The sequence below is a fragment of the Bacillus thermozeamaize genome, from assembly GCA_002159075.1.
GTDB classification, from domain to species: Bacteria; Bacillota; Bacilli; order ZCTH02-B2; family ZCTH02-B2; genus Bacillus_BB; species Bacillus_BB thermozeamaize.
In genome coordinates this window covers 1-57,671 of record LZRT01000101.1, presented here as the reverse complement: position 1 = coordinate 57,671, position 57,671 = coordinate 1, and the positions used below count along the sequence as shown (strand labels likewise).

60 protein-coding genes and 1 pseudogene (1 of these 61 running past the window's edge) are annotated in these 57,671 nt (G+C 53.9%); 19 read left to right on the top strand and 42 right to left on the bottom strand.

What is annotated here, in order from left to right; genetic code table 11:
- From BAA01_10635 to BAA01_10605, 7 genes are all read right to left on the bottom strand, one after another.
- Nucleotides 1-1,217, bottom strand: partial view of a hypothetical protein gene (locus BAA01_10635; GenBank protein OUM85515.1) — the 5' portion only. It extends 193 nt beyond the left edge of the window; only the first 1,217 of its 1,410 coding nucleotides appear in the window; it begins with the start codon at nt 1,215-1,217; its stop codon lies beyond the left edge, outside the window.
- A 55-nt stretch (nt 1,218-1,272) separates the two neighbouring features.
- The gene (locus BAA01_10630) at nt 1,273-1,668 is read right to left on the bottom strand and encodes an esterase (GenBank protein ID OUM85533.1); all 396 of its coding nucleotides are present in this window, start codon (nt 1,666-1,668) and stop codon (nt 1,273-1,275) included.
- A 199-nt stretch (nt 1,669-1,867) separates the two neighbouring features.
- On the bottom strand, nt 1,868-3,151 hold the full coding sequence (locus tag BAA01_10625) for a phytoene dehydrogenase (GenBank protein ID OUM85514.1): 1,284 nt from the start codon (nt 3,149-3,151) through the stop codon (nt 1,868-1,870).
- 290 nt (nt 3,152-3,441) lie between these two features.
- Nucleotides 3,442-3,912, bottom strand: a complete 471-nt coding sequence (locus tag BAA01_10620; protein ID OUM85513.1) for a hypothetical protein — start codon at nt 3,910-3,912, stop codon at nt 3,442-3,444.
- A 46-nt stretch (nt 3,913-3,958) separates the two neighbouring features.
- Entirely contained in the window at nt 3,959-4,600 is a 642-nt protein-coding gene (locus BAA01_10615; GenBank protein OUM85512.1) for a hypothetical protein, read from the bottom strand.
- 26 nt (nt 4,601-4,626) lie between these two features.
- The gene (locus BAA01_10610) at nt 4,627-4,791 is read right to left on the bottom strand and encodes an Arc family DNA binding domain-containing protein (GenBank protein OUM85532.1); all 165 of its coding nucleotides are present in this window, start codon (nt 4,789-4,791) and stop codon (nt 4,627-4,629) included.
- Nucleotides 4,792-4,809: 18 nt separating this feature from the next.
- Entirely contained in the window at nt 4,810-5,652 is an 843-nt protein-coding gene (locus tag BAA01_10605; GenBank protein ID OUM85511.1) for a hypothetical protein, read from the bottom strand.
- A 206-nt stretch (nt 5,653-5,858) separates the two neighbouring features.
- Here BAA01_10605 and BAA01_10600 point away from each other — a divergent pair.
- Nucleotides 5,859-6,509 (top strand): annotated as a pseudogene (locus BAA01_10600) (copper oxidase).
- A gap of 190 nt (nt 6,510-6,699) precedes the next feature.
- Here the strand turns inward: BAA01_10600 and BAA01_10595 are convergent.
- Nucleotides 6,700-7,758 (bottom strand): alkane 1-monooxygenase, encoded by a 1,059-nt coding sequence (locus tag BAA01_10595; protein OUM85531.1) that lies wholly within the window; start codon nt 7,756-7,758, stop codon nt 6,700-6,702.
- 174 nt (nt 7,759-7,932) lie between these two features.
- Between BAA01_10595 and BAA01_10590 the strand changes: the two genes are divergently transcribed.
- The 6 genes from BAA01_10590 to BAA01_10565 all read left to right on the top strand — a co-directional run bounded on the left by BAA01_10590 (nt 7,933) and on the right by BAA01_10565 (nt 14,250).
- The gene (locus BAA01_10590; GenBank protein ID OUM85530.1) at nt 7,933-9,402 is read left to right on the top strand and encodes a 23S rRNA (uracil-5-)-methyltransferase RumA; all 1,470 of its coding nucleotides are present in this window, start codon (nt 7,933-7,935) and stop codon (nt 9,400-9,402) included.
- A gap of 307 nt (nt 9,403-9,709) precedes the next feature.
- Nucleotides 9,710-10,039 carry a transcriptional regulator gene (locus tag BAA01_10585; GenBank protein ID OUM85510.1) on the top strand — a complete coding sequence of 110 codons (330 nt, stop codon included), beginning with the start codon at nt 9,710-9,712 and terminating at the stop codon, nt 10,037-10,039.
- Nucleotides 10,036-10,434 (top strand): ATPase, encoded by a 399-nt coding sequence (locus BAA01_10580; GenBank protein OUM85509.1) that lies wholly within the window; start codon nt 10,036-10,038, stop codon nt 10,432-10,434. The genes BAA01_10585 and BAA01_10580 overlap by 4 nt, the downstream gene beginning before the upstream one ends.
- Nucleotides 10,435-10,754: 320 nt before the next feature.
- Nucleotides 10,755-13,040 (top strand): thiamine ABC transporter permease, encoded by a 2,286-nt coding sequence (locus BAA01_10575; protein ID OUM85508.1) that lies wholly within the window; start codon nt 10,755-10,757, stop codon nt 13,038-13,040.
- A 61-nt stretch (nt 13,041-13,101) separates the two neighbouring features.
- A complete protein-coding gene (locus BAA01_10570) occupies nt 13,102-13,284 on the top strand; it encodes a hypothetical protein (GenBank protein OUM85507.1) in 183 nt (60 codons plus the stop codon).
- A 369-nt stretch (nt 13,285-13,653) separates the two neighbouring features.
- The gene (locus BAA01_10565; protein ID OUM85506.1) at nt 13,654-14,250 is read left to right on the top strand and encodes a hypothetical protein; all 597 of its coding nucleotides are present in this window, start codon (nt 13,654-13,656) and stop codon (nt 14,248-14,250) included.
- 22 nt (nt 14,251-14,272) lie between these two features.
- On the opposite strand, the gene BAA01_10560 is transcribed toward BAA01_10565, so the two are convergent.
- The 12 genes from BAA01_10560 to BAA01_10505 all read right to left on the bottom strand — a co-directional run bounded on the left by BAA01_10560 (nt 14,273) and on the right by BAA01_10505 (nt 26,529).
- Nucleotides 14,273-15,472: a hypothetical protein gene (locus BAA01_10560; protein OUM85505.1), complete on the bottom strand. Its 1,200-nt coding sequence runs from the start codon at nt 15,470-15,472 to the stop codon at nt 14,273-14,275.
- 61 nt (nt 15,473-15,533) lie between these two features.
- Nucleotides 15,534-15,983 carry a DUF4442 domain-containing protein gene (locus BAA01_10555; GenBank protein ID OUM85504.1) on the bottom strand — a complete coding sequence of 150 codons (450 nt, stop codon included), beginning with the start codon at nt 15,981-15,983 and terminating at the stop codon, nt 15,534-15,536.
- Between the two features lie 605 nt (nt 15,984-16,588).
- Nucleotides 16,589-17,077, bottom strand: coding sequence for a potassium:proton antiporter (locus BAA01_10550; GenBank protein ID OUM85503.1), 489 nt, complete (start codon nt 17,075-17,077; stop codon nt 16,589-16,591).
- Nucleotides 17,078-17,098: 21 nt separating this feature from the next.
- Nucleotides 17,099-18,316, bottom strand: coding sequence for a potassium transporter (locus BAA01_10545; protein ID OUM85502.1), 1,218 nt, complete (start codon nt 18,314-18,316; stop codon nt 17,099-17,101).
- A gap of 145 nt (nt 18,317-18,461) precedes the next feature.
- A complete protein-coding gene (locus tag BAA01_10540) occupies nt 18,462-20,159 on the bottom strand; it encodes a hypothetical protein (protein OUM85501.1) in 1,698 nt (565 codons plus the stop codon).
- 128 nt (nt 20,160-20,287) lie between these two features.
- A complete protein-coding gene (locus tag BAA01_10535) occupies nt 20,288-21,049 on the bottom strand; it encodes a hypothetical protein (protein OUM85500.1) in 762 nt (253 codons plus the stop codon).
- Nucleotides 21,050-21,138: 89 nt separating this feature from the next.
- A complete protein-coding gene (locus BAA01_10530; protein OUM85499.1) occupies nt 21,139-21,807 on the bottom strand; it encodes a ubiquinone biosynthesis methyltransferase UbiE in 669 nt (222 codons plus the stop codon).
- Between the two features lie 21 nt (nt 21,808-21,828).
- Entirely contained in the window at nt 21,829-22,410 is a 582-nt protein-coding gene (locus tag BAA01_10525) for a PadR family transcriptional regulator (GenBank protein OUM85529.1), read from the bottom strand.
- Between the two features lie 122 nt (nt 22,411-22,532).
- Nucleotides 22,533-24,218, bottom strand: coding sequence for a hypothetical protein (locus tag BAA01_10520; protein OUM85528.1), 1,686 nt, complete (start codon nt 24,216-24,218; stop codon nt 22,533-22,535).
- A 222-nt stretch (nt 24,219-24,440) separates the two neighbouring features.
- The gene (locus BAA01_10515) at nt 24,441-24,884 is read right to left on the bottom strand and encodes a hypothetical protein (GenBank protein ID OUM85527.1); all 444 of its coding nucleotides are present in this window, start codon (nt 24,882-24,884) and stop codon (nt 24,441-24,443) included.
- A 110-nt stretch (nt 24,885-24,994) separates the two neighbouring features.
- The gene (locus tag BAA01_10510; protein OUM85498.1) at nt 24,995-25,966 is read right to left on the bottom strand and encodes a hypothetical protein; all 972 of its coding nucleotides are present in this window, start codon (nt 25,964-25,966) and stop codon (nt 24,995-24,997) included.
- Nucleotides 25,967-26,097: 131 nt separating this feature from the next.
- Nucleotides 26,098-26,529, bottom strand: a complete 432-nt coding sequence (locus BAA01_10505; protein ID OUM85497.1) for a hypothetical protein — start codon at nt 26,527-26,529, stop codon at nt 26,098-26,100.
- Nucleotides 26,530-26,836: 307 nt separating this feature from the next.
- Between BAA01_10505 and BAA01_10500 the strand changes: the two genes are divergently transcribed.
- Nucleotides 26,837-27,226: a hypothetical protein gene (locus tag BAA01_10500; GenBank protein ID OUM85526.1), complete on the top strand. Its 390-nt coding sequence runs from the start codon at nt 26,837-26,839 to the stop codon at nt 27,224-27,226.
- Nucleotides 27,227-27,250: 24 nt separating this feature from the next.
- On the opposite strand, the gene BAA01_10495 is transcribed toward BAA01_10500, so the two are convergent.
- From BAA01_10495 to BAA01_10465, 7 genes are all read right to left on the bottom strand, one after another.
- Nucleotides 27,251-27,652 carry a hypothetical protein gene (locus BAA01_10495; GenBank protein ID OUM85496.1) on the bottom strand — a complete coding sequence of 134 codons (402 nt, stop codon included), beginning with the start codon at nt 27,650-27,652 and terminating at the stop codon, nt 27,251-27,253.
- A 91-nt stretch (nt 27,653-27,743) separates the two neighbouring features.
- Nucleotides 27,744-28,526: a 3-oxoacyl-ACP reductase gene (locus BAA01_10490; GenBank protein ID OUM85495.1), complete on the bottom strand. Its 783-nt coding sequence runs from the start codon at nt 28,524-28,526 to the stop codon at nt 27,744-27,746.
- Nucleotides 28,527-28,633: 107 nt separating this feature from the next.
- Complete coding sequence (locus BAA01_10485; protein OUM85494.1) at nt 28,634-28,786, bottom strand: YvrJ family protein; 153 nt, start codon at nt 28,784-28,786, stop codon at nt 28,634-28,636.
- A gap of 154 nt (nt 28,787-28,940) precedes the next feature.
- Entirely contained in the window at nt 28,941-29,162 is a 222-nt protein-coding gene (locus BAA01_10480; protein OUM85493.1) for a hypothetical protein, read from the bottom strand.
- A gap of 46 nt (nt 29,163-29,208) precedes the next feature.
- Nucleotides 29,209-29,430, bottom strand: a complete 222-nt coding sequence (locus tag BAA01_10475; GenBank protein OUM85492.1) for a hypothetical protein — start codon at nt 29,428-29,430, stop codon at nt 29,209-29,211.
- 142 nt (nt 29,431-29,572) lie between these two features.
- Nucleotides 29,573-30,136: a hypothetical protein gene (locus BAA01_10470; GenBank protein ID OUM85491.1), complete on the bottom strand. Its 564-nt coding sequence runs from the start codon at nt 30,134-30,136 to the stop codon at nt 29,573-29,575.
- 212 nt (nt 30,137-30,348) lie between these two features.
- A complete protein-coding gene (locus BAA01_10465) occupies nt 30,349-30,885 on the bottom strand; it encodes a hypothetical protein (GenBank protein OUM85525.1) in 537 nt (178 codons plus the stop codon).
- 225 nt (nt 30,886-31,110) lie between these two features.
- Between BAA01_10465 and BAA01_10460 the strand changes: the two genes are divergently transcribed.
- The 5 genes from BAA01_10460 to BAA01_10440 all read left to right on the top strand — a co-directional run bounded on the left by BAA01_10460 (nt 31,111) and on the right by BAA01_10440 (nt 36,344).
- On the top strand, nt 31,111-32,997 hold the full coding sequence (locus tag BAA01_10460; GenBank protein ID OUM85490.1) for a hypothetical protein: 1,887 nt from the start codon (nt 31,111-31,113) through the stop codon (nt 32,995-32,997).
- A gap of 15 nt (nt 32,998-33,012) precedes the next feature.
- Nucleotides 33,013-33,876 (top strand): hypothetical protein, encoded by an 864-nt coding sequence (locus BAA01_10455; protein OUM85489.1) that lies wholly within the window; start codon nt 33,013-33,015, stop codon nt 33,874-33,876.
- Between the two features lie 91 nt (nt 33,877-33,967).
- Nucleotides 33,968-34,228: an iron transporter FeoA gene (locus BAA01_10450; protein OUM85488.1), complete on the top strand. Its 261-nt coding sequence runs from the start codon at nt 33,968-33,970 to the stop codon at nt 34,226-34,228.
- Nucleotides 34,229-34,234: 6 nt separating this feature from the next.
- Nucleotides 34,235-34,954: an iron transporter FeoB gene (locus BAA01_10445; GenBank protein ID OUM85487.1), complete on the top strand. Its 720-nt coding sequence runs from the start codon at nt 34,235-34,237 to the stop codon at nt 34,952-34,954.
- Nucleotides 34,929-36,344, top strand: coding sequence for an iron transporter FeoB (locus BAA01_10440; protein OUM85486.1), 1,416 nt, complete (start codon nt 34,929-34,931; stop codon nt 36,342-36,344). Before BAA01_10445 ends, BAA01_10440 begins: the two co-directional genes overlap by 26 nt.
- Before the next feature lie 61 nt (nt 36,345-36,405).
- Here BAA01_10440 and BAA01_10435 read toward each other — a convergent pair whose 3' ends face one another.
- Both BAA01_10435 and BAA01_10430 read right to left on the bottom strand, forming a co-directional pair.
- Nucleotides 36,406-36,711, bottom strand: coding sequence for a hypothetical protein (locus BAA01_10435; GenBank protein OUM85524.1), 306 nt, complete (start codon nt 36,709-36,711; stop codon nt 36,406-36,408).
- A gap of 125 nt (nt 36,712-36,836) precedes the next feature.
- Nucleotides 36,837-37,787 (bottom strand): glutaminase A, encoded by a 951-nt coding sequence (locus tag BAA01_10430; protein ID OUM85523.1) that lies wholly within the window; start codon nt 37,785-37,787, stop codon nt 36,837-36,839.
- A gap of 328 nt (nt 37,788-38,115) precedes the next feature.
- Between BAA01_10430 and BAA01_10425 the strand changes: the two genes are divergently transcribed.
- Nucleotides 38,116-38,490 carry a hypothetical protein gene (locus BAA01_10425; GenBank protein OUM85485.1) on the top strand — a complete coding sequence of 125 codons (375 nt, stop codon included), beginning with the start codon at nt 38,116-38,118 and terminating at the stop codon, nt 38,488-38,490.
- Between the two features lie 120 nt (nt 38,491-38,610).
- Here BAA01_10425 and BAA01_10420 read toward each other — a convergent pair whose 3' ends face one another.
- The 7 genes from BAA01_10420 to BAA01_10390 form a co-directional block, all read right to left on the bottom strand.
- Entirely contained in the window at nt 38,611-39,870 is a 1,260-nt protein-coding gene (locus BAA01_10420; protein ID OUM85484.1) for a hypothetical protein, read from the bottom strand.
- A gap of 117 nt (nt 39,871-39,987) precedes the next feature.
- Nucleotides 39,988-40,875, bottom strand: a complete 888-nt coding sequence (locus BAA01_10415; protein OUM85483.1) for a peptidase — start codon at nt 40,873-40,875, stop codon at nt 39,988-39,990.
- Between the two features lie 183 nt (nt 40,876-41,058).
- Complete coding sequence (locus BAA01_10410; protein OUM85482.1) at nt 41,059-42,240, bottom strand: acetyl-CoA acetyltransferase; 1,182 nt, start codon at nt 42,238-42,240, stop codon at nt 41,059-41,061.
- Between the two features lie 29 nt (nt 42,241-42,269).
- Nucleotides 42,270-43,682, bottom strand: coding sequence for a 3-hydroxy-3-methylglutaryl CoA synthase (locus tag BAA01_10405; protein ID OUM85481.1), 1,413 nt, complete (start codon nt 43,680-43,682; stop codon nt 42,270-42,272).
- Nucleotides 43,683-43,753: 71 nt separating this feature from the next.
- The gene (locus tag BAA01_10400) at nt 43,754-44,572 is read right to left on the bottom strand and encodes a 3-oxoacyl-ACP reductase (GenBank protein ID OUM85480.1); all 819 of its coding nucleotides are present in this window, start codon (nt 44,570-44,572) and stop codon (nt 43,754-43,756) included.
- A gap of 205 nt (nt 44,573-44,777) precedes the next feature.
- Nucleotides 44,778-45,584, bottom strand: a complete 807-nt coding sequence (locus BAA01_10395; protein OUM85479.1) for a hypothetical protein — start codon at nt 45,582-45,584, stop codon at nt 44,778-44,780.
- A 90-nt stretch (nt 45,585-45,674) separates the two neighbouring features.
- On the bottom strand, nt 45,675-46,256 hold the full coding sequence (locus BAA01_10390) for a hypothetical protein (GenBank protein OUM85478.1): 582 nt from the start codon (nt 46,254-46,256) through the stop codon (nt 45,675-45,677).
- Between the two features lie 238 nt (nt 46,257-46,494).
- Here BAA01_10390 and BAA01_10385 point away from each other — a divergent pair, with 238 nt between their 5' ends.
- From BAA01_10385 to BAA01_10375, 3 genes are all read left to right on the top strand, one after another.
- A complete protein-coding gene (locus tag BAA01_10385; GenBank protein ID OUM85522.1) occupies nt 46,495-48,147 on the top strand; it encodes a hypothetical protein in 1,653 nt (550 codons plus the stop codon).
- Nucleotides 48,144-48,998 carry an enoyl-CoA hydratase gene (locus BAA01_10380; GenBank protein ID OUM85477.1) on the top strand — a complete coding sequence of 285 codons (855 nt, stop codon included), beginning with the start codon at nt 48,144-48,146 and terminating at the stop codon, nt 48,996-48,998. Before BAA01_10385 ends, BAA01_10380 begins: the two co-directional genes overlap by 4 nt.
- A gap of 225 nt (nt 48,999-49,223) precedes the next feature.
- Entirely contained in the window at nt 49,224-49,613 is a 390-nt protein-coding gene (locus BAA01_10375) for a glyoxalase (protein ID OUM85476.1), read from the top strand.
- Here BAA01_10375 and BAA01_10370 read toward each other — a convergent pair.
- The 3 genes from BAA01_10370 to BAA01_10360 are packed head-to-tail and all read right to left on the bottom strand — an operon-like array spanning nt 49,590 to nt 52,611.
- A complete protein-coding gene (locus tag BAA01_10370; GenBank protein ID OUM85521.1) occupies nt 49,590-49,973 on the bottom strand; it encodes a DNA primase in 384 nt (127 codons plus the stop codon). The two genes, BAA01_10375 and BAA01_10370, sit on opposite strands and share 24 nt — an antisense overlap.
- Nucleotides 49,974-50,033: 60 nt before the next feature.
- The gene (locus tag BAA01_10365; GenBank protein ID OUM85475.1) at nt 50,034-51,572 is read right to left on the bottom strand and encodes an MFS transporter; all 1,539 of its coding nucleotides are present in this window, start codon (nt 51,570-51,572) and stop codon (nt 50,034-50,036) included.
- Between the two features lie 13 nt (nt 51,573-51,585).
- Nucleotides 51,586-52,611 (bottom strand): NADPH dehydrogenase, encoded by a 1,026-nt coding sequence (locus BAA01_10360; protein OUM85474.1) that lies wholly within the window; start codon nt 52,609-52,611, stop codon nt 51,586-51,588.
- A gap of 190 nt (nt 52,612-52,801) precedes the next feature.
- Here BAA01_10360 and BAA01_10355 point away from each other — a divergent pair, with 190 nt between their 5' ends.
- Nucleotides 52,802-53,353, top strand: coding sequence for a 2'-5' RNA ligase (locus BAA01_10355; GenBank protein ID OUM85473.1), 552 nt, complete (start codon nt 52,802-52,804; stop codon nt 53,351-53,353).
- A 74-nt stretch (nt 53,354-53,427) separates the two neighbouring features.
- Here the strand turns inward: BAA01_10355 and BAA01_10350 are convergent, their stop codons facing one another.
- A complete protein-coding gene (locus tag BAA01_10350; protein OUM85472.1) occupies nt 53,428-56,319 on the bottom strand; it encodes a hypothetical protein in 2,892 nt (963 codons plus the stop codon).
- An 84-nt stretch (nt 56,320-56,403) separates the two neighbouring features.
- Nucleotides 56,404-56,832, bottom strand: a complete 429-nt coding sequence (locus BAA01_10345; protein OUM85471.1) for a hypothetical protein — start codon at nt 56,830-56,832, stop codon at nt 56,404-56,406.
- Between BAA01_10345 and BAA01_10340 the strand changes: the two genes are divergently transcribed.
- The gene (locus BAA01_10340) at nt 56,831-57,025 is read left to right on the top strand and encodes a hypothetical protein (protein ID OUM85470.1); all 195 of its coding nucleotides are present in this window, start codon (nt 56,831-56,833) and stop codon (nt 57,023-57,025) included. The genes BAA01_10345 and BAA01_10340 overlap by 2 nt on opposite strands.
- Here BAA01_10340 and BAA01_10335 read toward each other — a convergent pair.
- Nucleotides 57,019-57,474 (bottom strand): hypothetical protein, encoded by a 456-nt coding sequence (locus BAA01_10335; protein ID OUM85520.1) that lies wholly within the window; start codon nt 57,472-57,474, stop codon nt 57,019-57,021. The two genes, BAA01_10340 and BAA01_10335, sit on opposite strands and share 7 nt — an antisense overlap.
- Nucleotides 57,475-57,671: the final 197 nt, after the last annotated feature.

Here is a 57,671-nt window from a genome sequence, read left to right as displayed (position 1 = left end):
GACATCGTCACGCCAAACGCGCCGCCGAAAAACTGTGTCATCTGCATCATGCCCAGTCCGGCACCCACCTGCGCCCCCGGCAGCATGCGCGTCAGTTCGTTGGAAAGGCCGGACGTCATGGAAAAAAAGCCCAGACCCAACGGGACATAGGCCAGCATGCTGTATAGCGGATCGATTCCGGACACCCAGGCGAAGCAGTGCATCGAAACAAACAGCAAGCCATGTGCGGCCACAAGGATCGGGACCGTGCCAAACCGGTCAATAAATCGGCCAACCAAAATCGCGGCAACGGCCGCAATCAGGGCGCCAGGAAAGATGATCAAGCCGATGGCGCCAGGCTCCTTGCCGAACAGGGCAGCCAGGAGAATCGGCAGGCAAAAAAGCGTCGAAAAATGTGTCGCAAAATTGGTAAAGGCCATAAACACAATTTTCAAATAATTTCTGTTTCGGAACAGAGCCGGCTGCAGGAAAGGCGTGTTCACCACCTGGATATGCCGCCAGAACAGAAAATAGGCCAGGCTGCTGAGCAGGAGAAACCCGTAGGAATAGACGGTTTCAGCCAGTGTGGTCAGAAACAGGAGCAACCCTGAAGTGCCGGTCGCCATCAGCAGAGCGCCCCAGACATCGAACCGGATCTTCTGCGGCTGTTCAGGGGGAAGATGCTTGTAAAAGAAAGGCAGAAGCAACAGGACGATACTGCTCACGACAAAAAGGTAATTCCAGCCGGCATACTGCGCCAGCACGCCGCCAATCACTGGACCCAGGCAAAAGGCCATCGAGGCCCCGATGGCAATCCAGGACATGGCCCTGCCCCGCCGGGCCAGCGGTATATACCTGGCGGCCACGACCATACCCAGGGCCTGGGAAGCGCCGGCACCTGCCGCCTGCAGCAAGCGGGCCAGAAGCAGGATGGAAAAATGATGGGCAAAATAGCCGATGATGGAAGCAAGGCCGAACAAGGACATCCCGAACACGAGCAGGCGACGGATCGGGATAAAGTCAGCAAGACGGCTGTATGTAATCGTCGCAACAGCCAGCACCACCGAATACCCGGTAATGATCCACGATCCGATCACGGGTGTCACCTGCAGGTCGGCAATCACGCTCGGCAGGACGATGTTGAACATCGACGTGTTCATCAGTACGACCCAAACCATCACTCCCCACAGGGGGATGACCAATCCTGCCCGAAAGGAATTCGTTTCCATCGCCTTCACCACTTATCTCTCTAGCCTGGCCGCAACCGGACAGCCGGTACTCCGCGACACCGCTCTAGGCACGACTTCTCGGGACAACGGCCATGGTGCATCGGGAAACGCAAACCAGTTTCCCCTCTTCATCCGTTATCTTGATATCCCACACCATCGTCGTCCTTCCCTTATGTAACGGCGTGGCAACAGCCGTGACAACGCCGTCCCTTTTGCTGCGGATATGATTGGCGTTGATCTCCATGCCAACGCCCGTAAACTTTTCCTGATCGAGGTTGATGACCGTGGCAATCGAGGCCGCCGTTTCCGCCAGCACAACCGACGCCCCTCCATGCAGGATTCCTGCAGGCTGCCAGGTTTTGGGGCCGACGGGCATCTTCATCACGACGCGATCGGAAGACAGTTCAACAAATTGAATATCCAGCAGTCCGATGATGGTGTCCTTTATGCGGGCGCGCATCTGCTCGACGAACGTTTTTTTGTCCGCGCCATACCGGGTAAGCACTTCTTCCGAGACAACACAGGTTTCGTCAATCATTGCCGCATTTCCCCATTCTGTGAATTGGTCCGTATTTTAAAATTAACATATTCATTCTAATCAGTAAACATTATTTTAACACTTTCGTCTCTCGAAAAAGAAAAGGGGGGAGGCAATCACCTCACACCCCTCTAATAATTTTCTCCGTTACGTGGTACGCCGAACTGAAAGAAAGCTCCGACAGCTGCCCTTCGCCTTCACACCAGTCCCCCGCAAAATAGGCGTTCTGGATGCTGTGGAACTTCACCGGCATCAGGCGCTGATCATCGATGCATTTGATTTCCTGAACCGTGGCGCGCTTGGAGACCCGTTTGGCCACCAATTGATCCCGCCAGCCGGGAAAGTGCTTGTCGTACACCTGCTCGATGATGGCAATTTTTTCATCGGCCACGTTTTGCGCTATCTCATCCTGATCCAAATAAGCGATCGCCTGCATCAACTGCCCGCCCTCCGGGATGCAGGTCGGATCATAATAGGAAATATCGGTGACAAACACGCGCTCTGCCTTATGATAGATATACGTATACGGGCTCTTGATCCGCTGGCGCAACCCCACGTCGTAGACCACCACCTGATTGGGGACGTAGCGGTTATATTCCTCAATCAGGGGGCTCCAGGGAGTATCGCGGAAAATTACGGACAGCTCCTTCGGCGGAACGCAAAAGATAAACCGGTCTGCCTCATAACGGCTTTCTTTGCCCAGCGCGGCGGTCAGCTTACGGCCTTCAAACGCGACCGCCTTGATATGTTCCTTGTGAATCACTTCTCCGCCGTGACGCTTGAGGATCGCTTCCAGTCCATCCACGATGGATTGCCAGCCGCCGCCGATATAGGCCACCGGCTTGCGCGTGCTGAACAGCCGTTTGTAGTAACGGAAAAAAAGGGTTGACGGGATTTTTTCCGGCTCGTTCGTGAAAAAGTTGGACGAGGCCAGCGTCAGCAGCAAATCACGGACCTCATCGGTTTCTTTCTGCTGCAGGTACTCACCGATGGGGACGCCTTCCTCTCCCCGTTCGATGGCGGTCAACGTTTTGATGACCTCATAGGCGAAGCGAAGCTTGTTCTCACGGTCAAGAATTTGCGTCTTGAACAGTCCTTCCAGTGTCGCCGGCATCGGCGTGGTAAACGATCCCAGATCGTAGTGGGCTTTTTTCGCGGAAAAATCTTTCCAATCCACTTTGAGCCCCAGTTCATGTTCATACTTTTTCAAGACGGAATGATCCCGCCCGTAGATGGCGTGGGCACCAAAATTGAAATAAAACCCCTTGATCGGAATGGTGATGGCCCGCCCGCCCAGCTTCGGCGCTTTCTCAATCAACGTGACCAAATAGCCGTGATGCGCCAAGCGGGCGGCCGCGCTCAGGCCGGCCAGCCCTCCCCCAATGACGAGAATTTTTTCCGACACCCTTTTTCCACTCCTTGATTCTTTTCATCATCCTATCAGGAGCTATTACGTGTATAAGGAGCATTACGTGCGCAAGACAAATGAAATGACAAAAACCAGCAAGAACAGGATCGGGATCAACAAGATCCACAGCATTCTTCGATTGTACATCGAACGTTCACCCAGTCTATGCAAAGTCGTTGATCAATCGAAAGCCTGCTAACCGCACGTGTGCGCGCCGACAAGACATGAAGCACTTCCAGGCTCATTGTAAATAATAAAATAAACGGAACCAGAATAAAAGCCGACGATCATCTCTTGTTCCGTTCCCGAATCGGCTCGCCGGTCATTGCATCGATAAACCGGATCTCCCCATTTGGAAAATGCGGCCGATAGATCAAGGTGTACCGGATGCCTTTATCCCGGTGATGAATTTCCGATGTTTCTCCACAAACGCCTGACGGTTGTTTGTGAGGCGCCGGGCTGTTGTCTGCCGTTTCCGCCTGATTCTCCGCATCCCGCTCGCCCTTGTACTGATAAAACCATTCCAGTCGTATCTCCAGTTCTGCCGCATAACGTTCCAATGCTTTTTGGAATGAAACGGCCGGTTGACGAGGCACAGAAATAAAAACGGATGGATGATCTTCCAAGCCCATGTATGAGATGATCTGTCCACTGGCACGATTCACCCCGACAGCAAGATTCCCCATGTAAATGGGCACATCATCAACATGAGCCGCAAACGAAAACACCGCATTTTCCTGCGGTTCTTCCTCCAGCATTTCAACCGCGCATAACCCGCCCCCATTCGCCTGCCATCCACGAGCCTTAAACCATGAACAGGAACATCAGATAGGCCGCCGTATTGCCAAGACCATGGGCCCACCATCCCGGCAGGATGCTCCCGCCCCCCGCTTTTTCGTTGTTCCATCCGATGAGCCACCCGCAGACGGCAGGCATCAACACGATGAAAAGCACCATCCACGAGGCAACAGATTGCCCCGAAACCGCCAGCAGCAGACCCCCGTGCAACAATCCGAAGAACAGCGCCTGAAGTACATTCCCGACCGAAAATCCGAACCGGCGAATCAGACCCTTTGCCAAAAAACCGCGGAAGAAGATTTCCTCTGCCAATGCTGTCTGAATCCAGGCGATGATCGCCAACGACAGAAAAAGATCGACGGAAAAGCCACGAACGTTCAAGTTCTGTATCAATTTTCCTGTCGCGGTGTCCGGAGATAACATCTCCTGCTTCAAGGAAGGAACCGCCACCAACATCACCAAAAACATGCCGCCTACCAAAAGGGCAATGGCCGTTGCTGCCCACATCGCTTTTTTGGTAGGCTGGTACCATCCGATATAATGGAGAAACCCTTGCCATTTTTTTCGGCGGATCAAATGATAAAAAAAAGGAATGGCAGCGAGTACTGCCAGTTGAATCAGTGAACTGATCACGATTCCCGGCCACATCAAATTCCGGTCCCCTCTCTGTGGATTCAATCTTCCTTCTCATCCTTCCATCGATTGGCCCGCTTCACCGCCTCCCTCAAAAGGTACTCAATATGTGCATTGACACTTCGGAATTCATCGGCCGCCCACCGTTCCAACGCCTCATACAAACGGGGATCGATCCGCAAGGGAAATTGCTTCTTCTTGCCCATACTCTCCCACTCGACCATTTAATAGATCGTCCCTGTATTGATCACAGGCTGAGCTGCCCGATCGGAAACAATGGCTACCAACAAATTGTTAATCATCGTCGCTTTCTTCTCTTCATCCAGTTCCACCACGCCCTCCTGCAGAAGCCGCTCAATCGCCTCCTGTACCATTCCAACCGCTCCCTCCACCACTTTCTGCCGGGCTGCTACGATGGCTGCTGCCTGTTGCCGCTGCAGCATCGCGGCCGCAATCTCTGTCGCGTAGGCCAGGTGGGTCAGACGGGCCTCCATCACTTCAACGCCTGCCACAGCCAAGCGGTCCTGCAGGTTCTGGCTGAGCTCGGTAGCAATCTCCTCCGTATTGGCGCGCAAGGAGAGCCGGTCGCTGTCAAACGCGTCATACGGATACATGCTGGCGATGTGGCGCAAGGCTGTCTCCGACTGAATCTCCACAAACGCTTCGTAATCATCCACATCAAACACCGCCTTTGCCGAGTCCACCACGCGGAAGACGACAACGGCCGCAATCTCGATGGGATTCCCCTCGATATCGTTGACTTTCAGCTTATTGCTGTTAAAATTCCGCACCCGCAGGGAGACCCGGCGCTGCGCCACCAAAGGAACCGTCAGCCAGAGGCCGCTTTTGCGCACGCTTCCCAGATACTTTCCGAAAAAGGTGAGAACCACCGCCTGATTGGGCTGCACAATGAGAATGCCGGTGACGGCCACCACCCCAATCAGAACAAGGACACCTCCCAGGATAAACCGTCCGGCCAAGAAGGACAGCACGCCTGTCACGATCAACGCGGCGATCAAGAAAACACCCAAAAATCCATTCATCACCGGTGCACGACGTTCAACCATCTCATTCATCCTCCATTTATTTTTTGATAATTATACTCATATGATATCATATCGATGTTGTTTTGACAACATCTCGATGTCGTTTCCTTGGAATTTGATTTGTCATGCAAGGCTGGTAATATTTATAAACCTTTGGTAAGAAGGTAATTATTATCAAGCAGGTTATAAAGGAGTGGAAAAATGTGATTCTCTCTAAATTCGTAGATGAACGAGCAGATGTGATCATTGATTTTACCAATCTTGAGGGCAAGAATATTATCATGACAAATGATGCCCCAGCTCCTTTTCCAACCGGAGTTCCGCCAGATGAAAATACAGGTACTGTGATGCAGTTTAGAGTGACTCTTCCACTGTCAAGTGTTGATACGAGTGTTATTCCGGCTTATATGATGCCTTTTCCAAAAATAAAAGAACAGTCAGCTTCAAAGATACGATATCTAACACTAAATGATAATATGGATAAGTACGGGCGTGAATTCATGCTATTGGATAATAAACAGTGGGATGCCCCCATCACAGAAAATCCAAAACTGGGATCAACCGAAATATGGTATCTAATTAACTTAACTACGGATACACACCCTATTCATCTTCACTTAATTGATTTTCAGATATTAGACCGGAGAGATTTCGATGTAGAAAAGTTTAAGAAAGAGAGAATTATCCATTATACGGGTCCGGCGATACCTCCCGAACCACAAGAACGAGGATGGAAGGATACAGTAAGAGCTAATCCTAACCAGGTAACTCGAATTATCATGAGGTTTGGTCCTTATACAGGGTTGTATGTATGGCACTGTCATATCTTGGAGCACGAGGATTATGAGATGATGAGGCCGTATATTGTTATCCGATAATAGACTGTTCCCGTCAAAAATCAGTACTTGAACGACAGCTCGTTCATCCTGTCGTAAATCAGAATCCCCTTATCATCAACAAAATAATGATCACAAACAAAGACCATGCATCCAATGGGCATGGTCTTTACAATTTATCCTTTTCACTTTTTCCTGTTTTCACCCTTCGGCGCTGTTCCGCTCCCCTGCACTACACCTTCAGGCGCGGCAACACCTCCTTCACCATCAGACGCATAGAATTCCGCCACTTTTCCGGCGCATCCGAGTAATCAAACACCACCATCAGGAGCGTGCCGAAGCCGCCCACCGTGTCATAGAGGTTTTGCAGTTTCCTGGCCACGGTTTCCGGAGAACCGATCAGCCAGCTGGTTTTCGCCATGTACTCCAGCGTGACGGCATCGTCCAGCATGTCCGGATCATGCTTGAAGTAAGTGAGTCCCCCCAACTGGCCGAATAACGGCAGCCAATATTCCCGAGTGTGCCTGCCCATCATCGAACCGACGGACCACTCCCACGCTTCCTCGTCCGTCTCCGCCACAAAAACTTCCCTGGCAATCCGCCAATCTTGCCGGTTTGGCGTGCGGCCGGAACGCTTCGCTCCTTCCTGAATGGAATTCCAATGGGAGGCAATATACTCATTGTTGGCACCTAAGCTCAGCGGAATGAAGCCACGCTCACCGGCCAATTTCAATGTTTCTGAGCCGGGACTGAGCCCCGCAATGCCAATCGGCGGATGCGGTTTTTGATAGGGATAAATGTGGGGCTTGAGCACACCGTTGAGCACCTCGCCGATTTTATTCATGCTCCAGTATTTCCCCCTGAATTCAAACGGCCCCTCTTCCGTCCACAGCTTGAGGATGATCTCCAGCGCTTCCGCCGTCATCTTGCGATGTTCGCCGGCGACGCCATCCACATGGTACAACAACCAGTCGCTCGGCAATCCTCCTGCCCCGATCCCGAAAATCAGTCTCCCTTGCGCCAAATGGTCCAGATACGCCACCCGGTGCGCCAGTTCAACCGGATGATGATAGGGCAGCAAATGCGCACCAGGCGCCAGCACGATGCGCTTGGTTTCCATCAGCGCCTGCGCGATGATCAAGTCGGGAGAGGGAATCGGCTCCCAGGGAGATGTAAAATGCTCGCCAATCCACGCTTCCTGATACCCCAGCTCATCGGCCCACCGGATCACGTCCAGATTCCAACGCGTCGCATCATACAGGCTCCGCTCCGGAGGATGCGAAGGCATCATGAACAAACCCAATCCTAAAGACACAAAAACTCCTCCTTCTTTTCTACGGTTTCATGTCATACGATAAATGAATCATTCTTATACAAATTTATTTTTAATTTTAATTGTTCATGAATATTATCTCAATCCTGTAAAAAGGGAGATCATTTTGATCCCGTGTCCTTCCGATGTAAAATAAGGTCAAAAGCAAAAACGAGGCGGATGGCAATGAAGACGGAAAAACAAAAGACCGCCGCGGCGCAAAATCAAGCAACCGCGCGCCAAGCGGCCGGGTCCGGGATCACCTTGCGGCCGGGACAAAACATTCGCGTCACCATCCGGCGCCTCGGCATTAACGGCGAAGGTGTCGGTTATTACAAAAGGCAGGTTGTCTTTATTGACGGCACCCTGCCCGGTGAAGTCGTTGCGGCTGAAATCGTAGACATCGAAACGAACTATGCCGTCGGCAAACTGAAAAAAATCATGCAGCCTTCGCCCCAGCGCGTCGAGCCGGCCTGTCCTGTGTACCGGTCGTGTGGGGGCTGCCAGCTGCAGCACCTCAGCTATCCGGGGCAATTGGAGGCGAAAATGGAGATGGTGCGGGAGGCGTTCCGCCGCTATACCGGACTTAAAGAGGTGCCACTGAGGCCGATTGCCGGCATGGATCATCCGTGGGCATACCGGAACAAGGCGCAGCTTCAAGCCGGGTACATGAACGGAAAAATGGTGGCCGGCCTTTATGCGCCCGGCACGCACCACATCGTCGAACTGACGGACTGCCCCATCCAGCATCCGAAAACCAACGAAATCATCCAAGGGACGCGGAATGTCCTGGAAGAACTCAATATCCCGGCATACGATGAACGGAAAAAAACCGGCGTCGTGCGGACCATTGTCGCCCGGATCGGCTTTGAGACGGAAGATTGCCAGCTCACCCTCGTCACAGCCACCGAGAAAATCCCGCGGGAAGCGGAATTGGTACAGCGGTTGCGCGCCCGGCTGCCCGATGTGAAAAGCATCATGCAGAATGTCAATCCACGGAAAACGTCCTTGATCTTTGGCGACAAGACACGGGTGTTGTGGGGAGCGTCTCACATCGACGAACAGTTGGGAGAAGTCAAGTTTTCCCTCTCTCCCCGCGCCTTCTTCCAACTCAATCCGGAACAGACGGTGAAACTGTACAATTACGTGAAAGAAGCGGCGGCGCTCACTGGACGGGAACTGGTGGTGGACGCATACTGCGGCGTGGGGACGATCGGATTGTGGCTGGCCCCGGAAGCGAAAGAGGTGCGGGGCATTGAAATCATTCCGGAGGCGGTGGAGGACGCAAAACGGAACGCGCGCCGGAGCCGAATCAACAATGCCCGCTTTTACGCGGGCAAAGCGGAAGTGATCTTGCCGCAATGGGTGAAACAAGGAATCAAGCCGGATGTGGTGGTGGTTGATCCGCCCCGCAGCGGCTGCGGCCGCCCGCTGCTGGAGGCCCTCGTCAAGGTCAAACCCAAGCGCATCGTCTACGTCTCCTGCAACCCGGCCACGCTGGCCAAGGACTGCGACGCGCTGTTGAAAGGCGGCTTCACCATCGAGTGGATACAACCCGTTGATATGTTTCCGCACACGGCACATGTGGAGTGTGTCGTGTCAACATACCGTGTTGACAAATAATCGGGAACACCTAAACCTTATTTTATGAAAGGTAAAAAGTTGGCTAAGGAAAGTTTCACAACACCGAAGAGGTAACTTCCCTCGCCTCCGCCATGTCAAGGAGCCAAATGGCATAAAATCAATCGTTGACACACGTAGCTGACTGACAGTTTTCATGTGGAGTTTAAAAATGTTGTTGACACGACACCAAATGGTGTTCTAAATTCAAACCGTCACCAAATGGTGTCCAATTAGGAGTTAGTCATTCGGAAAGTTGGAACCTGAATCAGTTTCACTTGAATCAACAAAATACTTAGGAGGGGGTGTTGTGAGCGGGAACAGCCAGTCGCGGGATGTGTTTGACGCGATTGCAGATCCAACTAGGCGTCGACTGATTCGTCTGTTAGCAGAGGCAGAGGAGAAAGCGCTTCATGAGTTAACGGCACAGTTTCCAATGGGCCGGACAGCGGTATCCAAGCATTTGAAAATCCTTAAAGAGGCCGGACTGGTACTTGACCGAAAAGTCGGCAGAGAAACGCGATTTAGGCTAAACGCCTCTCCACTCAGAGAAGTTCAAGATTGGGTGGCTTTCTACAGCAAGTTCTGGAGTACGAATATGTTGCGCTTGAACCAACTATTAGAGGAGGAAGAAGAATGAGTTTAACATTATCCTTGGATTTTCAGTTCACGACATCGATCGAGAAGCTTTGGTCCGCCTTAACCGATTCAAGCAAGCTTGCCAAGTGGGTCATGGAAAATGATTTTAAGCCCGTCGTAGGACACCGTTTTCAGTTTCGCACTCAGCCGATCGGTGGGTGGAATGGAATTATTGAGGGCGAAGTGCTTATCGTGGACGAACCATACCGGTTGTCCTATACTTGGGCCAGCGCAGGGGAGAAGCACACGGTCACCTGGACGCTGCAGGATTTAGGGAACGGAAAGGTTAACCTTCATCTCGAACAAACCGGATTCTCAAATGCTCAAGGAGTCGAAGGCGCTAAGTATGGCTGGGGTGAATGGTGCGGCAAGCTTAAAAAGATGTTGGAACAATAACCGCATTCGGTACTAAAACATCTCCTTCCCCAATGCTAAATGAATGGGTACGATAGTTGAACCCTGCTTGACCCGAATCAACATAAACCGGCTGCATGTAGTTTGCAGCCGGTTATGTCTACTTCGGACAATCTGACAAGTTCTTGTCGTATCGGGTCAAGTCCGCACTAAGTGCGTATGGATAAAGTTAGTATGTGATCGCCCTATTGTCTAAGCCTTACTTATGCAGGTGCAAGTTCGGGCTGCCCGACTTTCTATGCACGATGAATGATACAATGTGAAAATAAGTAGAAATTAACACTACCGGAAGGATGTTAAGCATGTGCGAATCGAATCAGGAGTTTATCGTAATCTCGGGCGCGAGGGAAAACAATCTCAAAAACGTATCCTTACGCATTCCCAAGCGGAAGATCACGATCTTCACCGGTGTATCCGGTTCCGGCAAATCGTCGATCGTCTTCGATACGATCGCCGCAGAATCCATGCGATTGCTGAACGAAAACTTCAGCATGTTCGTCCGCACCTTTCTGCCGAAGTATCCGCAGCCTGATGCCGATGCGATCGAAAATTTGAGCATGGCGGTTGTCGTCGACCAGAAACCTCTGGGCGGTGGGTCGCACTCGACGGTAGGCACCATTACCGATATTTCCCCGTTGCTCCGCCTGCTGTTTTCCCGTTTGGGAGAACCGCATGTCGGACCGCCCAATTTGTTTTCCTTCAACGATCCGAACGGGATGTGCCCGGAATGCAACGGGATCGGCCGCAGGCTCGGCGTCGACCTCGACAAGGCGCTGGACATGTCAAGGTCATTGAATGAAGGGGCAATCCTGCTGCCGGACTATAAGGTAAACAGCTGGGATTGGACGATGATCGTGCAGACGGGGTTCTTCGATCCCGACAAGAAGCTGAGCGATTATTCGGATGAGGAGCTGGAGCAACTGCTGTACGGCAAGGCGAGGAAAGTGGAGATGCAGTTCGCCGGGAAGGCAATGAATATTACATGGGAAGGCATCATCGAGAAGTTCACCAACAAGTACATCAAGCGGGATGTGAAGACGATGTCCGAGCGCACACAACGAGCTGTTGCGCCGTACATCACCGAGGTTCCCTGCCCCAGCTGCCGCGGCGCGAGACTCAGTCAGGCCGCGCTCAGCTGCAGGATCAATGGACTCAACATTGCGGAGATGTCCTCCATGGAGGTCGGACAGCTCATCCGCGTCATTCGGGAGATTGACGACGCGATCGCCGCGCCGGTCGTCAAGTCGCTGACGGAGCGGTTGCAGCATCTGGTGGATATCGGACTTGACTACTTGACGCTGGACCGTGAGACTGATACATTGTCCGGCGGCGAGTCGCAGCGCGTCAAGATGGTGAAGTACCTGAGCGGCAGTCTGGTGGATGTCACTTACATCTTTGATGAACCCAGCGTTGGCTTGCACCCCCGTGATGTACACCGGTTAAATGGGTTGCTTCAGAAGCTGCGCGACAAGGGCAATACCGTGATTGTCGTCGAGCATGATCCCGATGTGATCAAGGTGGCGGATCATATCGTCGACGTCGGGCCTCACGCCGGCAGCCGCGGCGGTACCATCGTGTATGAAGGAAGCTTCCAAGGCCTGCTGGAGGCAGGTACGCTGACAGGCACCCACATGAAGCGGCCGCTCCAGCTGAAGCACGATTGCAGGCAACCGTCCGGCAAGCTGTCAATCAAGGATGCCACACTGCACAACCTGCGGAACGTGAGTGTAGATATTCCAACCGGAGTGCTGACAGTAGTTACGGGGGTCTCCGGCTCGGGCAAGAGTACGCTGATTATGGAAGTATTCCTCAGTCAGCATCCGGATGCGATCGTCATCGACCAATCGGCGGTAGGAGTGTCAACACGCTCGAATCCCGCAACCTACACGGGCATCATGGATGATGTGCGCAAGGCGTTTGCTTCCGCGAACAAGGTCAACCAAGGCTTGTTCAGCTTCAACTCCAAGGGGGTTTGCGAGAACTGCAAAGGGCTGGGTGTTGTGTATACAGACCTTGCATTCCTCGACAGCGTGAAGCTGCCATGCGAAGTATGCGGAGGTAGACGGTTCAAGGAAGAGGTGCTCGCGTACAAGCTGAACGGCAAGTCAATTGCAGAAGTGCTGGAGATGACTGTGGAGCAGGCATTGGATTTTTTTCAGCGCATTCCTCTAAAAGAGGTTGTGCGCAAGCTCCAGGCGATGAGTGATGTGGGGCTGAACTATATTACACTCGGCCAGCCGCTCAGCACGCTCTCGGGCGGGGAATGCCAGCGCATCAAGCTGGCAAGCGAGCTGCATAAGAAGGGCAGCATCTACGTGATGGACGAGCCGACGACCGGCCTACATATGTCAGATATCGGTCACCTTCTGGGGATCATGAACCGCCTCGTGGATGCCGGCAATACGGTGATCGTCATCGAGCACAACCTCCATGTGATCAGCCAAGCGGATTGGATCATCGATATGGGACCGGACGGAGGCAGCAAGGGCGGCCAGGTGGTGTTCGAGGGCACACCTTCGCAGATCATCCATGCGGAGCAGTCGATCACGGGAAGATACTTGAAGAATGCATTAAATCCACTTTCGTAATGTATGGGATTCGTAATTTCTTAGCATGACAAGGAGAACATATTAAAGGTTAAACTTACGTATGCTCAACCAGGGCTGCCAGCAGAATCGGCAGCCTCTCGCTTCAGTAACGGGCAGTTATGTGCAATTCTATGCATCCATTATATGGAGGCTTATAATGAAAGTATATGTGTTTCTATTTCTATGGACTTTATTGGGGGCTGCATGGGCGCTTTACGGCTTACTAAAACCCAAGGATGCGTGAAAACGAAGCTTTCAATCTTCCTTTAAAGAGAACCAAATGAGGGTGGTATACTCATGATGAAAATCATGAGCGTGGTCTGGATCACCTTCGTACTGTGTTTTACAGGTTGTCCTGGTTAGATATTGTTGGTGGATTATTTATGATTTTAATAGATGCGTTAAAATACCGGACTATTAAACTGTAATTCATGAGGTATAGCATTATCTTGCGTTTTAAGAAGCGAGCGAATGATTCAGGTATTCGATCGCATGCAACCATCCACCCGTTTGGCCGCTTTTGTTTGCTCCTTGTTTGTTGACATTCTGAATGGCGGTCCGTAAGATAAAAAAGACTAACTGGTTTGAAAAAATCTTATGAAGAGGTCAGGCCATGCGAAAGGGCGAACGCACCAAAAAAATGATTATTGAAAGAACATCAAAACTGATGAATACACAGGGCTATTTAGCAACATCCATTTCCGACGTGATGAAAGAAACCGGTCTTGAAAAGGGCGGGATATACAATCATTTCAAGAGCAAAACGGAACTTTCTCTGCATGCATTCCGGTATGCCATTGAAGAAATGAGGAAGAATTATACCGACGCATTATCGGATAAACATTCTTCCACTGAGCGTTTGTACGCGATCCTTGACACGTTTTGTGATTTGGCCAATGGACGGCCCTTGCCGGGTGGATGCCCCATCATGAATGCAGCCATTGAATCCGATGACGCTCATCCGGATTTGCGTGCCGAGGCTCAGAAAGCGATGAGCGAACTGTATAAAATGGTACATGCCATTTTTCTGAAAGGGATGAAAAACAGCGAGTTCTCCGCCGCCATCGACGCCGATGCCATGACGACCATTTTCATATCAACCATCGAAGGCGCATTGATGATGACAAAACTCTACGATGATCCCGTTTACATGAATAGGGCCATCCGCTTCCTCAAAGACCAGATCACTCATATTCAACATCATGCATAGCAAATAAAAATGGACCTCCCTTTTATAACTGAGCTTTTTTCGGGGATCGGTACAGAACAATCGCCATGTACAAACCGATAGCGGTCATGAAAGTTGAGAACAGGTGCGCAGCTTTAAATCCTGCGCTATGTTCGATCATAAACCCTCCCAACATGGGACCCAGGAACTGACCCACCGAGAAAAACACGGTGATGTACCCGAGCGCTGCCGGTATTTGACGGACGGGCACATGTTCAGTCAATGAGGCTTGAATGAGGGCAAACATGCCGGATATCGTGCTTCCCAACAATATCTGAGTGAGCAGAAATCCGGCAAAGTTGGGAAGAATCACGGATGCGATGTTTGCCATGGCAAAAAATAAAATGGCGAGAACAAGGGTCAGGGCCCTCCCGAATCGATCTGACAACGCGCCCCATACCGGTCCACTGATGATCGCCAACACGCCGCCTGTCGCAAACAAGGTCCCGCCTGTCACGGCATCCATCCCTTCTGCAATCATGTATCCCATTTGGAAGGTCATTGGAATCAGGTAGGCGGTTCCCACACTGAAATACAGCAAGCCGAGAAGCAATACCCCTTTCTCGCGATAAACCGCAGCGGCCGATTCATCCGTTGAGTCACGTTGACCGGTTGCGATGACGGAATCCTTCAACACCACGAGAGCCAAAAGGGTAACCAGAGCTGCGAAAATGCCAAACGCCGCCCATCCGTATCGCCATCCTTCCTCCCATATCATCATGAGTGCCGGAATGATCATGCCTGCCAACAGGACGCCTGCTCCACCTCCGCTCATGAGAAATCCAATGACCAATCCTCTTTTATGAGGGAACCGACCGACCAACATTCCAACCAGAGGAATAAAGACGAAAGCTGTGCCCATGCCATTCAGGAACATGAACATAACATCCAGGTAAAAATCGTTCGATAAGGATAATCCTCCATAACTGACGGCGACAGCGCATCCTCCCAATATGATCATCGCCTTATTTCCCCATCTCTTAACCAGTTTTCCTGACATTCCGCTGAAGACGAGATACGCCAAAGCATTTGCCGTACCAATCAGCCCGGCGCCATCATATGTAAAAGCCAAGTCTTCACGCATAAAGGGCATAACGATGCCATACCCCATCCGTCCAAATCCTAGTGAAGCAATCAATAGGGACGTACCCACCAAAATATAAAGCCAAAATCGCTTCCCTTCCTTCACATGCGAGCGGTGCAATGGAACCCCTCCCTTAATCAAAGGCCGAATCGGCGTCACAGAACCGGATGTCGGCGTGTCATCATTGCAGTTCCCTTCCTTTGGCTTTTTCTCCACGCAATGTCATGAAAGTGCTCGTCGCATAGGCAACCAGTTTTTCAGATTCATTGAATATGTCACATTGAACAAAACCTGTCGTCCGGCCTTTATGCATGACTTTCGCTCTGGCAATCAGCTTTTCATTCCATACCGGTTTTAAAAAATTGATTTTCAACTCTACCGTCGTGCACGTCTCGTCATCATTCAAGGTACTGCTATAGGCCGTGCCCATGGCGACATCAGCCAAGTCACACAAGATCCCGCCATGAACGGTTCCCATCGGATTGGCATGTTTTTCGGTGTCGCAGTCCAATTCAAAGATGGAGCTTCCGTATTCAATGTGAACGAACTTAAATCCAATCAGTTTTGCGATAGGGGGAGGGGAAATTTCTCCATTAATAATTTTTTGCATTCGTTCTATCGCTTTACTCATGCCAGTCACTCCTTTTTTAAGACCAAACGGTCTGTTTTAAACCAAAAAAATAATCATGATCGGTCGACTTCTTGCTTATAGACGATCCATTTTAAGACCAATCGGTCTCTTTTAGTATATGATGTACAGACAAATAAGTCAACAGAAAAATGTCAAAGGGGTAAAAAATATACACTGGCGGGAAATTTTAATATCGGGAAAATCCTCCCTCACGGCCACCCGGCGGATTCGGTTTAAACTCCTAGGATTTGTTCAAGATAATCGAAGAGGAGGTGAATCTTCGATGGCCAAGGATGTATTATGCGAAGTGAGTTCCTGTAGGTACTGGGGCGCAGGAAACAAGTGCAACGCTTCGGCGATTTATGTCGTAAACCGAATGGGAAAACAAGCATCAAGTTCTGAAGAAACGGATTGTAAAACATTTGAACCCAAACTGTGATGAAACAAGTGGGCAAGTACCGGATTCGCCCACTTCCTTTGTCGCCTCGTACGTGATGAGACGTCCAATGCCGCCCAAGCATGGGCGGCATGGACAAATGAAAAGGGGCTGTTTAGCCCCAGCATCACCATCATTTCGATGCGTGTCCCCCGAATTCGCCTCGTGATTACCCCTGCAACAAAAGTTCCTTGAGCAACTTGATTTGCTTTCTTTCGCCGGCGACAACAAGCGTCGTGTTCGCCGTGAGCCGGTCGTCGGGACCCGGATTGATTTTCTGTTTCTGCTTCTCCACAATGGCTAGAATCGTCGCGCCGGTTCTTTGGCGAACCTGCAATTCAGCGATGGATTTGCCAACACATTTGAAGTGCGGTTCGATTCTGCACCATTCAATAATCAAATCCTCAAGTGACACTTCAATTGTTTCCAACGCTTTGGGTTTGTAGGTCATGCCGCCGATAATCGCGGCGATCTGTCGCGCTTCTTCATCCTCCAGCGTGACCATCGAAACGCTTTCATCCGGATCGTCTTCCAGGAAATGATAGATCTCCCTCCTGCCATCGTCGTGGATAATGATCACCATCTTATCTCCTGATCTCGTTTCCACCTGAAACTTTTTCCCGATACCAGGAAGATCAGATTCTCTGATAATACCCATTTGCAGCATCCTCCGTTTGGATTATCCCATATTTTTACGTTTTTTCTCTGACTGGCTCCATCGAAATATTTTATTTAAGCCATTATAAATATGCTTCGATTGTTTGGCAAACAAAGGCCCCAAAATGGCCAATATCAGGACATAGAGAGCGGAGAAAGGCTTGAGCAGCGGCATGAGTCCTGCGGTAACCCCCAGGTTTGCCACAATAATGGTAAATTCTCCCCGCGCCATGATAGTCAACCCAATGTTCATGGACGCTTTGTGGGACAACCCCGCCTTTCTCCCAGCGATCATTCCGGCGATAACGTTTCCCATGATCGTTAGCAGCACGGCGCCAACCGCTACCCATACAGCTTCGCCAAGGGTCAGCGGATCGATGCTTAAACCGAAGCTGAAAAAGAACACCGCGCCAAAAAAATCCCGAAATGGAACAACCAGTTGCTCAATCCTTTTGCTGTGCTCCGTTTCAGACAACGCCAGACCAAACAGCAGAGCGCCAATTGCTTCCGCCACATGTAAGGTTTCCGAGAAACCAGCTACAAAAAACAAAGCAGCAAACACCACAATGATAAAGATTTCATTCGAGGTGATATTCAAAAGCTTGTTTAAAACAGGCGTTCCTTTTCTGGCAATGACAAAAAACAAAAGCATGTAACCCACGGAGATCGATACGGAAAGAATGACTCCAACAACTGACGCCGAGCCTCCAAGAAGCAATCCTGACATGATCGACAAAAATACGGCCAGAAAGATGTCATCGAATAAGATCATGCCTAATATGAGCTCTGTTTCAGGATTTCCGGTTCGCTTCAAGTCAACCAGAACCTTGGCCACGATCGCAGTGGAAGAGACGGACAGCATGCCGGCAATAATCAACGTTTCATACAGCGGGAAGTCGATCAGGAACCCATACGCCAACCCAAGCAAAAAATTCAACAGAACGTAGATGCTTCCGCCAAAAATGATGTTGGGTCCGGATTTGATCAATTTTTGGACTGAGAATTCCAACCCCAGATAAAAGAGGAGAAACAGAATCCCGATTCGCCCTAAAAAATCAATGATTTCCTGGCTTTCGATGAACTTGAAATCAAATATTCCAATGGTTGGTGCATGCGGACCAACCAACATCCCGAGACTGATCAGAAAAGGAATGATTGAAAATTTCAATTTTCCGGCAAGTACAGAAGCCACTGCTATCAACACGAGTGCGGTTCCAACCTCGAAGATCATGTGATCCATAACAATGCCTAGACCCCTCCCGCTTTAAACTAGCGATATGCTTCATTAGTATAAAACAAAATTGCATGAATAACCAATTTGACAAAACAAATCCCCTCCTTCATTCGGTCAGGAGGGGAAAAACGATCATGCCCGTTGAATGAAATCAGATCTTGAATTGCCGAACCAGTTGCTGCAACTCTTCCGCCATCCGGCTGAGCGAATCAGCCGATGCCGTCACTTCCTCCATCGAGGCCAGTTGTTCCTCGGTGGCAGTCGAAACCGTGGACGCCCCTGATAAACTTTCCTTGGCGGAACGTGCCACCTCTTCAAACATGGAGGTCATCTCTTCCGTGCTCGCGGACATTTCTTCGGCGGCTGCCGACGTCTCTTGCACCTGCATCACGACATTGCGCGCAGCTTCCAGAATCCGTTCAAACGCTTTGCCCGCTTCACTGACCGCAACGGTACCCGCACGCACCGCTTCGGCTCCGTCTGTCGTCGCCTTGACCGTCTGCTCTGTGTTTCGCTGGATTTCTTCAATCAGGCGGATGATCTCTTCCGCCGAACCCCTCGTCTGTTCAGCCAGGCTGCGTATCTCATTGGCCACCACGGCAAACCCGCGGCCCTGCTCTCCCGCTCTTGCCGCTTCGATGGAAGCGTTCAACGCCAGGAGGTTGGTCTGGGAGGAGATATCCGTGATCACTTGCACAATCTTGCCGATTTCCTGCGACCGTTCATCCAGCATCCGGACCACTTCAGACAGGTGAGACATGGTGCCGTCGATGGCCGTCATTTGCTCCACGGCTTCTTGGATCGCGCGATTCCCCTCATTGGCCTCTTCGGCCGCCTTTTCCGAAACATCGTAAGCCACAGAGGAACTTTCAGCCACCCGTTGAATCCCTGCCGCCAGTTCTTCCAACGCGCGCGAGCTTTCCTCAACGCCCCGCCTTCCCATCTCGGCGCCGCTGGCCACCTCCTGAATCGTGGTCGCGATCTGTTGGGCAGCCTGGGTCGTCTCCTCCGCCGTCGCCGAAAGCTGCTGGGAAGCGGAGGCCACCTGCTCTGCATGGAGGCTCAGTTGTTCAATCAACCCCTTCAGATTATCCGCCATGAGATTAAAATCTTGCACCAGTTTCCCGACCTCGTCCTGGCTCTCGACTTCCACCTTGTCAATGCGCAAATCGCCGGAAGCCAACTGACGCACCAACGCCCCCAGCTGGAGAATCGGTTTCACAATCGGGTTGGTCAAAAAGAAAGCGATGAGTAACCCCAAAGCAACGGAAACGATCGAAAAGATGCCCGTCGTCATAAAGGCCTGCTGCCCCTTTTGAACGGCCTGAGCCCCTAACTGGACCACATTTTCCTGTTTCTGATTCAAATGTGCATCCAGTCCTTCCTGCACCAAGCGGGCAACTGGTACAACCTGATGGCTGAGAATTGCCGTCGCCAAATCATGATTGTGCGACTCAATAGCAGGGATCAACTGTTGGTTAATCAAAGCAGCCCACTGGTCCAACAGCTCCAATTTTTCTTTGACATCCCCATCATTGACCACAGCCAAAACGCGAGTTTCCAATTCACCGACATTGACTAGCCGCTCCCGCGCACGTTTCAATTGCTCGTCATCAGCCGTCAATAAATACCCGCGGAGATTGGAATTGACCTGCGTCACCAGAAGATTCAGGTTGGTCGCATCGATCATTTGCTTGGTTTCCCGGTTAATGATCTGGTCAACATTCCCGTTCATCTGGACAATCATCGTGTTATTCACGATAGAAGAAATGACAAGCAACAACAGAATGAGTCCAAAACCACCTAATATCTTTTGCCGTAACTTTAGCCGATTAAGGAAACGTTTCAATCTCTTCATCCCCCTGTTGCACTGCAATAAATGTCGAAATAATTGTGAAACATGATTTTATCCATAAAAAATTTTAGTAAATTTTACCATACGATCGGGGGATTTATCAAGATTTTCCTCCAGTATTTTTACAAGAAGTCCCTGACATCCAGCACGCTGCCGTTGTTGACGTCTGGCCGGGCCACGATTTCCAGGATCTTTTCTGCAGCTGCATCCGGGTTCAGCAGGCTGCCGCTTTCCTTCAACTCTCTGAATCGATCCACCTGAATAAAATCCTCCCTGCTTGCCTTGCGAATTTCCTCCTGCATGGCCGTGTCAACCACTCCCGGAGCGATGGAAACCACCTTGACCGGAAGCGGTTGCGCGGATTCCTCCAAGCCCATGACCCGGGTGAACATATCCATGCCCGCCTTGGAGGCACAATAGGCGGCCCACCCGTAATAAGGGTTCTTGCCGGCGCCGGAGGATATGTTGACAATCATCCTGTGTTGGACGGATAATTGGCGGCTGAAACGGGCAAACAGGGCCGAGAGCACCATCGGCGCCGCCAGATTGACCTGCAGATTGCCGATCAGTTCGCTCGCCGTCGCATTTTCCATGCGCTTGACCGGTTGCAGCATGCCGGCATTGTTGATCAGGGTGATGCCATGAACCGGATGCAGCAAGGCGATCTCAGCGAAAATCCCTCTCATGAGTTCTTCCAGACCCTCAACCTCTCTCAGATCATAAGCAATGCAGCGAAGCGGGCACTGGCGCGCCTCTGCCATTTGCCGCAATGCCGGATTGTCGGTTCGGGAAACGCAAAAAAGGACATTGGTTTTGGCAAGCAACTTTTTTGCCAAGGCTTCTCCCAATCCTCTCGATGCCCCCGTGATGATGTAGACGTCCATCTTTCAACACCTCTCCCTTTTTTCAATGGCGCTTTCGATCGTTGGTACCGGCCGAAGGTACCGGCTGAAGGAATATTACTTTTCCAGCCTTACTTTTCCAGCCATACTTCCAATCCTATCGTATCCTCTAGAATCTTGCCCGTTTTAAAACTGCTCTTGGACACCAATTCCCTGAACGCATCTTTCGTGTATGCCCGTTTGATCAGCATGGTCTTGAATATCCATTTTGTCAGGATGGCATCGAATCCCGTCAGGCCCAGTTCCTCTTCGACATGTTTGTCCATCGCCTCAGCGGAAACATCTCCCCGCAAATCGAGGATCAACGCTTTTCCGCCGGTTTTCAGCACCCGGTTCATCTCGTCAAGGGCAGTGATGGGTTGCGCAAAGTTTTTGAAAGCCGCCCGGCAGATGATAAAATCAAAGGTTTCATCTTCAAACGGCATGCGCGCCGCATCCCCTTGCCGAAAGTCCACTTCCACCCCTTCTTCCTTCGCTTTTTCCCGGGCCATCTCCACAAACGATTTGCTGATGTCCAAACCGGTCACTTTGTAATTGCCGAGCTTTGCCAATTCAATGGACAAGTATCCCGGTCCCGGGGCCAGCTCGAGAATCGCAGCCCCTTCTGAAACATTTGCCGCAACCTTTTTCGCATCTTTTTGATAATCCTTGATGTTTTTGCGGGTATTTTTCGCATACCACCTAGCAATGGGGCCGTCCATGCCGATGCCCTTGTATCCTTTTTTCACTCTTCCGGCCATAAAGGTTCCTCCTCTTCCTCATCATGAGCTTTCGCTTTCTTCGCTTTCCATGTTAGAAAATTTTTTCGCTATCGTTCGCAGCCATTCCTCATCCCATTGGAGTTTGCGCGTTTGGATATCCTTCATCACGGAGTGTATCCACTCCAATTCGGCCATCACCAAGGTCCGTTGATATTCGGTCTCCAGCAAAAACAAGCGGGGCAATCCCTCCGCCATGGCCGTCTGCAGCGAATGATTGATCCGAGCTAATGTGTTTGCAAGCGCATTCACCCTTTTTTTCAATTGCTCGGCCACATCTTCCGGCGTCAAAAGCATCAAAAATGAAACGGCGGCGGGGAACTCGAAAAATTCTTGTTTTGGCGTGGAAAGCATTTCGCGCAACCATGTGTACGCGGCTTTTCGGCCTTTGTCCGTAATCTCATAAACCGTCAGTTCCGGTTTGCCTTCATTTTGTTTTTTCCCTTGAATTGCAATGGCTCCGTCCCGCAGCAAACGATGAATGGTTTGATAGATGCTTGTCCGGTGACGGACGTTGATGACCTCATGTTTCCCCCTTTCCTTGATGAGCTGTTGCATGCGGTAAGGGTGCATCGGTTCTTCCATCAAAAGGCAAAGGATAGCCAAAGCGAGCGGTGATTTTTTCATCATGCCGTTCATAGTAAAGATATTAACATTAATAATATGACTAAGTCAATAAAAAAAACGTTCTCCCCTCGGAGAACGAACTAGGTCGGGATCACGGCTTGATACTTCGCCAGCGGCGGAACAGGTGCGCCGCAGATCACATCCAGAACGACGGGCACATGGCGATGACCGTGCAATGCCGCCGACAAAGCCGGACTCAACGCATCCTCCCGTTCCACCCGAATCCCTTCTGCGCCAAAGGCCCGCGCCAGTGCGGCAAAGTCGGGATTGGTCAAGGACACTCCGAATGGTTGCACCCCCTGCGCAAGCATCATGCTGTACTCCTTGCCCAGCAGCCGGTTGTTCAAGATGACGACCACAATCGGCAGTTGATGCGCCACCGCCGTCCCAAGTTCCATGCCTGTCATCGCGAAGGATCCATCCCCGACGAGGGCAACCACCTGCCGCTCCGGATTCGCCAGCTTCGCGGAAATCGCGGCAGGCAGGGCATACCCCATTGTCCGCCATTTTCCGGAATAAAGGATCTCCTGTCGCTTGGCGCGGAACAGGCGGTTAAACCAGACGGTGTGATCTCCCGTATCCACAGTGACGATGGCATCTTCATCCAGCATCTCGTCCAGTGCGGCCAGTACCCGTTGGGGAGGTACCGGATGACCGGTCAGTTGCCGCTCGCGATCTTGTTCCTCTACAATTTGCCGCTTTGCCTCCTGCAACCGCTGGACCCACCGGTTGCGATTCGGTGCCCCCTCTCCCTGTTCCATCCGTTTCAGCAACAAGGCCAAGACTTCCTTCGCATCGCCCACCAAACCGCATGTGGCAACCGGGTGCAACTCGATATGGGCAGCTTGCGCATCAATCTGGATCAGGCGAAGCGGCCGCTGCCGGGCGCTACGGGGCGTGTACCCTTGGGGATACCAATTGGCCCCGATCACCAGAATGCAATCCGCCTCCGCCAATAGCCGGCTTCCCTCCATCGTTCCGCCTTCGCCGATGCCTCCCGCATGATAAGGGTGATCGTACGGCACCACCCCCTTGCCGCCCAGCGTTTCGATCACCCCTGCCGAAAGCCGTTCCGACAGCTGGATGATCTCCGCCGTGGCTCCCCGGGCCCCTTCCCCGATCAGCATCATCGGCCTGGCTGCCGATTGCAGCCACTGCACAGCAGTCGCCAATTGCTCCAGTTCCCGTTGCCGGGCCCGCACCAGCACACCCAAGGGACTTTTGACGGCGCCGGACCAAGGTGCATGCCAGAGATCTTTTGGTATGGCCACGTGCGAGACGCCCTTCCTCTCAATCGCGGTGACGATGGCCCGCAGCAACATCTCTGCCGCCGCCTCCGGGTGGAACAGCGTGGCCGAGTAGACCGCTATGGGCGCCATCAATTGCTGCTGTTCCAGGTCTTGCTTGCCTCCGGTGCCAATCTTTGCCGTCGGCACCTGGCCCGTGATGGCCAGCACGGGAACCCGGTCTGCGGCCGCATCGGCCAGTCCGTTGAGCAAGTTGGCAATACCCGGCCCGCTCGTGGCGGTACAGACGCCGAACCGGCCTGTCAACTTGCTCTCGGCGGAGGCCATCATGGCAGCCGCGGCTTCATGCCTGGCGCCGATGTACTGGATGTCCGGAAATTGTCGTAGTGCCGCAAGAAACGGCAGAATCGCATCGCCGGCCACGCCGTAGATTCGCCTTGCGCCCCATCGAAAACACAGTTCAAGAACGGCCTCCGCGACCGTTCCCGGTTGGCCTGGAATCCTCTTCGCTCTCTGCATGCCCATCTCCATTCCACATCCTCCATTCCATCTCACGTACGGCATTCCCGCTCCCGTCGGCCCCTCCTGTCAGAACATACTATTTGCGACATCTTCCTTGGCCATACATCACATGCCAATTCCGCAGAAAAAGAAAAAAGCAGGGGGTATCGTTCCCCCGCTTATATCGTTTCCCCGCTTGGCTCAGTCCCCTGGTTTTCGCTTGGCTTTCATTCATAGCCCTTACCGCACCTTGATCACATAGGTGCCCGCGATCCGATCGTGCATGGCCCGCTTTTTTGAATCAAAGGCAGCCATCAGATACCCGATCAGAAGGATGATGGCGGAAACAAATTTGCCGATGACTTCGCGTAAAATGATTGCGCCCCACCGGTTGGCCCCACCCTCCTGGGGAATGACGCGGATGCCGACGACCATTTTACCGAGCGTCTGGCCATAAACCACGGTTAAGATGACAAAGTATGCAGCTTCTGCAATAAACTCCACAATATCCACCCAGGAAAAATCCCATCGGCCAATTCCCTGCGCTTTTCGAATCAGGTCAAAAGTGAGAGCAGACGCTGCCCAGAGCACAATTCCATCAATCGCCGCGGCGAGAAAACGGAGCCAAAAGCCTGCATATTGGTACTCCGCTCCTGTCCCTGAGCCACTGTGCACATGTTCCACGCCTTCCTCATTGTGAACATTCCGGTTTTCCGCATCCATGGACGCTACCCTCCTCATTCATTTCTTCTTCATAGTCATACGCAACGACACTGGCAGCATATCACGGATCATCAGGGCTGAAACAGATACATCAACCTGGGCTGTTGGGAAAATGGGAGCAATTCCTTCAAACCGGAAAGCGGCGAGGGATGATTCGGCTTGCCCAAAAACCCGCCGGTGAAATCCAATAAGCTCATCGGCGGATAAGTGTACCGGATGACCAGCGCCTCTTCCAGACCAGCCAGCTCCTTGGCCGCCTCGATCGCGTCCTCCAGGGTGCCTAGTTCATCCACCAAACCCAGTTCCTTGGCCTGCTGCCCGGAGTAAATCCGGCCGTCGGCGATGGTCAGGACCTTTTCACGCGGCAGGCCCCGCTCCTCGGCCACCAGGTCGACAAACCGATGATACGTTTCATCGACCAGGGATTGAAACACCTGTTTCTCATCCGGACGCATCTCCCGCAGCGGATTGCCCATATCCTTCATTTTGCCGCTTTGGATCACTGTTTCCTTATAACCGATCAGGTCAGCCAATTTCTGGTAATTGGGCAGGGTAAAAATCACCCCGATGCTGCCGGTCAAAGAATTGGGATTGGCATAAATTTTGTCCGCCGCCGCAGCAACGTAGTAGCCGCCAGACGCCGCCATCGTCCCCATGCTGACCACCACAGGTTTTCCATTATCCTGGATTTCTTTAATCTTTCGGTAAATTTCATCAGAGGCGACCACTTCCCCGCCGGGACTGTTGACTCTAAGGACGACAGCACGAACAGCCGGATCTTCCAGCGCCTGCTGCAATTGGGACATCAGATCATCGAAGATAAAGCCGTCTCCGAACAATCCCCCCGCGGACGACTCGCTAATGGCGCCATCCAACGTGATCACCGCAACCCGGTCATGGCCGCTGCCGGAAATCACTTCCTCCTCCCAGCCATTGGAGGAACCGAACGCCATATCCAGTCCGCCCGTCGCCACACTGGCGACAATCCCGGCGACGACGACAACCACGATGATGGCCAGCGCAATCCAACGCCTTTTGTTCACACCTCTTTCACCCTTCCCTATTTTCTGCGACATCCCTATCTTACACCAAAATACGGCACGCCAAAACAACAAAAAAGCCGATCAAGGCGAGGTTTTCTCTCACCCTGACCGGCGAGCCTGAACGCTTCCGCTTACCGGACCACCAGCACCGGACAGCCCGCGTGGTGCAGCACCCTGTGGCTCACGCTCCCGAGAACGATCTCCGCAAATTGGTTCAGGCCGCGGCTGCCGACGACGACCAATTCATATCCTTCCTCCTTGGCCACCCGGCAGATTTCCGTACCCGGATCGCCGACGACCACCTTGGTATCGCAGGCAACGCCCGCATCACGCAAGGAGGCGGCATCCTCCTCCACCTGTTCCCGCGCCTGCCGCTCTATATTCGCCATCGGATCGATGTTCAGCGCCTGCAAATCGGCATAGAGGCTGAGAGGAACGGGTTGGACGACCGTGATGAGCGTCACCTGCACGTCGGATGCTCCTTCCACCAGCTTGACCGCGGTTTGCACCGCCTTCTTGGAACCTTCTGAGCCATCGGTTGCCACAAGAATTTTCTTGAACATGGATGATCCCCTCCCACAGTATAGATAAACCCTGGAATCATATGTCTCCAATCCCATTTTAATCAATGAAAAAAGTCCCTGCGACTGCGGGACCTCACTTTTCGTAAAGTTTCACCTTTTTTTCATTTGTTGACCACAATTTATTCAAAAATTAGAATAAAGAAGAATAAAAAAGCAGCATGATGAATGATGACAAACAGATCGCATCTACCGGAATGGCACGGTGCAAGAAAGTCATCTTTCATGTACAATCAATGCTGCATGCACCGCGTTTGCATGGACAGGGGGAAGTGACTTGGAAAATCTGCTGATTCTCCTTCTCATCGGACTGGGTGGCGCATTGGGCTCGGCGGCACGATATGCGCTGTCAACCCTGGTCACGGCGCTGACCACCACGGCATCCCCGTTTTTTCCCTGGGGAACATGGGTGGTCAACGCATTGGGCTGCCTGATGATCGGCATCATCTTCACGCTGGGCTTGGAAACCCCCTGGCTCTCGCCGGCAGGACGAGCCTTTCTCATCACCGGCTTTCTCGGGGGGTTTACGACCTTTTCCACCTTCGCCAATGAGACGCTGCTGTTGTTCCAGGAAGGCAAAACGGCCACAGCCCTTCTCTACATGCTGAGCAGCAATCTCGTCGGGCTGGGCTTTGCCGCGCTTGGCCATCTCCTGACATTGTGGTGGCTGCGCGGTTGATTCAGATCTGTCAGTTCAGGTCTGTCACTTCAGGCGGGGTTCCTGCGCGGCTTTCTCCTTGGCGGCATGCCGAGGAGCGTTCTCCGGAAACTCCACTCCTTCCACTTTCACATTGACTTCAACCACCCGCAACCCCGTCATCGTCTCCACGGCTTCTTTGACGTTTTCCTGCAACTTGCGGGCCACTTCATGGATTTTCACGCCATACTTGACGATCACGCGCAGATCGATCGCGGCCTCCACGGAACCCACTTCCACGCTGACTCCTTTGGTGACGTTTTTTCCGCTGACGCGGCGGGCAAATCCTTCCGTAATCCCGCCTGACATGCTGGCCACTCCCTCTGTCTCAGAAGCAGCCACCCCGGCGATGATCGCCACCACATCATCCGCGATGCGAACGACGCCATTTTCCTGGACCTCTGTCATCGCTATCCCTCCTCAAGCTTCCGGCTGATCTTCCAAACCGTTCCATGTCCACATACTACCAAAAAAACGGCCCCCATACAAAGCGGGCCCTTCACAGGGCCCGAACCAGTCCGCCATCCACCAGCAACACCTGTCCCGTAATATAGGTATTGGCCCAGGAAGCCAAAAATACGACAGCGCGGGCAAACTCTTCCGGATCTCCGTAGCGCTTCAGCGGAATGGCGGCTTCCGCTTCTTTGCGCACCTCTTCCAAACTGAGGCCCAGGTTTTGTGCCCGAATGGAATCCAATTCAATCAGCCGATCCGTGGCAATCCGCCCTGGACATACCGTGTTGAGCAAAATCCCTTGCCCGGCCAGCTCTTCGGCCAGCGTCTTGATCAGGGCAGCCACCCCGGCCCGCATCGTATTGGAGAGAATCAGCCCGGGAATCGGTTGGCGGACAGAGGAAGAAGCCAGCGCTACCACCCTGCCCCCTTCGCTCATCCACGGCAGGCTGCCCCGAATCAGCCGAACAACACTGAGAAAATTCCGAACAAACGCATCCTCCCAATCCCCATCATCGAAATCCTGAAACTTCCCGCTCGGAGGCCCGCCCGCGTTGGTGATCAGGACATCCAAACGTCCGTACCGTTTTCCAATTTCATCAAGCAACGCCTTGATTTCTTCCGCTCGTCCGACATCTGCCGTAAGGGGAAAAACAGATTTTCCCGTTTCCTGCTCAATGATCTCCGCAGCTTTTTGGATCCGGGATGCGTCCCTGCTGGCAATGACCACGCGCGCCCCTTCCCGCACCAGTTCTTTTGCGACAGCGAATCCCAATCCTTTGCTGGCAGCAGCCACCAGGGCCACCTTATCCTTCAATCCGAGATCCATACAAGAAAACCTCCCCAGGTTCGATCGTCTGTACAAAATCATTATACTACCGAATCCCGGGAGGCACCATTACTTTTCCGTGACAACCATGGACACCCCCCGCTTCCTCACCGCTTCTCCAGCCATTGGAGGAGCGTCTGATCCAGTTGTACGATGCTGGTTGCCAATTGCTCCAGTTTGGCCTCGATCCGCATCAGCAAATACAAGGTCACCACGATGGGAAATCCGAGGTCTTTCAGCAAGCCGATCCAGACATCCACCTTCCCACTCCTCCCTGAAAAACATGGGGAGGGGTGTTCCCCCTCCGGCTTTCTCTTCCTTCGTCCTGTCCCTCGTCCTGCATGGAGTCCTGCACCGCCTCAGCTTGTCATCTGTCCGTCAAGGAAATTCGATGGTCTTGCGTTCCCTCTGGCGTTACGCCAAAGGAAGTTCCGTCACCGTCCGATCCTGCAGACGGGCCCCCACCTTTTCCGTCCAGTTGGCACCATTGGTTTGAAAGAGATTTTTCGCCAGGATGGTGTCCATGACGTTGTTCACGGCCGCCGGTTCTACCGGTTCAATCGGATCCCTGAGGGTGATCCGCACGGTCCTGCCGGCTTCCGTGCGAAAAATCAGTTCCAGTGTTTTGCTGTTCATGGCCCTCACTCCTCACTTTGGATTGGCATGTGATTGTCAAAAACCTTTACTCGGTCAATTGCGCCTGATCGACGCGGACCACGTGGCTCAACGGATAAGCCTGCAGACTGGCCAGGGCCTGCGCCACGTCATACACATCCTGGTCATCCGCATCGGGACGGACATTTTGCAGTGTCTGGCTGCGAACGACGGGACGTCCAAACTCGTCCATCCCGACTTCAAACCCCAGCACCATCCGGCTCATTCCGGAGATTTTTGTCACAGCCATGCGCATCCTCTCCTTTCGTCATTTGAGATCGTTTCATGATGCCGGACCCGACGGCCCGCAAGTTGTGTGACCGGTCACACTGGATAACATGCACCGTGCCTTAAGAAAAAGGGGACAAACGGCAAGGGAAAATTGATCCGGATCACATCTCGAACAAACGAGCCGCCCCTGCGCGAAGCTTTTGCAAGGCGCGGCGTTTCCAGGTTTTCACCGTTTCCACCGAAACGCCTTCCCGGGCTGCCAGTTCCCGCAAGGTATGGCCGGCCACGAGATGTTGTTCAATCACCAATTGCTCCCTTGTTGAAAGCGTTTCCGACAACAAATGCCAAAACAGACGCTCATCCAACACGTCAGCACGGGGATCAGGCTGCTCTTCCCACCAGTCCCCCTCCGCTTCCTCATCCTCACGGGTCCACGCCGGACCTTCCCGGCCCCATCGCCACTCCCGCCTTTGCAAGGTGCGCAGCGCAGCCCACACCCGTTTCTTGACAAAAGCGCCGAAATAACATCCCTTCGTCGCATCAAACCGGTAAACCGCCTCGACGACGGCCAACCGCCCTTCCTGACAGGCATCCTCCCATGAACGGCCCATCCGTCTGGCCAGGCTGCGCACCAGCGGTTCGTAATGCGAGACAATTTCCGGCAGCCATTGCGATTCACCACGCTGGACGGCCAATACCCACTCTTCGATCCGCTTCCCTGACATCCGCAATCTCCCTCCACACATGGAGGGCCGGCCCTTCCGAATCATGCGCGCAAGAACAGGATACGGCCATCCTTCCCCCGGCACACCTTCGGTCTCGCCGCACTTTCCCTGCCCGGGTGAAGGTTTTGGGAGTGAAAAACAAAAATCTTGATTTTCGGCGGCACAAAAAAAGACCCGTCATCCGGAGGCCATCCCCTGGATTCGGTCCACATCTAAAACAGGTAGGTTTCACCCCGTTCTCTGACCGCTGCAGAACGTCTGCGAAAGTGAATCTCTTCGTACAAATGGCGAACAAGCGTCACATGCCGCAGCTGCATCTGGCAAAAATTGAGCGAGTGGTGGACCGTCACGTCATGTCCACCTGCCAGCGCAAGCCGCGTCCGTTGCGGTGCCTGCGCCGCCATCTGGCGGATCTGATGGGCGGCAAACCAACCATGCACCACCTGGCGGCCAATCGGCGTCCTGACCTTGAACGGAACCAGAATCCAATCTTCCGTAAAAGGCAGCGGAATCAGTTGCTTCCTTGCAATCGCCTGTCCGTACCGCTGGCGCATCACCGTCAAGTCGGTCCCATAGTAGTAGGCGATCCCTTTCAGAAACCGGTTCACTTGCACCGGCAGCGCCGTCGTCAAACCGTCTTCTTGCAACAGTCGCAACTGATCCCCGATCCCGGGCTGATTTTCCGGCAAAAAGGCCACACCCTGCAAGACAAACTGTTCCACCGCCCGCAGAACTTCCTGACGTTTCATAAACTCCCTCCCCCATACCAGCATTCGCCACCTTTATGCCTGTCCCACCATCATATACGAACATATGTTCTTAGTCAAGTGTTCCCTGGGGGCCCATCCACAAGGAAATTTCTCCGCATGGACATGTTTGCTACAATAGCCACATAGATTTCTCATAACAAGTGTCTGGAAAAGCAAACCGGACAGACCGTGATATTCCTGATGCAATGGAAAGGGGCAACGGGCGTGCGAACAACCGTACCATTTTGGCTTCGTCTGCTGATCACTTTGTCTGGTATCCTCTTCCTCGGCTTTCTATCCATGATCAGCCTTACACCCGCAGAAGCCACGGAAGATGCGGCGCTCAGCGAGCGCCGGGTCGCCTATCAGATTGACGTCAAGCTGGATCCCGGGAAAAAACAATTGCTCGGAACGGAACGCATTCGCTGGCGTCATCCCGGCAAAAAGCCGGTTTCCGAGATCTACATCCACCTCTATCCCAACGCCTTTTCAAAAGGATCGACGTTTATCAAAGAATCGGGCGGCGTCCTGCGTGAGGACAAGATGGATCAGCGTTCACCAGGCTGGATGGAGATCACCGCGCTCAGGCTGGCTGATGGAACCAATCTGCTGCCCGCCATGCGCTTTGTACAACCGGATGACGGGAATCCGGACGATCGGACGTTGGCGCGGGTGGACCTGCCGCGACCGGTAAAACCGGGAACAAGCCTAGAGCTGGAAGTGGCGTTTCGCGTGCAACTGCCCAAAGTGTTCGCCCGGATGGGATATTTTGAAGAGTTCGTCATGGCCGGACAGTGGTTTCCCAAATTGGCGGCGTACGAGGTGGCCGGACAACGGCAGCGGCAGGAAGAAGGATGGAATGCGCATCAGTACCACGCGCATTCAGAGTTTTATGCCGATTTCGGAACCTTTGAGGTGACGATCACCGTTCCCGCATCCTATCAAGTCGCGGCCACCGGCAAGCTGGCGGCAGAACCCAAGCCCAAAAACGGCTGGAAACATGTGACGTTTGAGGCGCTGGATGTCCATGACTTCGCCTGGGCGGCCTCACCGGACTTTCTCGTCGAAAAGCGCACTTTCCCTGAACTTGGGACAAAAGGGATTACCGTTTTGCTGTACCTGGACCCGGCACACCAAGCGGCCAAGGAACGATACTTCCAGATCACCCGTCAGACGATGGACCGGTTCGGCGCGTGGTTTGGTCCCTACCCCTATGAAACGTTGAGCATTGTCGTCCCGCCACCTGGGGCAGGCGGCGCCGGCGGCATGGAATATCCGACACTGATCACGGCTTGGGATGCCTCCGTCCCGGTTGAAAGTCTGGCCCTCGAACAGGTGGTGGTCCACGAATTGGCCCATCAGTACTGGTACGGCATGGTGGCCAACAACGAGTTTGAAGAACCCTGGCTGGATGAAGGACTGGCCACCTATAGCGAAAACAAGATGATGTCCACCATTCTCCCCCATTACAGCAGGCTGACGATGATGACGCCGATTCTCGAACCGGCCCCCTTGAGCCTGCCTGCCTGGGAATACGGGGACGATGCCTATGCCGCCAATGTGTATCTGCGCGCCGCCCGCGTGCTCTCCGGAATCGAAGAGGTGGTCGGCGAGCAGGAGATGTTCCGGATCCTGAAAACCTATTTCAACCGGTATCGCTTTTCCCACCCGTCAACGAAAGACTTTCTGGCCACGATCAACGAAGTCAGCGGAAAAAATTTCGACGACTTTTTCAACCGCTTTGTCTTTCGCGAGCGGATGGTGGACTACCGGATCCAAAACATCGACTCTGAAGCCACTGCCCAGCCTGGGCGGTACAAACATCGCATCACGCTGGACGTCACAGACGACATAGGCCAGAACGTCCCCATCCTGATTCGGTTTGCGGATGGACATACGGAAGAGATCACCTGGAACGCAAAAAGCGGGCCCAATCCCGTCGTGCTGGAAGGCCCGGCCATCCAATGGGCCTGGATCGATCCCGAATTTTCCAATCCGATGGAGATCCAGCACGTGAACAACCTCTACCGTCCTGTCAGCCAACAGACGATTCTCACCTGGGCCAGGCAACTCAGTTTCTGGCTGGAACATTTGAAGCTTTGGCTGTTCTGATCGAGGGGGATGATGATGGCAAGCAAAACATTCAGCGTCATTCAAACCATCCGCGCCGGATGGAACCTGACCAAGGCCAGCTGGTCTTTGTGGCTGTTGCTGTCGCTGGTCAGCCTCCTGTTTCTCTGGCTGCATCAGCAGGTCATGATTCCCGGCCTGTCCCGCCTTCTTCCAGCCATTCCGCCGGCGGCACTGGAACGGGTGCCTGTCGAAAGTTACATCACCCTGGCATTGGAAGGAGGTCATGAATTCCTCCGTTCCCCACTTCTCCATCAGATGGTTTTGTTCCTCGGGCTCTTCACGCTGCTGCAACTGTTGCTGCAGCCGTTGCTTCAGTTGCTCGTTTTCTCCCAGCTGCGGCAGCCCCAGCCCACCGCCTCGTTTGTTCTTTTATGGCAACGCTTGTCACACCGGTTATCCGCATTTTACGCCGTCACCCTGGTTCAGTTTTTGCTCAGCAGCCTGTTGGCCGGCGGCGTCGGATGGTCGCTATGGCTGCTCGCCAACCAGCTGGTGATGTACAGCAAACTGGCGACGCTGGCTACCATCCTGCTTCTGGTGGTGTGCGCCATCTTCCTTTTCAGCTGGGGATTCAGTTTTTTCACCTGCTGGCAGGTGACGCTGGCCGAAGGAGACAAACTGCTCCAGGGAGCCAAACGGGCCCTCCACCAGACGATGAACCGGGCATTTGGCAAAAGCCTCTTGCTGCCGATGGTTTTCTGGTTCCTGACCACTGCCGTCATCGCCTGCCTGCAGGCCGTGTTCCTCCCTTCGCTGTCTGCCGTAAGCGCCATTCTGGCCACCATCCTGCAGCAATTTGCCCTCCTTTGGCTGACGTACAGCCTGGCTGCTGCCTATCGCCGGCTTCAAGAAGATTGACAAAACCCCCTTCCTTTCATATAATATGCCTAAAAGTTTCCCTAGAGAAACATTCATATCATCGGCTAACTTCATTTGGGAGGGGAAACCTTTGTCATCCTCCGACCATGTCAAAGCCTTGTCTGACCTAAAAGCCGGCGAACAAATCCGCATCACTGAGCTTACATTGGAAGGGGCGATGCGGCGACGCCTGCTGGATCTGGGCTTTGTGCCCGGCGCGACGGTGAAAATGATCCGCAGGAGTCCGCTGGGAGATCCGGCAGCCTATTCAGTGAATCGCACCGTCATCGCCCTCAGGAAAGAGGAAAGTTCCAGGATTTTCGGAATTCCGATTGGCAGCGAAGGTGGGTGAGGAAGGATGAAGTACCGGATTGCGCTGGCCGGCAACCCGAACACGGGCAAAAGCACCCTGTTCAACGAATTGACAGGCCTGCGCCAGCACACCGGCAACTGGCCGGGGAAAACAGTGACTTCGGCGGAAGGCAGCTTTACCCATCGCGGTCTGACCTACACCGTGGTGGATCTGCCGGGCACATATTCGCTGTTTTCCAATTCGGCAGATGAAGAGGTGGCGCGGGACTACCTGATCTTCGGACGGCCCGACGTCACGGTGGTGGTATTGGATGCCACGTCACTGGAACGAAACCTGAACTTGGCCCTTCAGATTTTAGAAATCACCGATCGGGTCATCGTGGCGGTGAATCTCATGGATGAAGCCCGCCGTCGCGGGATTCGGATCGATTCCCGGAAGCTCTCGGAGCTGCTGGGCGTGCCGGTCGTGCCGATTTCTGCCAGGAACCGGGAAGGGATCGAAGAACTTTTGGACACCCTGGACAGCATGATCCGTGGCCAGATCACCACACAGCCAGTGCAGGTCCAATACGGCCCGGAACTGGAAGAGCGGATTGCCGCCCTGGAACCCAAGGTCCGGCAGCTGGTCGGTTCCGAATTTCCGAGCCGCTGGATCGCCCTGCGGCTGCTGGACGGGGACGAATCACTGCTGTCCGCACTGAAAGAAAGACTCACCCGGCCGGCTCAGGAGGTGCCTGGCTATGAGCCCGTACGCGTCAGCATCTAGTCCGGATCGGCCCCAGGCCTTCGATCAACTGATGGAAGAAGCGCGCCGGCTCGGCCCGGCAAACCGGGACGAAATCGTCACCCGTCTCTACCAAACTTCACAACAGATCTGCGAGAAGGCGGTGACGTACTCGCAAGAAAAACTGTTGAAGGAACAACGCCGTTCGGAGAAGATCGATCAGATCCTGACTTCTCCGCTTTGGGGATTCCCGATCATGCTGGCGATGCTGGGCGTCGTCATCTACCTGACGGTAGCCGGAGCCAACATCCCCTCTGAGATGCTGGCCAGGCTGTTCGGCATGGGCGAGGAAGCTCTGACACGGCTGTTCGCCCTCATCGGCGCGCCGGAATGGTTGCACGGCCTGTTGGTGTTGGGATTGTACCGCGGGATTTCCTGGGTGGTCAGCGTGATGTTGCCACCAATGGCCATTTTCTTTCCCATGTTTGCCCTGCTGGAAAACCTGGGCTATCTGCCGCGGGTGGCGTTCAACCTGGACCGGTTGTTCAAACGGGCAGGCGGACACGGCAAGCAGTCGCTGACCATGGCGATGGGCTTTGGCTGCAACGCCGCCGCCATCGTCTCGACACGGATCATCGAGTCGCCGCGGGAGCGGATGCTGGCCATTCTCACCAACAATTTCGTGCCTTGCAACGGACGATGGCCGCTGTTGATCCTGCTGGCGTCCCTCTTTATGGCAGCCGGTTTTGGCGGTTTTGAAACCATCGTCACGGCGGGCATTGTCGTCGGCATGGTTCTCTTCGGCATCGTGGTCACACTGCTCGTCTCGTGGATCTTGTCCAAAACCCTCTTGCGAGGGGTGCCTACCCACTACACGCTGGAACTTCCCCCCTACCGGATGCCGAAGTTTTGGAAAACCGTGATCAGGGCCTCGCTGGACAAAACCTGGTTTGTCCTCAAGCGGGCCGTGATCGTTGCCGCGCCGGCCGGCCTGCTCACCTGGGTGCTGGCCAATATCACAGTGGGTGATGACAGCCTGCTGGAACACGCCGCTCAGTTTCTCAATCCCTTTGGCCAGGCACTGGGCATGGATGGGTATATCCTGATGGCCTTTCTCCTCGGTCTTCCCGCCAACGAAATTGTTCTGCCCATCCTCCTGATGTCCTATCTTTCCACCGGTGCCATGGTTGATGCCGACGGCATGAACGGGTTGAAACAAATTCTTGTTGACCATGGATGGACCTGGCTGACCGCCCTCAACATGATGCTGTTTTCGCTCCTGCACTACCCGTGCGGTACCACGATGTTTACCATATATCGGGAAACAAAAAGCCCTAAATGGACAGCTCTGGCCTTTCTCATCCCGACCAGTATCGCCATCCTCGTCACCTTCACCGTAACCCAGGTGGCCCGGGGTCTGGGACTGGTGTAAAAACGCAAAAACGGGAAGCGGTCTTTCCAGACCGTTTCCCGTTTTTGTTCACCTGTCCCGTTTAGCCGCTTTTGGTCTCGAACAGCTGTCGCTGCCGCTCGTAGTGTTCCTGAAATTTGGATATTTCAACTTCCAATTTATTCATGATCTGCCGCCCCACGTCCCGATTGATCAGACCAACCCGGACCGCAAAGTCAATCTCTTTCGACAAGCCAAAAAGCTGCGTGTCCAGCACTTCTTCAAAAACGGGACACTGCGGAGCGGTCAGATGATCCAATTGCACTTCAATCAACTGACGGATTTTTACCGCATCTTCCAACAGCAGATTCAACGCTTTTTCGCGCAGGGTGTTCTCCTTGTCGCTCAAAAGGATCCCCTCCCATATCACCTATCCCTCCATCTTATCATATCGGATTGCGCAAAGTTTGAAAAGACAAATCCCCGCTCATTCGGCAGCGGAAAGCATCACCGCGCACGCCGCCTGAGGCTTCGTCAAAAAAGGCTCCAGCCCCACCGGTTGACGCAGGATGCCAAAAGGTGAGTGCCCGCCACACTGTTCCCCTTTTTGTCAATCGCCGGCCCGATGATTCCGACGCCATACTTTCCCGGTACAAAAGCCATGATGGCGCCGGAAACACCGCTTTTTGCCGGAATTCCGACGCGGGCGGCAAATTCTCCGGAAGCGTTGTACATCCCGCATGTCACCATCAACGCGGTCAACACCCGGACAATCTCACGCGGGATCACCGGCTTGCTCAATCCCCACACGGTTCCCCCATTGGCCAGACACGTGGCCATGTAGGCCAGATCCCGGCAAGAGGCCTCGATGGCACACTGCATGAAGTACAGATCCAGCACCTCTTCCACATTCTCTTTCAGGAATCCCTGTTCCCGCAACAGATATGCGATCGCCCAGTTGCGCTCGCTGGCCTTTTTTTCGGAAGCGTACACATGCTCGTTCACCCGGATGGTCGGATTGCCGCTGATGACACGGACAAGACGCAGGAGGCGCTCCAGTTTTTCCTGTGCGGTCCGGCCCTTGATCAGAGAGCTTACCACTATGGCTCCACTGTTGATCATCGGGTTGGCCGGTTTGGCCAGCTCCCGGAATTCAGGCCTGTCAAGTGGCAGAAACAGGGAAGGCGGCAGGGAGTCAAAGGGCTCAGCGGACGGTTCCATCCCCACATGCCGGAACACTTCATCCATCCCCCGATCCATGATCGCAAGGGTCAGGGCAAATACCTTGGAGATGCTTTGCAGTGTAAACCGGACCTGGACATCCCCGGCCGTGATCTCTTTTCCGCCGGTACTGACCACCGTGATTCCCAGGAGGTGGGGGTCCATGCGCTTCAATTCCGGTATGTAATCCACGACCTTACCCTTTTTCGAATGGGTTTTTGCCTCATCCAGCAGCTTGACCATTTCCTGCCGGAGTTGTTCCATTTCACTGAATCCGGTCTTGTTTCTCGTCGGTATCCGCGTGCTCATCCCGCACCCTCTTTTCTCCAGTTGACATCGGCCCATGATGGTTGACAACGGCCCATGATGCGTCTGGTTTGCCATTAGGATAACCAGATCGGGTGAGGTTAACCAAAACAAACGCAGGTATCTTTTCTCCGGCGGCTCCGTTATAATGGATAGGGCAAATATACCAAAATATATGACCAGCGAAATGAACAATGACCGGCTAAAGCGGCCACCAGAGGTTTGAGGAAGTGGGCTTTTGGCTGCACGGAACAAACCATCCTAATTTGTCAGGGGAGGTTCACAAATGAGCGAACATATCGTGACCATTGACGGCGAGGTGAATTACCCGATCACCCTGGATCCCACCGTCTGGATTTTTGACAGACGGAAATTCCCGATCCAGGCCGTATTTCCGCAGATCGAGGAAGAAGGGCAATGCATGCATTTGAATCCGTTTCTCCATAACGCCGAACCGCTCCGCGGCGCGACACAGGTGGTCTGCGTCCTGAAAACCGGCGAACGCGTCCCTCTCACGCTGGATCAGGCCAATGCCGCCATCCTGCGCTTTTCACGCAACAAAAAAGCCATCCTGGAGGATGGCCCCATTTGGCTGTATTTGGCGGATGGCAGCAACGTGGACAATCCGATTCGCAACATCCAGCGGTTTGAGGTGGAGTAATGCAAAATTTGAAGCGGAATCAACCAGGAAGAAACGTCAAGTTCCACGGGTGCTGCCCCGTGGAACTTCGATGGCCAGCCTTATCCATATGAACGGCAGGGTGTTATTGTTCCACCTCGCTTACATCCATTGAAACCCCCGCTGGTACAGCCATGCAAAAAGAAGCCCATAAAGCAGGAGGACGCCCATTCGCACGAGCACGCCTGTTTTCACGCGCGGCAAACCGAGCAGCACCGAAGCCAGGTAACCGCCAATCAGCCCGCCGATATGGGCGTAGTTGTCCACGCCGGACGAAAGCAGGCCAAATACCAGGTTGATTCCGAGAATGGTCAAAATCTCCATCCCGATCGTCTGAAAGAAGAGATCCCGGTACTTTTGCCCGAAATACAGGAGTGCCCCGAACAGACCGAAAATGGCGCTGGAAGCCCCGGCGGACAGGTGCGGCGAAAAGGCAAAGCTGCCTGCCACACCCATGATCCCGGCCGTGAAGTAAATGACCATAAACCGCCACGGTCCGTAAATCCGCTCCACCAGGGGCCCTAGAAAATAGAGCGCAAAGCTGTTGAACAATAGATGGGCCATTCCGATATGGATAAATACCGGCGTAAGAAAGCGCCACCATTCCCCGGCCCAGATGGCCGGGTGATACTTGGCCCCGAAACGGATCAGGTTTTCCGCATTGGTCGTTCCGCCCGTCAGGGTCATCAGGAGAAACACCGAAATGTTGATCCCCAAGAACACATACGTCCAAAAAGGCTGCCCGCGGGAAAAAACGGCCTGGACCTGCCTCTCCTTCTGCGCCATCGTCTGCCGGATCTCCCGCTTGAGCTCCTCGACCGCCGCCTCGCCGGCGGGCGCAGCGGCCATCTGGGCCAACAGATCCTCGGTCGACAAACCGTGCTTCTCCAAGGTGCGTCCGACGATCTGCCGTTCAGTGAGATCAATGCCGCAATGGAAAATCGAAAGTTTCTTTTCCTCGATCTGAGAGAAGGCGAGATGTTCTCGCACCTCCGGCATCACCGGCTGTATCAGGATCAGGGTATTCTGCACATAAAGCTTCCTCGCCACCACCCGCTGCTGGAACATCGTGGCCAGCTGGTGCAACCTTTCCACATCGTCCTGCCACTGGCGCTGCCAGACAAAGTCAACCACCGCCAGCCGGATCAGATAAAACTTGCGTCCATGATTTTTGACAAAGTAAAGTTCCCAGGGTTCAGCTGCATCCAACCACGTTTCCAGCTGGCCGGCCGGCAATTTGTCAAAGAAATCTCCTCCTGCTTCAAACAGGTTCACGATTCGGTATTGACGCTGCGTCACCAGTTGATGGGCCAACCGCCACATCGTCTCGCGCGCGCGTTCATCCGCAGAAAATCGCTCCAAGCCTTTCCACTCCTAAAGGTTCCTTTCTTTTTATCTTACCAAAATCCGGATTTCGAAAAAACGTTTGGCAAACGGTTGGTTCCCCTTTCCTTGGATCAATTGGATACGGGTATTGGATCAATTGGATACGGGTACCGTCCCCCGGAGGTACTCATCCAAAGTCAGGTTTTGTGTCACCAGCGTCCGGGCCAATTCTTTCCCGACGTAACGAAGGTGCCAGGGTTCATACTTGTAGCCGGTCACCGCTTCTTTACCCTTGGGATAACGGATGATAAAGCCGTATTCGTGCGCGTGATCAGCCAGCCACTTGGCCTCCTTGGTGTCCGCGAAACAATCCTGCGCGGCACATCTGCCATCGCTGCCGGAGACGTCCATCGCCAGGCCGGTCTGGTGTTCGCTGTGTCCGGGCATCGCGCTGAACCGGCGCGCTTCCGCCTCTCCGCGCGTTTTGACGTAATGTTCGAAGAGCCCCTTTTGCGTGCTGTAAGAACGAAATCCCGACACGCCGGCCAGATGGATGCCGTCTTTCCTGGCCGCGGCGAACAACGCCTCGAGGGCCCGGGCCGCTTCCTTCCGCAACAGGCGCTTTTCGCTTTTCTCTTTAAAAATAAACGGCACATTGGGCTCCACCAGATCGTCCGGCCTGAAATTGTCCGGCAAACGGTAGGTCTTGTTCACCAAGACGGCCACATCCTGCGGATTGGCCACCACCTGGACGGCATCCGGGTCACGGGGCCCCGGTTCCTTTCCTTGCTCTTTCGGTTTGCTCCCCTCCCCGCTTGTTCCGTCTGACGTTTCAGGGACAGATTCACGATGGCCGGGTTGCTGAGCCTCCATTTTGTCATCCGAAGGAGACATCTCGCCCGGTTTGCCCTCGTCTTTACCCGTATCAGGCGGAGCAGAAAGGCCGGCGCAACCCACAAAAACAGCCATCATTCCGACCATCAATCCGAGCAATAGCCAGGTCAACACCAGGCGCATTCGTTTGTCATATTTGTCATCCATGATATACCTCCTAATACATAAAGGATGCGTGAAGAATCCGCGCCTCATTTTGCTGCCACAAACAACGGAAATCACCTTTCTTCATCTTAAAGGAAGCAAGCGACGGGTTTCAATGAAAAAAATCACTCCCCCTGCAATTGTCCAGGAGGAGTGACCTGCTTCTGTTGCTTTCATCCGACTCGTTTAACCCAACTCTTTGCCGACAATGGTCACGGCGCAGACCGCCTGCCAAGGGAAGCCGCCCAGGTTGTGGGTCAGACCCAGCTTGGGATTGTCAATCTGCCGCTTCCCGGCCTTGCCGTGGAACTGCAGCCACAACTCATACAGCATCCGCAGGCCGCTGGCGCCAATCGGGTGGCCAAACGATTTCAGCCCGCCGTCCGGGTTGACGGGCAATTCGCCGCCGATGTCAAACACGCCGTTCATCACGTCTTTCCAGCCTTCGCCCCGCTCGCTGAACCCCAGGTCTTCATAGATCACCAGCTCCGTCGGCGTGAAACAGTCGTGCACTTCGGCCATGCTGATCTCTTTGCGCGGATTGGTGATGCCGGCCTGTTTGTATGCATCCGTGGCGGCCGCCACGTTTTCGCGAATCGTGGTAAAATCGTAGTCCTGGTGAAAACGGCCATGGCCATAACCGGCCACCACCGACAGCGCCTTGACGTAGATCGGATCCGGCCTGTACTTTTTGGCATCCTCCGCCCGGACGATGACGGCCACCGCGGAGCCGTCCGACACCCCGGAGCAATCGAAGACGCCCAAGGGCGCCGCGATCATCGGTGAATTGATGATCTGCTCCATGGACACCTCTGTCTGGAACTGGGCTTTCGGGTTTAAAGAACCGTTGCGGTGGTTTTTCCAGGCAATCCGGGCCAGCACTTCCTTGCCTTGCTTCGGATCCAAGCCGTATTTCTTGAAATAGGCAGGCGCAAGGAAGGAGAAGGCGGCCGGAGCCGTCATGTTGGGTTCCGTGCCATCGGTGTCCGCTCCCCCGACGACCAATCCGCTGTAACCCGAATCTTTCAGCTTTTCCACGCCGACAGCGACCACCACGTCGTATGCTCCGGAAGCCACGGCATAGCACGCGTTGCGAAAAGCCTCCGAACCGGTGGCGCAGTAATTTTCGACGCGCGTCACCGGTTTGTATTCCGACTTCATGGGCACCGAAAAGGTCAGCCCCGAATTCCCGGAACTCAGGGTCCCCAGCCAGTAGGCATCCACATCATCCGGTGTGATCCCCGCATCATTCAACGCCTCATAAGTGGCCTCAAGGAGCATGTCCTCAGCGCTTTTGTCCCAGTTCTCACCGAACTTGGTACAGCCCATGCCGATGATCGCCACGCGATCGGCAATCCCCTTCGCCATTGCGCATCCCTCCTTTTTTCCGTTGTATGTCAGCGCTTCATCCGCGCTTTCCAGGCGTAGTTGTGAATGCCCTCCGCCTCATAGAGGCGCCGGAAGGTCATTTCCACCTCCATGCCGATGTCCAGCTGTGCCGGGTCGGTGTCGGTCATTTCGCAAATGATCCGGCCTCCCCCCTCAAAGTCCACGACGACGAACACAGTGGGCGGATCCGGGGAAACGGTCAGGTAATCCACCGTGTAGGTGGCAATGCGCGCCTTTTTATCTGAAAAAGGATAATCTTCCATTTGATCCTTGGCTTTGCAGTGGACACATACCCGCTGTTTCGGGTATTGCGGCGTGCCGCAGGCGGTACAGCGGCTGCCGACAAACGCCAGATTCTGTTCGTGATTCCGCCACATCGCCGGCACCGACGGACGCTGACGTTGCGGGCGCCGTCCCGCTTCCAAGGGCAGCATGTTCTTCCACTTCAGGTAGGTGGTGTAATGGGCGATCTGTTTCTTGGATGCCAAATGCCCCTTGACTCCCCGCCGCGCGGGCAACTTCCGGATCGCGTCGGTGACTTGAAAGAGCAAGGCGTCGCTGCCCTGTCCCTGGGAAACGACCAGAATCCGGTCGCCAGGCTGCGCTTCTTCCAGCGCCGCCGCAAGCATCAGGGGCACACTGGCCGCACCGGCATTGCCGACCCGATCAAACAACGGATCCTGTACCTGTTCGGGCGCAAGGCCCATCGCCTTGGCCGCCGTCGCATGGGCACGGGCGTTGGGGGCATACAGCACCACCTTGGCCAGATCCTGAGGCCTGCACCCGGCCTGGGACAGAAGGCCGCTCACGGCCGCCTTGACTTGCGGAAAAAAGCCTTCTGACAGGACAAACCGGTCCTCCCAGGAACGAATCGTCCGGTCTCCCTGGCTGCGCCACTGATCCAGGAAGTCAGCGGCGACGCTGTACGAAGCCACCAGTTCGGCAATCACATCCTGATCCCCGAGGATAAAAGCGGCCGCCGCATCCCCCAGTTCCTTTTCAAACGAGCCTTGTGCGCCGCCGAGACGGCAATCCGCCGCCGTCACCAGCACCGGCGCCCCCTGTGCCTGCACCGTCTCCAAGCCGGCCAGCATGGCGGTGGTGCCTGCCCGCAGCGAATCGGTAAAGTCTGCCGTCCGGATCTGCGCTTGGCAGTCCAAAGCGGCCGCGATGGTCGTCGACGACTGCTTTTCCACATACGGCGCCGTGGTGGTGGCAAAGTAGACCGCGGCCAGCCGGTTCGCGGGCCAGCCGGTCAACGCGTCCTGGGCAGCCGCAACCGCCATCGAAAGACTGTCCTCGTCATGATTGGCCACCGCCTTTTCTCCCTTGCCGCCCGGTTCGCCAAACGCCTCGGCAATTTTCTTGCGCTCCAGGCGATGAAAGGGAATATAAGCGCCAAAACTCACAATCCCTGCCATCCTCTTCCTCCTCTCAAGCAACCATCTCAAAACCAACAAGCATGCCGTGACGGAGCAACAAACCTTTGCAATTACATGTGCGCGCCACCGTCAACCACGAGCACATGACCCGTCACGTAGTCGGCAAAGGGGGAAATCAGCATCATGATGCCACCGGCCGCATCTTCCGGCTGTCCGGCCCGCTGCAGGGGAATCATCCGGATCATCAGGTCACGCGAAGCGGAGGGAATCCCGAGCGCGATTTTCCCGTCAATGGTCTCGCCTTTTTCTTTCGGTTGCGTCAGGCGGGTATCAATAAAGCCAAAGGCCACCGCGTTGCAGTTGATTTGGAAGCGGCCCCATTCCTTGGCGATCGTCTTGGTCAGGCCGACGACGCCCATCTTGGCCGCGGAATAGTTGGCCTGACCGGCGTTGCCAAACAGACCGGAAACCGAAGTAACATTGACAATCTTGCGACGGCGCACCGGCAGACCTTTCTCCATTTCCTCCTTGGCCTTCTCCCGCATGTACGGCGCTGCGGCACGGATCATGCGAAAGGGTGCGGTGGTATGGACGTCGATCATGGCATACCACTGCTCATCGGTCATTTTGTGAATGACGCCGTCCCAGGTGTAACCGGCATTGTTGACGAGGATGTCGATGTACCCAAATTCCTCATATGTTTTTTTCATGATCCGATCGGGAAAATCCTTGTCCGTGACGCTCCCCGGAAAAGCCAGCGCCTGGCCGCCCATGTCGCGGATCTTCTTCACCGTCTCTTCCGCAGGCCCGGCATCCAGATCATTGACGACGACCGTCGCGCCTTCTTTTGCCATCATCAGCGCGGCCGCCTGGCCCACCCCCCGGCCTGCCCCGGTAATAATCGCCACTTTGCCTTCCAAGAAACCCATTTTTTTACAACTCCTTTCAAAAACGGCTTTGTTGTGAACATGTGACCGAAATTTCGTCTGCAGGTCATATGACTGAATGCTCATTCACATCAGAAGAGAGGTGAAAGCCCTTCCAATGCGCCAAATCTATTATACTTTATTTCTTCCTTCGTTGCACGAAAAATTTAACTCGGTGAATAAATATCACTCGGCCCACTACTCTCTATCATTTAAAATGGTGTCTGTTTGCCAAAAAGGAGCGGACAATGTGAGTGGACGACCACTCGCCCCGTGACATGTAGTAAATTGGGACGCGTTTGGGAAACAGCTGACGCGTGATCTGCCGGAGATTTTTCCCCTCTGCGGCGAGCTTGTCCACCTGCTCCTCGATCCAGGCCAGATGGTCCAATTTTTGCCGCAACAACGCCTTGCCGTTGGGAACGACACCGGCATGCGCGCAAAACAGCATCTCGAAATCCAGTTCCAGGACGCGTCGCAGCGAATCCATCAAAACCGGCATCGATTCCTGTTTCATGACAATTTTCACCTTGGGCGCCATGTACAGATCGCCGCTGAAGAGCCAGCCCCGATTCGGTTCATACAGGACGATGTGGTCTTCCGCGTGCCCGGGTGTGGAAATCACCTGAAAGCGAAAGCGTTCGGTCTCAATCCACTCCCCAACCGGAGTGGCCTTGAACGGATCAGGCAGTCCCCAGAATCGTTGCCGGTACATCGGGATCTGAAACGGCTTTCCGGCTGCCTCGACGAAGGCGGGATGAACATAGACCGGCACCCGGTACCGCGCCTGCAGCTGGCCGGCCATGCCGCTGTGATCTTCGTGCAGGTGCGTGAGGGCGATCTGTTGCGGGTGCACGTGCGAGGCAAAGTGAAGAACATCATCCGCAATCGACTTGGCGCCGGTATCGACGAGCAGCCCGTCTACCGCGAAAAAGCAGATCTGCAATGCGACGCCATCGACTGCGATCCATTTCCTTCCGACCGTGACTTCCTGAAAGCGTTCCATTGTCGGCATCGTTTCTCCCCCACTGTTCAATCTAAAACCGCATCCATAGACATTATTTAATATTCCGAAAGTTTATCTCATCAGGGCAGCCACGCCCCTCTATGCCCGATAACCCCTCATCAGCATCTCAAGGATAAGTTGAGCCACCTCTTCTTTGCTGCATGTCCCTGACGGATTGTACCATTTATAGGCCCAATTGCATGCCCCAAACAAGGTTTGAACCGCAAGCGAAGGATTTTTGTCGATAAAATGTCCGGTTTTTACACCTTCGCGGTAGAGGTGTGTGAGCTGGGAATAATATTCGTCGATAAACCGCAAAGTTTTTTGAGTGATATGTGGCGGCAAGTTCTTCTGCTCTTCGAAGAAAATTCCCATTTCAATTTTGTTCTCAAGAATGAGCAGGATGTGCCGGTGCAGAAGTTCTTCAAACTTGCGGTGCGCAGGTTGCGGTTTGGCCAGAATTTCTTCGGCATATGCCCGGACTTTCTCCAGCACCTGCTGGATGATGGTATGGATAATGTCTTCTTTGCTCTTGAAGTAGTGATAGATAGCCGGCCGGGTAACCTGCAGGATTTTTGCGACTTCTTCCAAGCTGGTGTTTTTATAACCATTGGCATAAAACAGGCGTGCGGCTACCTCGACAATGGCCTGCGGACTGATGTGGCGCGCGTTCCTTCCCAAGACGATTCTTTCTCCTTATCCGTTTACTAGAAGTTTACAATGGATCGATCCTGTGCGCAACATCAGGCTGGCTCCCGCGGAAGGCCATCCCCATCCGGGACGAATGAAACCGCTAACAAAATCTTCTCATAAAAAGATTGACAATAGTCATATTATGCGGTAATTTACTTACGGGTAAGAAAATAATTGAAGGAGGAGAGCCGAAATGGGATTCGTCGGTACCGGGAAAGCCCATTGGTTGCCGGAAGAGGAGCAAGTTCCCCTCTATGATTGGACCGTCGGCAAGTTGTTGCGGGAGCAGTCCGCCAAGTATCCTGACCATGTCGCTGTCCGGTATCTTTCCAACGACCTGCTGAAGATTCCAGCGCTGCAATGGACGTACCGGGAGTACGAAGAAAAAGCCCGGCATGTGGCCAAAGGTTTGCTGGCTGCCGGTTACCGGAAGGGAGATCATGTAGCCGTTTGGGCCATCAATATCCCCGAATGGCTGCTGCTGGAAATGGGAGCGGCGAAAATCGGCGTCGTGTTGGTGACCATGAATCCTGCCTTGCGTGAAGAAGAAGCCGGTTACATTCTGCGAGCCAGTGATGCCAAAGGGGCTTTTATCTTATCAAGTTTTCGCGGGCGATCCTATGCGGAAGAACTGCGCCGGGTGATTTCCTCCGGCAAAGCGCCAAGTCTTCAGCAAATCATTGCCTTTGATGCCGCAGCAGGGTTGTTGAGTTTTGACGAACTCACGAATACGGGGCTGCAGAAGATATCGGATCAAGAATTAGACGCTCATGAATCCCAAGTGCAAGCTCATGATCTTTTCCAAATCCAATTCACCTCAGGGACCACCGGATTTCCCAAGGGGGCGATGCTTACCCATTTCAATGCGGTCAACAATGCCGCGCTCACATTTCAACGGTGGAACATCGGGGAAGGGGATCATGTGTGTTCGCCGCTTCCTTTATTTCATACAGCCGGAAGTATCTTGATGGCGCTGGGTACCCTGTCCGTGGGCGCCTCCTTCACACCCATGCCCTATTTTGACCCTTCCGATTGCATGCGGGCGTTGAAGGAACTGAAGATGACCCATTTCGGCGGGGTTCCGACCATGCTGCAGGCAACTTTCGGCCAATCGGCAGGAAAAGATGAGTCTCTTGCCTTACGCCAAGTCATGAGCGGCGGTTCGCCTGTCCCCCCCAGTCTGTTAGAGAAAATCGAGAAACAATTCGATGTAAAAACAGTTGTTCTAATGGGGATGACGGAAACCAGTCCGGTCTATACAACAACAGGACCATCTGACCCGCAGAAAAAGCGCTGGGAGACCTGCGGCCGCCCGCTGCCGCATACAGAAGTGCGGATTGTCGATCCTGTAACCCGGGAAGTGGTAAACTGTGGAGATCCTGGGGAAATCGAAGTGCGCGGGTATATGGTCATGGCAGGTTATTATAAGTTGGAAAAGGAGACGAGGGAAACATGCAGCGCGGATGGCTGGTTAAAAACGGGGGATATAGGCGTCCTGGATGAAGAAGGTTATCTTCATGTCATCGGCCGGATCAAAGACATGATCATACGCGGCGGGGAAAACATCTATCCGCAAGAAATCGAGAACTTCCTGCTCACCCATCCACTCATCGAAGAGGCCCAAGTGGTTGGCATACCCGATGACTACTACGGGGAAGTCGCCGTTGCTTTTGTAAAAGTACGCGCAGGGGAAGAACTGTCCGAAGAAGAGGTGAAGCAATTCTGCAAGGGACGGCTTAGCCATCAAAAAATCCCCGCAATCATTCGTTTTGTGGATTCCTATCCGCTCACGGCCAGCGGGAAAGTGCAGAAAAGAATCCTGCGCGAACAAATGCTGAAAGAAAAAGAAATGGAAAAGAGAGGAGAAGAAACGCAATGACCTATCACACCCTGATCTATTCCGTGGAAAACCGTGTGGCCACCATCGTCTTAAACCGGCCCGAGCAAATGAACGCCCTGACGTTTGAACTCCTGGACGAGCTGCATGATGCCGTGAAGGCAGCCGATAGAGACCCCAATGTTCACGTTCTGGTTCTGAAGGGAAATGGACGGAGTTTTTGCGCCGGTTATGATCTCGATATTTCCACGGTGGAGGAATCGGAACGGGATGAGAAGGGGCAAAAGGTCTGGGATCCGATTCAGGACTATGTGATGATTAACCGTTGCACCGATGCCATGATGAGCCTGTTCCGCTGCCGGAAACCGGTCATTGCCCAAGTGCACGGCTGGGCGGTGGGCGGTGGTGCCGATTTGGTCCTATGCGCAGATTTGATCATCGCTTCGGAGGAAGCGCAGTTCGGATATCCGCCGGCTCGTGTGTGGGGTTGTCCGACCACGCCGATGTGGGTATTGCGATTGGGCATGGAGCGGGCGAAACGATTTTTGTTCACCGGGGATTCGATCGATGCCCGCAGCGCTGCCCAAATGGGGATGATTCTGGAATGCGTGCCGTTTGAAAAGCTGGAAGAATCGGTGCAACGGTTGGCTTCCCGAATTGCCATGCTGCCCTTGAATCAACTGATCATGATGAAGCTGTTCATCAATCAAACCTATCAAAGCATGGGAATCGTGGACAATACGCAGGTCATCGGCACACTGCTCGATGGCATTGCCAGGCATACGCCTGAAGGGATTGCTTGGCGCGAAACGGCCGTGCAATATGGCATCAAACACGCGCTAAAAGAACGTGACAGCCGCTTTGGAGATTACACGCAGAGAAAGAAAAATTAAATAGCCATGTTGGGGCTGTTCAATTATTAAGGAACAGCCCCTTTATGATTAAAACTAGAATGATACACTCATCGGTACGATCTCTACACGTTCCTGATTTTAATATAAAAGATATAATAAAATTATAAATTTTACATATCCGATTCAAACATGATAAGATTGTGATAGATTGCGATCAGAATATTGACACGAATGCAATGCCAATGGGCAAAGGAGTGTGGCATCGTGATCCAAAGCATCAACAACATCGGAATCGCTGTGCGCGATCTGGCAAGGAGCATCGCTTTTTACGAAAAACTGGGTTTTCAGGTGCAGGACCGGGACGAGGAGACACCGGCCGCCAGCCTGCAGGCCGGGCATGCCTGGCTGTACATCTTTCAAACGTCGTCGCGGGAGTTGGCCGCCTCGCGGGCTCCGGAACTGGTGCAAAACCCTCCCGGCATCGACCACATCAGCTTCGACGTCCCGGATGTCGACGAGTTCTATGACCGGCTCAAGGATGAGCTGACCTTTGAAGAAGAGCCCGCCGATCAGTCCTGGGGAGCAAGAGCGGTGAGCCTGCTTGACCCGGATGGCAACCGGCTGTATTTCTTATCTCCGCTCAAAGGGGCTTAAGCCAAGATTCAAGAATCCTTCGTTCAAATACTCCGTCCGGATCCATTCTTCAAGCCCCGCCTTCTCCAACTGCTGGACAAGATATTCCAGCGGCGTTCCTTCCACGCCGTCATACCCCCGGCGCGTATAGATATGTTCGGCGTCCGGAAAGGCTTCTGCCAGCACGCCGCGAATCCGCCGCCCGGCCGCGTCGTTGTCCACAAAAATATACAACGGCGATTGGCCGATTTTTTTCTTCAGCCTCTCCAGCCGGTCGGTGCTGGGAATGCCGAAGGTACAAAAAATGGCAATCTCCGGCCGGAGAACTTTTTCCAATTGCCGTCGATCATTCTTCCCTTCAACGACAATCACGGGATTCACCGGAACCACCAACCTCTCGCCCTGTGATCTTCGGTGCCTCAGCGGCTTCTGGGCCGGCAGTCAGAAAGCCGTCGTTTTGTCCCCCTGCCGTCTCGGCAAAAACCAGACCAGCAACAGGCTCAGCACGGCGAACACCCCGACCACGAGGTATACCGTGTGTAAAGCTTGCGACATGCCTTCCGTCAAAACCTGCAGATTTTCAGGCGACATACGCTGGCGCATGCCCGGATCCAAAAGAACATTGACCGCTTCCAGATTCCCGGGAAGTTCCAGTTCCACCGCCCGTTCCTGCAAATAATGGAACAGGCGGGTGTTGAGAACGCCCCCTAACAGAGCGGCCCCCACCGTGCTGCCCAACGTCCGCATAAACATGTTGGAAGCGGTGGCCGCGCCGCGCAAGGACCAGTCCACACTGCTCTGGATGGATACGATAAAAGTAAGCGTGCAAAACCCCAGCCCGGCGCCGGTCAGGAAGGAGCCTGCCGCGGCCCATGCGGCTCCCTTGTCGCTGCCCAGCGTGATGAAAAAGGCGGCTCCCAGCAACAGAAACACACCGCCAATCAGCGAGGTGTTTCGCGCTCCCAGCCTGAACAGCAGCCGTCCGGCGATGGTGCTGGCCAGCGGCCAGCCGATGGACATCATCGACAGGGAAAAGCCGGCCACCATGGCGCTTTTGCCCATCACCCCCTGGATGTAGGCGGGAAGAAACGTGGACACCCCCATCAGCAGCATCCCGTTGATCAGGGAGGCCAAGTTGGCCACCCCGATCACCCGGTGTTTCCACAGGTAAAGGGGCATCATCGGCTCCTTCGCCCTGGCCTCCTGCCGGAGAAACGCCAGGAGGCCAAGCACAAAAATCCCCAGCAAGATCAAAGATGGCACAGACAGCCAGGGCCAGGCCACACCCCCCTGGATCATGGCCAGCATCAGCGCGCTCACCGATACCAGCATCAGCGCAGAACCCAGGTAATCAATGGACTGGCGTTTTTTCTCCACATCTTCGTGGAGAAACAGAAGAATGCCGGCAATCGAAAGCAATCCCAACGGAAGGTTGAGCCAAAATACCAACGCCCAGTCGGCATACTGGACAATCAGCCCGCCCAGCGCCGGGCCAATCACGGACGAAATGCCCCAGACGCTGGACAGATAGCCCTGGATTTGGGCGCGCTCTTCTGGCGTATAGATATCTCCGATGATGGTGGTAACGATCGGCTGAACCGCACCCGCACCCAACCCCTGGATGGCACGAAAGAGGATCAGTTGTTCCATGCTGCGCGCCAGCCCGCACAACAGGGAGCCCAGGAGAAAGAGGCCCGCGCCAGCGGCAAAAACTGGTTTTCGTCCGTACAAATCGGCCAACCTTCCGTAAATGGGAATGCTGATCGCCTGGGTCAGGAGAAAAATCGAAAAAACCCAGCTGTACAGCGGGAATCCGCCCAAATCACCGACAATGCTGGGCATGGCGGTCGCCACGATGGTTCCTTCAACCGCGGCCATGAACATGGCCATGAGCACCGCCGCCAAGACCAGCGGCCGGCGGGACGGTGTTTGATGCTCCTGCACCCTTTGGTGAGGCGCCGCTTCCCTGGGCACACCCATTCCCCCTCATGCCTCATCGGGCCCGATGATATTGCACCGGCCAGTAGTCTACCTCCACACCCAATTTTTTGGCAGCCTGAAGCGGCCAGTATGGGTTGCGCAACAGCTCCCGGCCGAGAAACACCAGATCGGCCCGCCCGTTCAGCAGGATCTCTTCCGCCTGTTCCGCCTGCGTGATCAAGCCGACCGCTGCGGTGGCAATCCCCGCCTCCCGGCGGATCCGCTCCGCATAGGGAACCTGATAACCAGGACCCATGTTGGACGGCAGTACCGGCAGGAGACCTCCGGAACTGCAATCGATCAAATCCACCCCTTCTTCTTTGGCGATACGGGCAATCTGCACATGATCCTCAATATGTAAACCGCCTTCCGCATACTCCTCGCACGACACCCGCAAAAACAGCGGCTTCTTCTCAGGCCACACCTCTCTCACCGCCCGAATCACTTCGCGCAGCAACCGCACGCGGCCTTCAAAGCTGCCGCCGTAAGCGTCTTCCCGATGATTGCTGAGCGGGGAGAGGAACTGGTTGAGCAAATACCCGTGTGCAGCGTGTATTTCAACCACATCCATCCCCACCTCCAAGGCGCGGCGTGCGCCCTCACGGAAGGCGTTCACCACCTGAGCGATCCCTTCCAATGTCAGGGCCTCCGGAACATCGTAGGAGGCATCAAACGCAATCGCGCTCGGGGCGACGATTTTGTCCCGTTTCAGCCGTCCCTTGCGGCCCGAATGGGCCAGCTGTATACCCGCTTTGGCCCCGTGCTGATGAATCAGTTGAACCAGCCTTTCCAGACCGGGCAAATGATCCTCCGACCAAATCCCCAAATCCTGATCGCTGATCCGGCCACGCGGCTCGACCGCCGTCGCCTCCAGCATCACCAGGCCAACCCCTCCCACCGCTCTGGCAGGGTAATGGACCAAGTGCCAGTCTTGCACGCGGCCTTCCTCATCTGCAGAATACATGCACATCGGCGACATCACCAGCCGGTTGCGCAGGGTGAGATCTTTGATCTGATAGGGTTGAAACAACAATGACATGCTTTTCTCTCCTTTCTCCCCGCAAGAAATGGTCCTTTTCTTCCGCAATGATGTTGATAATGATCTTGGTGAATTTCTGGCTTCTAGTTTTAGGTTAACTGTTTCGTTCTCCCACAGCAAGAACCGCTGCCGTCTGTTTCCCCTTGCCGCGTTCTTTGCTATATTGTTGCCTTGAAAGGAAGTGGGAATCATGCGCCTTTTTCTCGGGCTCTCCATCCCCTCACCCATCGTCGCCCAACTTTACCGGCGTTTGGAAGAAGTGAAGAAGGTCCTTTCGGCCCGCACCTGGGTCCGGCCTGAAAACGTTCATATCACGCTTGTCTTCCTCGGAGAAGTGCAACCGGAAACGGCAGAGGCGATCCACTCCAGGCTCCTTGAGGTGGCACTGCAGACGTCCTCCTTTTCCCTGCACCTGAAAGGCTGGGGCGCCTTTCCCGACATGAACAAGCCGAACCTGTTATGGGCCGGTGTCGATGGCGACCGGGACACCCTGGCGCAGCTGGTGCACACCCTCCACGAGCACATCCATCCGGTATATCCGTTGCGCCGTGACAAGCGGTACCTGCCGCACGTGACCCTGACCCGCCGCTTGCAGACCGGCTGGCCGCTCCCCCATCTCAACGAGGCTTACCCCCTGCAAACCGGGAAATGGACGGTCGATCGCATGCATTTGTATCTTTCCCATCTCTCGCCGCAGGGCGCAAGATATGAAATTTGGAAAACATACCCGTTTCATTCCTGATCCGTGGTCACAAAAAAGGCTGCCCGCAAGCAACCACCATTGCTTGCCGGAGCAGCCTTGTTGTTTCGGCAGGATTACTGGCCGCCGCTGGCGGCTTCGCCCTGCTCGGCAGGAGAGAGACCGCCCTCTCCGGCTGGCGAGGAGGCAGGTCCTGGGGCCGGCGTGGCTCCTTGGCCGCCTTCGCCGCCTGCCGCAGGAGCAGAACCTGGAGCCGGCTTGTTCTCCTGGCCGGCTTTTTGCTGTTGCCACTGCTGAATCCGCGCCTGAATGCTTTCCATGATCCGCCCGGCCTCAGACCACTTGCCGGCTGCCATCGCTTCCTGATAACGCTTGAACAGGTCGGCGAATTCCTGCAGCAATTCATCCGCCGTTCTCACCAGCGGCGCGCCCGGCGCCTGGCCTGGACCGGTTTCAGCCGGCGGCTTTCCTACGTTGACAAGCTCCAGGAGGCGTTCCATCGCCTGTTCAAACGTGCTTTCCATGACGATGTAATCTCCATAAGACAGGATGATCTGCTTCACTTCCGGCAACGAGGTCTCGTTGGACGATTCGATATACAACGGCTCAAGATACAGCAGGGTATCCTCAATCGGGATCACGAGCATGTTGCCGCGAATCACCCGTGAGCCTCCTTGCGACCAGAGGTTGAGCTGCTGGGAAATTTGGGCATTCTGGTTGATCCGGTTCTCAATCTGCTGCGGACCGTAAATGGTCTTTTGTTTCGGGAAGCGATAAACCAGAAGCTCGCCGTAATGCTCCCCATCATTGCGCGCCGCCATCCAGGCGATCATGTTCTGCCGCTTATTGGGCGTGAAGGGAAGCATCAGGACAAACTCCTCTTTCTCCTCATCCGGCAGTTTCATCGTGATGTAATACGGCTCCATCGGGGTATCGCTCTCATAATAATTCTCGGTCGCAAACTGCCAGAAATCTTCCCGGTTGTAAAAGACCTCGAGGTTGGTCATGTGATAGGTTTGATAAATTTTCGCCTGATAGGTAAACAGCGTCTCCGGATAACGGAAGTGCCGGCGGATATCCTCCGGAATCTCCGTCTCAAACAGGTTTGGGAAAATGGCCCGGTACACCTTGACCAGCGGTTCGTCCGGATCGATCAGGTAAAAATGCACCTCTCCGGTATAAGCGTCGATCACGGCCTTGACCGGGTTTTTGATGTAATTGATGCCGCGCGCCACAGGCTCGGAATACGGGTAGCGTCCGGAAGTGGTATAAGCATCCACAATCCAAACGAGCGTGCCGTCATCCCTAACCACGAGATACGGATCCTTGTCATAATGGAGAAACGGCGCAATGGATTGGAGACGGTCCATGATGTTCCGCTTGCGCAACAGTTGGCTGTTGGCATCAATTTGCCCGGAAATGAAGATCCTGGGCGACATTTCTTCCCAAGCGAAGATCAGGCGATTCAGCCGCGTCATCGGAATGCCCGTATTCGCTTCAAACCGGTGCGACACATTGGTTTCACCGGCAGGATAGTCAAATTCGTCCACTTTGGTATTGACCACCACGTTTTGGTAATCCTGCTCACCGAAATAAATCTGCGGACGTTTCACTTCCACTGTACCTTGCGGCGGCAGATCTTTGACCATGTATTCCGGCTGCCCTTGCGAGGTCACCTGGTTGACATGGCTCATGGCGATGCCATATCCGTGGGTATACCGCAATGTCTGGTTGGTCCAGGTTTTGGATTGGTCGGGCAGGTTTTTGATATTCAACTCGCGCGCCGCCAAAAATACTTGCTGATACTTTCCGTCCAGCCAGTACCGATCCACGTCCACATCCAGAAACTCATAATATGTCCGGAACGTCTGCAATTGGTTATACACATCCAGCAGCGGACGCGGATCGTTGATCCGGACGTTTTCGATGGTCAGCCTGTTGCGCTGGAGCATTTCTGCGGAAAGACTCAAATTTCCGGGATGTTCCGCCTCCTTCACCTGGTCAATGCCGTGCGCAACCCGCGTCATGTTCAGGTTATGCTGCAAAAAGGGCTTCTCCCGGGCAAATTCGTTCGGCGTGACGATGAAACTCTGAACGGCGACAGATGCAGCCTGGCCGGCCAGCAGGACGCCAAAATAAAGAATGGGTGCCGCAAAGAGCAGCCGGATCCGCCGTTTGTACAGGGCAGCCAGCACCAAAACGGCAGCCAGCAGGCTGACTCCCGCCATCACATAACCCATCGGGATATTGATGACGCGATCCGTGAAACTGGCGCCATACACCACACTTTGCTGCAACACGTTGACGTTGTTGGACAACAGGGTCTCATACGGCGCCAACAGGTGATGCAAGGCGAGCAGGACGCCCAGCATGATCACGCTGATGGACAGTTGAATCTGCGCCGAACGCTCCCGCAGGTACAGCTGAAACACGCTGAACGCGGCGGCCTGGATCAGCGACAGGACGACAAAGAGTCCAAGCAGCATGCCGATTAAAAAATTGAGGAAAGGCAAGGTAAAGATATAAAAAGAAATATCCTTGCCGAACAACGGATCTTGAATGCCGAACGGCACCTGGTTAAAAAAGGTGAGAAACCTTTCCCAGCCAATTCCCCGCGCAAAGCCGCTGCCGATGAGGCCAAAACCGCCGGATACCGCAAGGTTGACCCAGAAAAACCACTTTCCCCCCGTCAACACGGACGGCAATCCCTGCGTTTCAAACATGTTCAGGTAGACGCGGCGTATCCCGTACAGCGCGAAAAAGAGGGGAATGGCGAACAACAGGAAACCGAGAACGCCCAGCAGCAATTTGGTCAGAAAGATGGTGGAAAACACATCCGCAAAACCAAGGGACCCCATCCAGATGTACTCCGCGATCAAATGGATGGCCAAACCGAGAAGCACCAACAAGCCGACAACCACCCAAAACAGGATGGTCGCAGCCCTCAGCCATGGCGGCCGCGGCGGACGAGGTCGCGGATTCTGATTCTCAAAAACCTCAAAACGCAAATCATTCCCTCCCGTCAACCAAGCTCATGTGCCCTCAGTTTACCACACACGAAAACGCGCGAAAACCAAAACGAAACCGCAGGATCAAACCGCGGGACCGCTTTCCGTTACGACGAGCGCTTCCAGTCGTTTTCGCATGGCTTCGGGAAAAGGGGTGCTCTTTCGCAAGCTGGTGTCAAAAAGGACGATGATCACTTCGGCATCAGCCACCCGCTGTCCCTGTTCGTTGAGAATCTCCTGCTTCAACACCATGCTGCTGTTGCCAAGCCGGGCAAGAAAAGTCTGTACAGTCAGCCGCTCATCCATCTTCACTTCCAGGCGGTAATTGATGTGAATGCTGGCCACCACATAGTTGAGGTTCTGCTCCAGCACATCGGGGGACAACAGCCGGTTTTCACGATACCATCGCACTCTCCCCCATTCCAGGTATTCCAGATACTTGGCATTGTTCACATGCCCCAACACGTCTACATCCGTCGGACGTACCACCAGTTCCATGCGGTGTATGCCCATGATGTCCTTCCCTCCCCCTGATTTCGGTTTTCCAAGTCCCATGATCACGCTGCCACAACGGCAAAAATCTTACCATGATCTGTTAATTCTGTCAAAAGAACGTCAAAAGAACATGGATAAGCATTCCGCGATATCCAAATACGTTCGGTTGCCTGCCTTTCACGCGGGGACAAACCATGCCCTCCGTCATTGATCGCTTTCCGATTCCGCCACACGTTTCACTCGCTCCACAAATTGGATGACCGCCTTTTCGCCGGCCAGCAACAAAAACAGTTTTGCAAACCATTTCAAAGGCCGGTTGGTCACCGAATATCTAAACAGCGTCTTACTTCCATGAATTTGGTTCAATTCGTAAGCCGCTGTAATCTCAAACATGCCGGCAAGCGTAAAACCGACCTTCAGCTTTTTTTGCTTCGGGGCATCCAAATATTCCAAAGTCTCCACATCATACTCTGCGATCCGTTTTCCTTCCTTGTATTTTTGACGGTAAACACTTCCAACCCCTTCTTCCGTTATTTTGACCGGTTGATGCTCCACTACTTGGGGCATGATTTTCCGCATATTCTCCAATGAACCGTCAAACAACTTCCAAACGCGTTCAATCGGAGCGTCGATTTCCATCTCTTTCGTCCATTGTCTCAACGTTGAACACCTCGTATATCCATGGGTTTTGATTTTTTCAATCCGGCATTCGCCGCCCGCCGTCACCCGGCGTGTCAACCCATATAAAAATCTTACCGAAGACGGAATAGATCACTCATTTGAAAATCTAACCCAACATTCACCTCAAAGAGGTATACTTGGGTGGCTTGCCCTTACTGACCATGACCTTCCTCTTC

Coding starts and splice junctions, on each gene's coding strand:
- BAA01_10365 (OUM85475.1), bottom strand. CDS start 51,572: ATGGGTGTGCCCAGGGAAGCGGCGCCTCACCAAAGGGTGCAGGAGCAT.
- BAA01_10480 (OUM85493.1), bottom strand. CDS start 29,162: ATGAACAGCAAAACACTGGAACTGATTTTTCGCACGGAAGCCGGCAGG.
- BAA01_10340 (OUM85470.1), top strand. CDS start 56,831: ATGATGTCCTTCCCTCCCCCTGATTTCGGTTTTCCAAGTCCCATGATC.
- BAA01_10430 (OUM85523.1), bottom strand. CDS start 37,787: ATGGAACAACTCCGGCAGGAAATGGTCAAGCTGCTGGATGAGGCAAAA.
- BAA01_10400 (OUM85480.1), bottom strand. CDS start 44,572: ATGGGTTTCTTGGAAGGCAAAGTGGCGATTATTACCGGGGCAGGCCGG.
- BAA01_10410 (OUM85482.1), bottom strand. CDS start 42,240: ATGGCGAAGGGGATTGCCGATCGCGTGGCGATCATCGGCATGGGCTGT.
- BAA01_10465 (OUM85525.1), bottom strand. CDS start 30,885: ATGAAACGTCAGGAAGTTCTGCGGGCGGTGGAACAGTTTGTCTTGCAG.
- BAA01_10580 (OUM85509.1), top strand. CDS start 10,036: ATGAGTTTAACATTATCCTTGGATTTTCAGTTCACGACATCGATCGAG.
- BAA01_10355 (OUM85473.1), top strand. CDS start 52,802: ATGCGCCTTTTTCTCGGGCTCTCCATCCCCTCACCCATCGTCGCCCAA.
- BAA01_10360 (OUM85474.1), bottom strand. CDS start 52,611: ATGTCATTGTTGTTTCAACCCTATCAGATCAAAGATCTCACCCTGCGC.
- BAA01_10405 (OUM85481.1), bottom strand. CDS start 43,682: ATGGCAGGGATTGTGAGTTTTGGCGCTTATATTCCCTTTCATCGCCTG.
- BAA01_10520 (OUM85528.1), bottom strand. CDS start 24,218: ATGCAGAGAGCGAAGAGGATTCCAGGCCAACCGGGAACGGTCGCGGAG.
- BAA01_10345 (OUM85471.1), bottom strand. CDS start 56,832: ATGGGCATACACCGCATGGAACTGGTGGTACGTCCGACGGATGTAGAC.
- BAA01_10415 (OUM85483.1), bottom strand. CDS start 40,875: ATGGATGACAAATATGACAAACGAATGCGCCTGGTGTTGACCTGGCTA.
- BAA01_10610 (OUM85532.1), bottom strand. CDS start 4,791: ATGGGCAAGAAGAAGCAATTTCCCTTGCGGATCGATCCCCGTTTGTAT.
- BAA01_10620 (OUM85513.1), bottom strand. CDS start 3,912: ATGCTGGAGGAAGAACCGCAGGAAAATGCGGTGTTTTCGTTTGCGGCT.
- BAA01_10535 (OUM85500.1), bottom strand. CDS start 21,049: ATGGACGTCTACATCATCACGGGGGCATCGAGAGGATTGGGAGAAGCC.
- BAA01_10525 (OUM85529.1), bottom strand. CDS start 22,410: ATGGAAGAACCGATGCACCCTTACCGCATGCAACAGCTCATCAAGGAA.
- BAA01_10555 (OUM85504.1), bottom strand. CDS start 15,983: ATGAGTAAAGCGATAGAACGAATGCAAAAAATTATTAATGGAGAAATT.
- BAA01_10490 (OUM85495.1), bottom strand. CDS start 28,526: ATGGATCTCGGATTGAAGGATAAGGTGGCCCTGGTGGCTGCTGCCAGC.
- BAA01_10630 (OUM85533.1), bottom strand. CDS start 1,668: ATGCGCGCCCGCATAAAGGACACCATCATCGGACTGCTGGATATTCAA.
- BAA01_10570 (OUM85507.1), top strand. CDS start 13,102: ATGCTCAACCAGGGCTGCCAGCAGAATCGGCAGCCTCTCGCTTCAGTA.
- BAA01_10495 (OUM85496.1), bottom strand. CDS start 27,652: ATGACAGAGGTCCAGGAAAATGGCGTCGTTCGCATCGCGGATGATGTG.
- BAA01_10545 (OUM85502.1), bottom strand. CDS start 18,316: ATGGATCACATGATCTTCGAGGTTGGAACCGCACTCGTGTTGATAGCA.
- BAA01_10550 (OUM85503.1), bottom strand. CDS start 17,077: ATGGGTATTATCAGAGAATCTGATCTTCCTGGTATCGGGAAAAAGTTT.
- BAA01_10530 (OUM85499.1), bottom strand. CDS start 21,807: ATGGCCGGAAGAGTGAAAAAAGGATACAAGGGCATCGGCATGGACGGC.
- BAA01_10595 (OUM85531.1), bottom strand. CDS start 7,758: ATGATGCCTTCGCATCCTCCGGAGCGGAGCCTGTATGATGCGACGCGT.
- BAA01_10615 (OUM85512.1), bottom strand. CDS start 4,600: ATGTGGCCGGGAATCGTGATCAGTTCACTGATTCAACTGGCAGTACTC.
- BAA01_10380 (OUM85477.1), top strand. CDS start 48,144: ATGACCTATCACACCCTGATCTATTCCGTGGAAAACCGTGTGGCCACC.
- BAA01_10475 (OUM85492.1), bottom strand. CDS start 29,430: ATGGCTGTGACAAAAATCTCCGGAATGAGCCGGATGGTGCTGGGGTTT.
- BAA01_10445 (OUM85487.1), top strand. CDS start 34,235: ATGAAGTACCGGATTGCGCTGGCCGGCAACCCGAACACGGGCAAAAGC.
- BAA01_10575 (OUM85508.1), top strand. CDS start 10,755: ATGTGCGAATCGAATCAGGAGTTTATCGTAATCTCGGGCGCGAGGGAA.
- BAA01_10505 (OUM85497.1), bottom strand. CDS start 26,529: ATGTTCAAGAAAATTCTTGTGGCAACCGATGGCTCAGAAGGTTCCAAG.
- BAA01_10455 (OUM85489.1), top strand. CDS start 33,013: ATGGCAAGCAAAACATTCAGCGTCATTCAAACCATCCGCGCCGGATGG.
- BAA01_10395 (OUM85479.1), bottom strand. CDS start 45,584: ATGCCGACAATGGAACGCTTTCAGGAAGTCACGGTCGGAAGGAAATGG.
- BAA01_10425 (OUM85485.1), top strand. CDS start 38,116: ATGAGCGAACATATCGTGACCATTGACGGCGAGGTGAATTACCCGATC.
- BAA01_10470 (OUM85491.1), bottom strand. CDS start 30,136: ATGTCAGGGAAGCGGATCGAAGAGTGGGTATTGGCCGTCCAGCGTGGT.
- BAA01_10440 (OUM85486.1), top strand. CDS start 34,929: ATGAGCCCGTACGCGTCAGCATCTAGTCCGGATCGGCCCCAGGCCTTC.
- BAA01_10565 (OUM85506.1), top strand. CDS start 13,654: ATGCGAAAGGGCGAACGCACCAAAAAAATGATTATTGAAAGAACATCA.
- BAA01_10605 (OUM85511.1), bottom strand. CDS start 5,652: ATGGTTGAACGTCGTGCACCGGTGATGAATGGATTTTTGGGTGTTTTC.